The sequence below is a fragment of the Pseudomonas sp. B26(2017) genome, assembly GCF_002113045.1.
Taxonomy (GTDB): Bacteria; Pseudomonadota; Gammaproteobacteria; order Pseudomonadales; family Pseudomonadaceae; genus Aquipseudomonas.
Genome location: NZ_NEJJ01000017.1, coordinates 57,672 through 113,617 on the forward strand (window position 1 = coordinate 57,672; position 55,946 = coordinate 113,617).

At 58.7% G+C, this 55,946-nt stretch carries 57 protein-coding genes (2 of these 57 cut by a window edge); 25 read left to right on the top strand and 32 right to left on the bottom strand.

Annotation, left to right across the window (positions count from 1 at the left end):
- Both CAF79_RS22975 and CAF79_RS22980 read left to right on the top strand, forming a co-directional pair.
- Positions 1-763 carry the end of a TonB-dependent receptor gene (locus CAF79_RS22975; protein WP_085700453.1) on the top strand. 1,667 nt of this gene lie to the left of the window's left edge, so the window shows 763 of its 2,430 coding nt (coding positions 1,668-2,430); its start codon lies beyond the left edge, outside the window; its stop codon occupies positions 761-763.
- 78 nt (positions 764-841) lie between these two features.
- Positions 842-1,138, top strand: coding sequence for a hypothetical protein (locus CAF79_RS22980; protein WP_085700454.1), 297 nt, complete (start codon positions 842-844; stop codon positions 1,136-1,138).
- 60 nt (positions 1,139-1,198) lie between these two features.
- On the opposite strand, the gene CAF79_RS22985 is transcribed toward CAF79_RS22980, so the two are convergent.
- The 3 genes from CAF79_RS22985 to CAF79_RS22995 form a co-directional block, all read right to left on the bottom strand.
- The gene (locus CAF79_RS22985; protein ID WP_085700455.1) at positions 1,199-2,770 is read right to left on the bottom strand and encodes a GGDEF domain-containing protein; all 1,572 of its coding nucleotides are present in this window, start codon (positions 2,768-2,770) and stop codon (positions 1,199-1,201) included.
- Between the two features lie 187 nt (positions 2,771-2,957).
- On the bottom strand, positions 2,958-3,731 hold the full coding sequence (locus CAF79_RS22990) for an aldolase (RefSeq protein ID WP_085700456.1): 774 nt from the start codon (positions 3,729-3,731) through the stop codon (positions 2,958-2,960).
- 12 nt (positions 3,732-3,743) lie between these two features.
- Positions 3,744-4,451 (bottom strand): haloacid dehalogenase type II, encoded by a 708-nt coding sequence (locus CAF79_RS22995; protein WP_085700457.1) that lies wholly within the window; start codon positions 4,449-4,451, stop codon positions 3,744-3,746.
- A gap of 110 nt (positions 4,452-4,561) precedes the next feature.
- On the opposite strand from CAF79_RS22995, the gene CAF79_RS23000 reads away from it, so the two are divergent.
- The gene (locus CAF79_RS23000) at positions 4,562-5,419 is read left to right on the top strand and encodes a LysR substrate-binding domain-containing protein (RefSeq protein WP_085613159.1); all 858 of its coding nucleotides are present in this window, start codon (positions 4,562-4,564) and stop codon (positions 5,417-5,419) included.
- 52 nt (positions 5,420-5,471) lie between these two features.
- Here CAF79_RS23000 and CAF79_RS23005 read toward each other — a convergent pair whose 3' ends face one another.
- Positions 5,472-6,137 carry a ribonuclease T2 gene (locus CAF79_RS23005; RefSeq protein WP_085700458.1) on the bottom strand — a complete coding sequence of 222 codons (666 nt, stop codon included), beginning with the start codon at positions 6,135-6,137 and terminating at the stop codon, positions 5,472-5,474.
- Between the two features lie 165 nt (positions 6,138-6,302).
- On the opposite strand from CAF79_RS23005, the gene CAF79_RS23010 reads away from it, so the two are divergent.
- From CAF79_RS23010 to CAF79_RS23035, 6 genes are all read left to right on the top strand, one after another.
- Positions 6,303-6,785 (top strand): hypothetical protein, encoded by a 483-nt coding sequence (locus CAF79_RS23010; protein WP_085700459.1) that lies wholly within the window; start codon positions 6,303-6,305, stop codon positions 6,783-6,785.
- Positions 6,786-6,880: 95 nt separating this feature from the next.
- Positions 6,881-8,584 carry a copper resistance system multicopper oxidase gene (locus tag CAF79_RS23015; protein ID WP_085700460.1) on the top strand — a complete coding sequence of 568 codons (1,704 nt, stop codon included), beginning with the start codon at positions 6,881-6,883 and terminating at the stop codon, positions 8,582-8,584.
- Positions 8,585-8,595: 11 nt separating this feature from the next.
- Positions 8,596-9,486 carry a copper resistance protein B gene (locus CAF79_RS23020; RefSeq protein WP_085700461.1) on the top strand — a complete coding sequence of 297 codons (891 nt, stop codon included), beginning with the start codon at positions 8,596-8,598 and terminating at the stop codon, positions 9,484-9,486.
- 31 nt (positions 9,487-9,517) lie between these two features.
- Positions 9,518-9,892 carry a copper homeostasis periplasmic binding protein CopC gene (copC, locus tag CAF79_RS23025; RefSeq protein ID WP_064380958.1) on the top strand — a complete coding sequence of 125 codons (375 nt, stop codon included), beginning with the start codon at positions 9,518-9,520 and terminating at the stop codon, positions 9,890-9,892.
- Between the two features lie 3 nt (positions 9,893-9,895).
- On the top strand, positions 9,896-10,759 hold the full coding sequence (gene copD, locus CAF79_RS23030; protein ID WP_085700462.1) for a copper homeostasis membrane protein CopD: 864 nt from the start codon (positions 9,896-9,898) through the stop codon (positions 10,757-10,759).
- A 59-nt stretch (positions 10,760-10,818) separates the two neighbouring features.
- Positions 10,819-11,610 (top strand): transporter substrate-binding domain-containing protein, encoded by a 792-nt coding sequence (locus tag CAF79_RS23035; protein ID WP_170929774.1) that lies wholly within the window; start codon positions 10,819-10,821, stop codon positions 11,608-11,610.
- A 3-nt stretch (positions 11,611-11,613) separates the two neighbouring features.
- Here the strand turns inward: CAF79_RS23035 and CAF79_RS23040 are convergent, their stop codons facing one another.
- The 3 genes from CAF79_RS23040 to CAF79_RS23050 form a co-directional block, all read right to left on the bottom strand.
- Positions 11,614-11,823, bottom strand: a complete 210-nt coding sequence (locus tag CAF79_RS23040; protein WP_085608242.1) for a hypothetical protein — start codon at positions 11,821-11,823, stop codon at positions 11,614-11,616.
- Positions 11,824-11,975: 152 nt separating this feature from the next.
- The gene (locus CAF79_RS23045) at positions 11,976-12,335 is read right to left on the bottom strand and encodes a DUF6124 family protein (protein WP_085700464.1); all 360 of its coding nucleotides are present in this window, start codon (positions 12,333-12,335) and stop codon (positions 11,976-11,978) included.
- Between the two features lie 987 nt (positions 12,336-13,322).
- Complete coding sequence (locus CAF79_RS23050; protein WP_085700465.1) at positions 13,323-14,192, bottom strand: LysR family transcriptional regulator; 870 nt, start codon at positions 14,190-14,192, stop codon at positions 13,323-13,325.
- 141 nt (positions 14,193-14,333) lie between these two features.
- Between CAF79_RS23050 and CAF79_RS23055 the strand changes: the two genes are divergently transcribed.
- Entirely contained in the window at positions 14,334-15,308 is a 975-nt protein-coding gene (locus CAF79_RS23055) for a hypothetical protein (RefSeq protein ID WP_085700466.1), read from the top strand.
- 212 nt (positions 15,309-15,520) lie between these two features.
- Entirely contained in the window at positions 15,521-16,303 is a 783-nt protein-coding gene (locus tag CAF79_RS23060) for a TSUP family transporter (protein ID WP_085700467.1), read from the top strand.
- A gap of 142 nt (positions 16,304-16,445) precedes the next feature.
- Here the strand turns inward: CAF79_RS23060 and CAF79_RS23065 are convergent, their stop codons facing one another.
- Positions 16,446-17,105 carry a hypothetical protein gene (locus CAF79_RS23065; RefSeq protein WP_085700468.1) on the bottom strand — a complete coding sequence of 220 codons (660 nt, stop codon included), beginning with the start codon at positions 17,103-17,105 and terminating at the stop codon, positions 16,446-16,448.
- Between the two features lie 171 nt (positions 17,106-17,276).
- Between CAF79_RS23065 and dusA the strand changes: the two genes are divergently transcribed.
- Complete coding sequence (gene dusA, locus CAF79_RS23070) at positions 17,277-18,272, top strand: tRNA dihydrouridine(20/20a) synthase DusA (RefSeq protein WP_085700469.1); 996 nt, start codon at positions 17,277-17,279, stop codon at positions 18,270-18,272.
- 23 nt (positions 18,273-18,295) lie between these two features.
- Here dusA and CAF79_RS23075 read toward each other — a convergent pair whose 3' ends face one another.
- Positions 18,296-19,129, bottom strand: coding sequence for an undecaprenyl-diphosphate phosphatase (locus tag CAF79_RS23075; RefSeq protein ID WP_085700470.1), 834 nt, complete (start codon positions 19,127-19,129; stop codon positions 18,296-18,298).
- Positions 19,130-19,636: 507 nt separating this feature from the next.
- On the opposite strand from CAF79_RS23075, the gene CAF79_RS23080 reads away from it, so the two are divergent.
- From CAF79_RS23080 to CAF79_RS23090, 3 genes are all read left to right on the top strand, one after another.
- Positions 19,637-20,377 carry a winged helix-turn-helix domain-containing protein gene (locus CAF79_RS23080; protein WP_085700471.1) on the top strand — a complete coding sequence of 247 codons (741 nt, stop codon included), beginning with the start codon at positions 19,637-19,639 and terminating at the stop codon, positions 20,375-20,377.
- Positions 20,378-20,671: 294 nt separating this feature from the next.
- The gene (locus tag CAF79_RS23085; protein WP_085700472.1) at positions 20,672-21,331 is read left to right on the top strand and encodes a helix-turn-helix domain-containing protein; all 660 of its coding nucleotides are present in this window, start codon (positions 20,672-20,674) and stop codon (positions 21,329-21,331) included.
- Positions 21,332-21,713: 382 nt separating this feature from the next.
- Positions 21,714-23,108, top strand: a complete 1,395-nt coding sequence (locus CAF79_RS23090) for an undecaprenyl-phosphate glucose phosphotransferase (RefSeq protein ID WP_085700473.1) — start codon at positions 21,714-21,716, stop codon at positions 23,106-23,108.
- 158 nt (positions 23,109-23,266) lie between these two features.
- Here the strand turns inward: CAF79_RS23090 and CAF79_RS23095 are convergent, their stop codons facing one another.
- The 6 genes from CAF79_RS23095 to galE all read right to left on the bottom strand — a co-directional run bounded on the left by CAF79_RS23095 (position 23,267) and on the right by galE (position 29,465).
- Complete coding sequence (locus CAF79_RS23095; RefSeq protein ID WP_085700474.1) at positions 23,267-25,345, bottom strand: YjbH domain-containing protein; 2,079 nt, start codon at positions 25,343-25,345, stop codon at positions 23,267-23,269.
- Positions 25,342-26,073, bottom strand: a complete 732-nt coding sequence (locus CAF79_RS23100; RefSeq protein ID WP_085700475.1) for a capsule biosynthesis GfcC family protein — start codon at positions 26,071-26,073, stop codon at positions 25,342-25,344. The genes CAF79_RS23095 and CAF79_RS23100 overlap by 4 nt, the downstream gene beginning before the upstream one ends.
- Before the next feature lie 29 nt (positions 26,074-26,102).
- On the bottom strand, positions 26,103-26,768 hold the full coding sequence (locus CAF79_RS23105) for a YjbF family lipoprotein (RefSeq protein WP_085700476.1): 666 nt from the start codon (positions 26,766-26,768) through the stop codon (positions 26,103-26,105).
- Between the two features lie 11 nt (positions 26,769-26,779).
- The gene (locus CAF79_RS23110) at positions 26,780-27,895 is read right to left on the bottom strand and encodes a polysaccharide biosynthesis/export family protein (protein WP_176247771.1); all 1,116 of its coding nucleotides are present in this window, start codon (positions 27,893-27,895) and stop codon (positions 26,780-26,782) included.
- Positions 27,896-27,984: 89 nt separating this feature from the next.
- Positions 27,985-28,221 (bottom strand): hypothetical protein, encoded by a 237-nt coding sequence (locus CAF79_RS23115; RefSeq protein WP_003226528.1) that lies wholly within the window; start codon positions 28,219-28,221, stop codon positions 27,985-27,987.
- A gap of 227 nt (positions 28,222-28,448) precedes the next feature.
- Positions 28,449-29,465: a UDP-glucose 4-epimerase GalE gene (gene galE, locus CAF79_RS23120; protein ID WP_085700478.1), complete on the bottom strand. Its 1,017-nt coding sequence runs from the start codon at positions 29,463-29,465 to the stop codon at positions 28,449-28,451.
- 379 nt (positions 29,466-29,844) lie between these two features.
- Between galE and galU the strand changes: the two genes are divergently transcribed.
- Positions 29,845-30,678: a UTP--glucose-1-phosphate uridylyltransferase GalU gene (gene galU / locus CAF79_RS23125; RefSeq protein WP_085700479.1), complete on the top strand. Its 834-nt coding sequence runs from the start codon at positions 29,845-29,847 to the stop codon at positions 30,676-30,678.
- A gap of 47 nt (positions 30,679-30,725) precedes the next feature.
- A complete protein-coding gene (locus tag CAF79_RS23130) occupies positions 30,726-31,133 on the top strand; it encodes a mannose-1-phosphate guanylyltransferase (RefSeq protein WP_085700480.1) in 408 nt (135 codons plus the stop codon).
- A 3-nt stretch (positions 31,134-31,136) separates the two neighbouring features.
- On the opposite strand, the gene CAF79_RS23135 is transcribed toward CAF79_RS23130, so the two are convergent.
- The 8 genes from CAF79_RS23135 to CAF79_RS23170 are packed head-to-tail and all read right to left on the bottom strand — an operon-like array spanning position 31,137 to position 40,623.
- Positions 31,137-32,285 carry an SGNH/GDSL hydrolase family protein gene (locus CAF79_RS23135; RefSeq protein WP_085700481.1) on the bottom strand — a complete coding sequence of 383 codons (1,149 nt, stop codon included), beginning with the start codon at positions 32,283-32,285 and terminating at the stop codon, positions 31,137-31,139.
- A 12-nt stretch (positions 32,286-32,297) separates the two neighbouring features.
- Complete coding sequence (locus tag CAF79_RS23140; RefSeq protein WP_085700482.1) at positions 32,298-33,341, bottom strand: acyltransferase family protein; 1,044 nt, start codon at positions 33,339-33,341, stop codon at positions 32,298-32,300.
- Between the two features lie 12 nt (positions 33,342-33,353).
- Positions 33,354-34,457 carry a hypothetical protein gene (locus tag CAF79_RS23145; RefSeq protein WP_085700483.1) on the bottom strand — a complete coding sequence of 368 codons (1,104 nt, stop codon included), beginning with the start codon at positions 34,455-34,457 and terminating at the stop codon, positions 33,354-33,356.
- On the bottom strand, positions 34,448-35,680 hold the full coding sequence (locus CAF79_RS23150; RefSeq protein ID WP_085700484.1) for a phosphoribosylaminoimidazole carboxylase: 1,233 nt from the start codon (positions 35,678-35,680) through the stop codon (positions 34,448-34,450). The genes CAF79_RS23145 and CAF79_RS23150 overlap by 10 nt, the downstream gene beginning before the upstream one ends.
- A complete protein-coding gene (locus CAF79_RS23155; protein WP_085700485.1) occupies positions 35,677-36,789 on the bottom strand; it encodes a polysaccharide pyruvyl transferase family protein in 1,113 nt (370 codons plus the stop codon). Before CAF79_RS23155 ends, CAF79_RS23150 begins: the two co-directional genes overlap by 4 nt.
- Before the next feature lie 14 nt (positions 36,790-36,803).
- On the bottom strand, positions 36,804-37,880 hold the full coding sequence (locus tag CAF79_RS23160) for a glycosyltransferase (RefSeq protein WP_085700486.1): 1,077 nt from the start codon (positions 37,878-37,880) through the stop codon (positions 36,804-36,806).
- A gap of 41 nt (positions 37,881-37,921) precedes the next feature.
- On the bottom strand, positions 37,922-40,144 hold the full coding sequence (locus CAF79_RS23165) for a polysaccharide biosynthesis tyrosine autokinase (RefSeq protein ID WP_085700487.1): 2,223 nt from the start codon (positions 40,142-40,144) through the stop codon (positions 37,922-37,924).
- Positions 40,145-40,182: 38 nt separating this feature from the next.
- Positions 40,183-40,623 (bottom strand): low molecular weight protein-tyrosine-phosphatase, encoded by a 441-nt coding sequence (locus tag CAF79_RS23170; RefSeq protein ID WP_011335170.1) that lies wholly within the window; start codon positions 40,621-40,623, stop codon positions 40,183-40,185.
- Positions 40,624-40,914: 291 nt separating this feature from the next.
- Here CAF79_RS23170 and CAF79_RS23175 point away from each other — a divergent pair, with 291 nt between their 5' ends.
- Together CAF79_RS23175 and tal are read left to right on the top strand one after the other, a co-directional pair.
- A complete protein-coding gene (locus CAF79_RS23175) occupies positions 40,915-41,856 on the top strand; it encodes a glycosyl hydrolase family 5 (protein ID WP_085700488.1) in 942 nt (313 codons plus the stop codon).
- Between the two features lie 188 nt (positions 41,857-42,044).
- Positions 42,045-42,971, top strand: a complete 927-nt coding sequence (tal, locus tag CAF79_RS23180) for a transaldolase (RefSeq protein WP_085700489.1) — start codon at positions 42,045-42,047, stop codon at positions 42,969-42,971.
- Positions 42,972-43,044: 73 nt separating this feature from the next.
- On the opposite strand, the gene rssC is transcribed toward tal, so the two are convergent.
- The 3 genes from rssC to CAF79_RS23195 all read right to left on the bottom strand — a co-directional run bounded on the left by rssC (position 43,045) and on the right by CAF79_RS23195 (position 45,720).
- Complete coding sequence (gene rssC, locus CAF79_RS23185) at positions 43,045-43,527, bottom strand: anti-sigma factor antagonist RssC (protein WP_024013621.1); 483 nt, start codon at positions 43,525-43,527, stop codon at positions 43,045-43,047.
- Complete coding sequence (gene rssB, locus CAF79_RS23190) at positions 43,527-44,708, bottom strand: two-component system response regulator RssB (protein WP_085700490.1); 1,182 nt, start codon at positions 44,706-44,708, stop codon at positions 43,527-43,529. Before rssB ends, rssC begins: the two co-directional genes overlap by 1 nt.
- 322 nt (positions 44,709-45,030) lie before the next feature.
- Positions 45,031-45,720 (bottom strand): VacJ family lipoprotein, encoded by a 690-nt coding sequence (locus CAF79_RS23195; protein WP_085700491.1) that lies wholly within the window; start codon positions 45,718-45,720, stop codon positions 45,031-45,033.
- A 185-nt stretch (positions 45,721-45,905) separates the two neighbouring features.
- Here CAF79_RS23195 and CAF79_RS23200 point away from each other — a divergent pair, with 185 nt between their 5' ends.
- Both CAF79_RS23200 and CAF79_RS23205 read left to right on the top strand, forming a co-directional pair.
- A complete protein-coding gene (locus CAF79_RS23200) occupies positions 45,906-46,526 on the top strand; it encodes a phosphatase (protein ID WP_085700492.1) in 621 nt (206 codons plus the stop codon).
- 108 nt (positions 46,527-46,634) lie between these two features.
- Complete coding sequence (locus tag CAF79_RS23205; protein ID WP_085700493.1) at positions 46,635-46,898, top strand: DUF4404 family protein; 264 nt, start codon at positions 46,635-46,637, stop codon at positions 46,896-46,898.
- Positions 46,899-46,961: 63 nt separating this feature from the next.
- On the opposite strand, the gene queF is transcribed toward CAF79_RS23205, so the two are convergent.
- A complete protein-coding gene (queF, locus tag CAF79_RS23210) occupies positions 46,962-47,792 on the bottom strand; it encodes an NADPH-dependent 7-cyano-7-deazaguanine reductase QueF (RefSeq protein ID WP_085700494.1) in 831 nt (276 codons plus the stop codon).
- 61 nt (positions 47,793-47,853) lie between these two features.
- Positions 47,854-48,387, bottom strand: coding sequence for a plastocyanin/azurin family copper-binding protein (locus tag CAF79_RS23215; RefSeq protein WP_007951609.1), 534 nt, complete (start codon positions 48,385-48,387; stop codon positions 47,854-47,856).
- Positions 48,388-48,541: 154 nt separating this feature from the next.
- Between CAF79_RS23215 and CAF79_RS23220 the strand changes: the two genes are divergently transcribed.
- Positions 48,542-49,222 (top strand): heavy metal response regulator transcription factor, encoded by a 681-nt coding sequence (locus tag CAF79_RS23220; protein WP_011335179.1) that lies wholly within the window; start codon positions 48,542-48,544, stop codon positions 49,220-49,222.
- Positions 49,222-50,559, top strand: a complete 1,338-nt coding sequence (locus CAF79_RS23225) for a heavy metal sensor histidine kinase (RefSeq protein WP_085700495.1) — start codon at positions 49,222-49,224, stop codon at positions 50,557-50,559. Before CAF79_RS23220 ends, CAF79_RS23225 begins: the two co-directional genes overlap by 1 nt.
- 123 nt (positions 50,560-50,682) lie before the next feature.
- Here the strand turns inward: CAF79_RS23225 and CAF79_RS23230 are convergent, their stop codons facing one another.
- The 3 genes from CAF79_RS23230 to CAF79_RS23240 all read right to left on the bottom strand — a co-directional run bounded on the left by CAF79_RS23230 (position 50,683) and on the right by CAF79_RS23240 (position 53,932).
- The gene (locus tag CAF79_RS23230; protein ID WP_011335181.1) at positions 50,683-51,927 is read right to left on the bottom strand and encodes a lipoprotein-releasing ABC transporter permease subunit; all 1,245 of its coding nucleotides are present in this window, start codon (positions 51,925-51,927) and stop codon (positions 50,683-50,685) included.
- Between the two features lie 63 nt (positions 51,928-51,990).
- Positions 51,991-52,674: a lipoprotein-releasing ABC transporter ATP-binding protein LolD gene (lolD, locus tag CAF79_RS23235; RefSeq protein ID WP_170929775.1), complete on the bottom strand. Its 684-nt coding sequence runs from the start codon at positions 52,672-52,674 to the stop codon at positions 51,991-51,993.
- Between the two features lie 7 nt (positions 52,675-52,681).
- Positions 52,682-53,932: a lipoprotein-releasing ABC transporter permease subunit gene (locus tag CAF79_RS23240; RefSeq protein ID WP_085700497.1), complete on the bottom strand. Its 1,251-nt coding sequence runs from the start codon at positions 53,930-53,932 to the stop codon at positions 52,682-52,684.
- 94 nt (positions 53,933-54,026) lie between these two features.
- Here CAF79_RS23240 and CAF79_RS23245 point away from each other — a divergent pair, with 94 nt between their 5' ends.
- Positions 54,027-54,608, top strand: coding sequence for a PilZ domain-containing protein (locus CAF79_RS23245; protein WP_085700498.1), 582 nt, complete (start codon positions 54,027-54,029; stop codon positions 54,606-54,608).
- A gap of 13 nt (positions 54,609-54,621) precedes the next feature.
- Positions 54,622-55,344 carry a glycerophosphodiester phosphodiesterase family protein gene (locus tag CAF79_RS23250; RefSeq protein ID WP_085700499.1) on the top strand — a complete coding sequence of 241 codons (723 nt, stop codon included), beginning with the start codon at positions 54,622-54,624 and terminating at the stop codon, positions 55,342-55,344.
- A 42-nt stretch (positions 55,345-55,386) separates the two neighbouring features.
- Here the strand turns inward: CAF79_RS23250 and sthA are convergent, their stop codons facing one another.
- Positions 55,387-55,946, bottom strand: the end of a protein-coding gene (sthA, locus tag CAF79_RS23255; protein ID WP_007953019.1) for a Si-specific NAD(P)(+) transhydrogenase. 835 nt of this gene lie beyond the right edge of the window; only the last 560 of its 1,395 coding nucleotides appear in the window; its start codon lies beyond the right edge, outside the window — the gene reads right to left on this strand; its stop codon occupies positions 55,387-55,389.

Sequence of the window (55,946 nt, forward strand, 5' to 3'; positions counted from 1 at the left end):
CGACGGCTGGAGCACCGCCACCGGCGCCCGCACCTCCAGCTATGAAGAATCGATCACCACTCCGGTCTACGGCCTGGTGATCAAGCCCTGGGAACACGTGTCGTTCTACGCCAACCGCATCGAAGGCCTGGCCAAAGGCCCGACGCCGCCGACCACGGCAATCAACCGCGACGAAACCTTCGCCCCGGTGCGCAGCAAACAGATCGAAGCCGGCGTACGCGTGGACATGGGCAGCTACGGCGCCAACCTCGGCGTCTATCGCATCGAGCAACCGTCGAGCTACACCCAGGACGGGATCTTCCGGGTCGACGGCCAGCAGACCAACAAAGGCGTGGAACTCAACGTCTACGGCGAACCGCTCGACGGCCTGCGCCTGCTCAGTGGCGCGACCGTGATGAAGACTGAACTGGAAGGCAGCAGCAACGGCGTGAATGACGGCAACCGCGCCGTCGGGGTGCCGCGCTTCCAGTTCAACCTCGGTGCCGACTGGGACATTCCGGGGCTCGAAGGCGCGGCCCTCAGCGCGCGGATGTTGCGCACCGGCGGCCAGTACCTGAACGCGGCCAACACCCAGAGCATTCCGGCGTGGAACCGCTTCGACCTCGGCTCACGCTATGCCTTCAAACTGGATGAAAAGCAGATCACCCTGCGGGCCAATCTGGAGAACGTCGCCAATGAAGCCTATTGGGCTTCGGCCAACGGCGGTTACCTGACCCAGGGCACGCCGCGGACGCTGAAGGTTTCGGCGACCGTGGACTTCTGACCGCTCGTCATCCGGCCGGCACCAAGCCTTGTGCGCGTCAGACCAATATCAGGTAGATCCCCTGACTGGAGACACACCATGATGACGCGCACATTGACCTCAATCCTGCTGGCCGCCACGCTGGCCGCCTCCACCGCAAGCTTTGCTGCAAACGACGGCGCCGATGCCACCGGCACCAAATCCGGCGCCACCAGCGGCTCGACCCAGCCACCGAACAGCACCCCGGGCGGACCTTCGGGCGGCAGCACTTCCGATGGCATGGGCCAAGGCACCGGCACCAACGGCGGCGCCAGCGGTTCAGGCTCAGGGGCTGGCGGCGGGACCGGTTCGGCCGGCGGCGGTACGGGTGGAGCTGGCGGTGGCACCGGCAGCTGAACGAACAAGAGCAGGCCGTGGTAAGTGCCATGGCCTGTGGCTGAACCCGATTGTTTTTTGTCAGCGATCCGAGCGCAGTAACTCGCCGACGCCGACGTCCATCGACAACACGGCCGCGCGATTGCGGCCGGCGTTCTTGGCCTGATACAGCGCCGCATCCGCGCGCTGGATGAACAGTTCCGGGCTGTCGTTGCCCAGCGGAATGAAGGAATAGCAGCCCAAGCTCACCGTGAGATAACCGGTCGGCGAACCGCTGTGGGTGATGTGCTTGTCCATGACACTGCGGCGGATCTGCCCGGCGATCGCCAGTGCGCCGTTGATGTCGGTGTCCGGCAGCAACACCGCGAACTCCTCGCCGCCGTAGCGTACCGCCAGATCGGATTTGCGCTGGCAGCAGTTTTTCACCACCTGCGCGACCTGCGTCAGGCAATGGTCGCCGGCCACATGGCCGTAGGCGTCGTTGTAGCTTTTGAAAAAATCGATATCGAGCATGATCAGGCTGACCGGGCTCGACTGCCGCGCTCCCCGGGCAAACTCCACGTCCAGCGAACGCTCGAACAGGCGCCGGTTGGCCAGCCCGGTCAAACTGTCGTGGGTGGCGATCTGCTCCAGCGCCCGCTGGGCCTTGCGCAGGTTTTTCTCGATCCGCTCGCCATCGCGCACCTGATGAATGAACACCCAGCCGAACAGCCCCACGCCGAGCATCACCAGCGCCACGATCACGCTGGACTGGAACGCCCGGTCATGCCAGCCCTGAAGAATCGTGTCCCGCGACGAAGAGGCGGCCACCACCAGCGGATAACTTTCCAGCTGCCGGTAACCGTAAAGGCGCGTCACACCGTCGACCACCGAGTCGATCATCGCGGTGCCGGCGGAGGCATTGGGCAGCAGCGTCTGATAGATCTCGCCCTTGGCCAGCGAGGTGCCGATCAGGGCCTCGTCGAACGGCCGGCGGGCGAGCAAGGTGCCGTCGGTCAGGCCGAGGAACATGGTGCCGTTATCGTCCAGGCTGAAGCTTTTGAAGAACTTGTCGAAGTACGACATCTTGATCCCGGCCAGCAGCACGCCCTGGAAATTGCCGGCGCGGTCGTTGATCCGTTTCGAGATCGGGATGATCCACTCGCCGTTCTCGCGGCTGCGGATCGCCGGGCCGATATGCGCAACGGACGACACGTTCTGCTGGTGAAACTTGAAGTACTCGCGATCGGCCACGCCATTGCCACGCGGCAGATTCGGGAACGAGGTAATTACCCACTGCCCTTCGCGGTCGAACAGGAACATGCCGTGCAACTGCTCGAGTTGCTGCACCCGTCGCGCGAGGGTTTTCTGCAAGCGAGTCTTTTGCGCCGCGCCATAACCGTCTTCCTGAATCCAGTCGACCAGACTGGTCATCACCAGATCCGCCGCCAGAAAGGTGTCCTCGGCCTGCTGCGCCATGGCCCGGGTCAGGTTGGCCGAAGACATCTGCGCGTTCGCCAGATCCTGGCGCCGCGACTGTTCGATCTGCAAGTACAGCAAACCGAACAGGCACAGACACACGGCAACGATGAACAACACCGCCGCCTTGCGCAGGGGCAAACGCTTGAGGGTGCCGCCGGGGGCCTGATGCGGATCGTGAATGGGGATAGGCAAAAGCGTGTCCTGGGCAGGTACGACAGGGGCAAAAGCCCGAAACCCTTGTTCTTGTGAGCGTAGCCCACCGGGTTGTGTGGGGCAACCAAGTGCCCCCGCTACGATCCCGACCCTGTTGCTATCGGCGCGCAAGGCAATTGGATGACCTGCGACGCGAATTATTTTTGCCTGCCCGTTTCCCTCGCCTTCACTCCCGGCTCGACAACCGCCGCATCGCACTGTGCAGATGCGCCCGCGCACTTTCCGGATCGCCCTCGCGCATCTGCTCGTACGCCCGTTGCGCAACCGCGTGCGGCACCGGTTTGAGCTCCCGTTGCGTGGCCATCGCCAGCAGTTGCACCTGCGCGGCACGCTCCAGGTAATACAGATCGTCCCAGGCTTCGGCGATGGTCGGCGCCGCGACAATCACCCCGTGGTTCTTGAGAAACAGAATGTCGGCCTCACCCATGACCCCGGCAATCCGGTCGCCTTCACGCGCGTCCAGCGCCAGCCCGTTGTAATGCTCGTCCACCGCCGTGCGCCCGTAAAATTTCAGCGCGGTTTGACTCAGCCACAATAGCGGCGGCCCCTCCAGCAGGCACAACGCCGTCGCGTTCGGCATGTGGGTGTGGAACGCGACCTTCACCCGAGGCAGCCGCTGGTGCAGCCGCGCATGAATATAGAAAGCAGTGGCCTCCGGTTGGCCCGCGCCGTCCACCACGTTGCCATCGAAGTCGCAGACCAGCAGGTTGTGCGCCGTGACTTCGGAAAATGCATAGCCGTAAGGATTGACCAGAAACAGGTCAGCGTGCCCCGGCAACATCGCCGAAAAGTGATTGCAGATCCCCTCTTCCAACCCATGCAGCGCCGCCAGTTGAAAGCACGCCGCCAGTTCGTGGCGAGCGGTGATGATGGCTTCGCTGTCGAGGTTCAACGGGGCGCAACGCGTAGCTCGGGCGCTGCCGGTCAGGGTATGGGCCATGGCGAAATTCCTTTATGACCAGCCAAGGGATGAGAACAACGGAAGGACTTCGTCCAGCGTGTTGAGGATTGCGTCGGGCCGATAGTCCGGCAGCAACTGACGACCGGTGCCACGGTCGATCCAGACGCAGCGAAAATGCATGTCGCGAGCCGCCGTGTGATCGAGCATCGGGCTGGCGCAGATGTGCACCACCTGATCGCGGCTGACGCCCAGTTGCTCATGAGCGTAGTCGAACAGCCGGGGCGCCGGTTTGTAGGCGCCGGCCTGTTGCGCGGTGATCACCCGGTCGATGTGGCCACCCAACTGAGCGACGTTGCCGGCGATGATGTCGTCATCGGTATTGGAGACGATGCACAGCTTGAAACCCTTGGCCTTGAGCTGCGCGAGGGTGTCGACGACTTCGGGAAACGGCGGCATCTGCGGGATCGCGGCGGCCAGGCGTTGGCTGTCTTCGCTGGCACTTGCCAGGCCCAGTTCCTCCAGGGCCAATTGCAGGCCGAGGGTGCTCAGCTCACGAAACGAGCGGTGCGGCGGCGTCTGTTCCAGGCGATGTTCGTGGCGGTCGTAGACCTCGATCAGGCGCCCGGCGTCGACCCCGTGTTCACCCTTTTCGCTCAGGATCCGCTCGGCCACGGCGCGCAGGCCTTCGTCCCATTGAATCAAGGTGCCGTAGCAATCGAAGGTCAGCCATTGCGGGCGCGGTGTGTGGATCAACGTCATGGGGGCATTCCTCTGCAAGTGAGGGCTTCAGCTTATGAACTCGGGGTGATAGTGTGAAATTAAATAAATAGCCAACCGTCAGTTGCCAAACAAATATCGAGAGCGCCGCCATGCTGGATCTGGAACTGCTGAAAACCTTCGTCTGCGTGGTCGATGAAGGCAGCTTCACCCGCGCCGCCGAACGCGTCCATCGCACTCAATCCACGGTCAGCCAACAGGTGCGCAAACTCGAAGATCTGGTCGGCCACGCCCTGCTGTTGCGTGATCGCACCGGGCTGAACGTCAGCGTCACCGAGCACGGCGAACTGCTGATCCACTATGCCCGTCGCCTGCTGGCCTTGTCCGCCGAGGCCAGCGAAGCCCTGGCCAGCGATCTGGACCTGGAAATCCTGCGCATCGGCATGCCGGAAGACTTCGACGCCCGGCGCATGGCGCTGATCCTCGCCGGATTCACCCGCAGCCACCCGCAAGCGCGGCTGGAAACCGTCAGCGGCATGAGCCTCGACCTGCGCCAACGCCTCGACAGCGGCGAAATCGACATCGCCCTGATCAAACGCGAACCCGACAGCGGCCCCGCCTGGGCGACCTGGCCGGAACGACTGGTGTGGGTCAAGGGCGCGGAGTTCGACTCATCCAGCGGCGTGTTGCCTCTGGCGCTGTTTCCTCAAGGCTGCCTTTACCGACAACGGGCGATTCGCCTGCTCGACGTGGCGCAACGCCCCTGGCGTGTGGCCTTCGGCAGCCACAGCCTGACCGGCATTCAGGCGGCGGTGGCCTCAGGGCTTGGGGTTTCGGTGCTACCGGCGTCGGCAGTGTTGCCGGAGCATCGGGTATGCACGGACTTGCCGCCGCTGCCGCCGACGGAGCTGGCACTGGTCAGCCGCGAGGGGGTGTTGAGTGGATTGCAGCGGGGGCTGGTGGAGTTTTTGCGGGGGGAATTGGGGGTGGATGCGGGGGGATTTGCTTGAGGTTGATCGCAAAAAAACAGGCGCCTTTTCAGGCGCCTGTTTTTATGATCGGTCAACGCGATGGCGGCACTCGAATATCCCCCGCCCGGCACTGGGTTTTCACGCCCTTGCCGCACGCGCCGAATTGCAGGTCCTTGCCCATGCACACGCGCACTTCCGACAGTTCCGGGCCGTTGCAGATCACGGCGATACCGTCTGACGGGATGCCCGGATTGCTCTTGCGGAACAGGTCGGCAATTTCCTGCGCTTCGAAGTAATAAGAGCTACTGAACGGTTGCAACTCTTCCGGGATGTTCACCGCGGCCACGGCTTTGTCCGCTTCGTCCAGATAACCCATAGCGCCGAGGCCGCTGCAGGTGCCGTGCTTGCTCCATTCGTGATCGAGCAGTTTCTTGGTCGGGAACAGCGTCAGGCCTTTGGCCGTCTCGGCGGCCGACAGGTTGGTCAGCGGCGGGCAGGATTCCGGCCAGCCGCCCTTGGCGTATTGCGGCCACAGGCCGTGCAGGACAAAACCGTAGCCCTTGCCGGTGCATTGCGGGTCGTCCTTATGGGTCAGGCAAAAGGTCGGCGACCAGGACAACGTCAGCAGGTAGTAATCGAACACCCCCGCCACCGACTCCGTCGGTGCCTTGTTGGCGTGTGACTGGCGCGCCGAACTCAGGCCGATGCTACCGACCGTCAGCGCAATCAGCGCCATAATTGTAAAAAGCTTTTTCATGTTCCCGTTCCTTGGGACGCGTGCGTCCGTGGTTTCTGTGGTCTGACCGTCATTTGGCCAGACGCTGATTGAGTCATGCCCGTGTTGCAAGCGCATGACGCAGGGCAAAACCTGCATTACTTTGAAAGGACTACCATGCTGTTGCATTCACCACAGGGAACCGACATGAGTAAAGCAGACGAACTCGCCGCGAAACTCAAACAAACCCGGCACACCCATGCTGACGAAATCACCTGCGCTGAACTTGAGATCGATTGCTGGCCGGCTCAGGTCTACGCCTTGTATCACCGCATCGAGGGCTGGTTGCAACCGGTCACCGAAGTCGGACTCAAGATTCGGCGAAATCCTACCCATGTTTGCGAAAGTTCACCGGATGGCGAGACCCACGACTACGCCATCGACCAATTGGTCATCGAAGCCAACCATCACAGCCTGACATTCGATCCCATCGCCCGTTTCACCGAGGACGGCTCGGGGCGCGTGCAGATCAACTTGCCGGGCAAAGAAACATCGCTTCTGCGCACCGTCGACGAACACGGCGAAAGCCACTGGTGGTTGCAGACCATCGAGACCGGGCAACAACTGGATGCGATTGCGTTGACGGAAAACAACCTGCTGTTGGTAGTCCAGGAAGGCCTCGGTCTGTAGGTCGGACCTGACAAAACTGTAATCCGCCCCTCAGCCAGCTGAAAGCTGCCACTGGTTAGCCTCCTCGTCATTGGTCAAACGGGGACTTCCAGCGCATGCCTTCCACCACGTCAAGACGTACCTTCGTCAAAGGCCTTGCCGCCAGCGGTCTGCTCGGCGGCCTCGGCCTGTGGCGCACGCCGGTCTGGGCCTTGAACAGCCCCGGCCAAGTGAATGAATTGAGCGGCACCGACTTCGAACTATTCATCGGCGAAACCCCGGTCAACTTCACTGGCCAGCCCCGCACCGCCATGACCATCAACGGCAGTCTGCCCGGCCCGCTATTGCGCTGGCGCGAAGGCGACACCGTGACGTTGCGAGTGCGCAACCGACTCAAGGTCGACACCTCGATCCACTGGCACGGCATTCTGCTGCCGGCCAACATGGACGGCGTGCCGGGCCTGAGTTTCAAGGGCATCGAGCCGGGCGGCGTGTACGTCTACCAATTCAAGGTCCGCCAGCACGGCACCTACTGGTATCACAGCCACTCCGGGTTGCAGGAACAGGCCGGCGTCTACGGCCCGCTGGTGATCGATGCCCGGGAGCCGGAGCCGTTCCAGTACGACCGCGACTACGTGGTGATGCTCAGCGACTGGACCGACGAAGACCCGGCCAGCCTGATGAAGACCCTGAAAAAGCAGTCCGATTACTACAACTTCCACAAGCGCACAGTCGGCGATTTCATCCATGACGTCAGCGAAAAAGGCTGGGGCGCCACCGTCGCCGATCGCACGATGTGGGCCCAGATGAAGATGAATCCCACCGACATCGCCGATGTCAGCGGCGCCACGTACACCTTCCTGATGAATGGCCACCCACCCGATGACAACTGGACGGGACTGTTCCGGCCCGGTGAAAAGCTGCGTCTGCGGCTGATCAACGGCTCGGCCATGAGCTACTTCGACGTGCGCATCCCCGGCTTGAAAATGACCGTGGTCGCCGCCGACGGCCTGCACGTCAAGCCGATCAGCGTCGATGAGCTGCGCATCGCCGTGGCGGAAACCTATGACGTGATCGTCGAGCCCGCCGCCGAGGCCTACACCCTGTTCGCCCAGGCCATGGACCGTACCGGCTACGCCCGAGGAACCCTCGCCGCCCGCGCCGGTTTATCGGCCCCGGTGCCGGCGCTGGATCCGCGACCGCTGGTGACCATGGACGACATGGGCATGGGCGGCATGGACCATGGCTCGATGGACATGAGCGGCATGGATCACTCGAGTATGAACATGGGCCCGATGCAGTCGCACCCCGACAGCGAAAAGGACAATCCGCTGGTGGACATGCAAGCCATGACCACCGCCCCGAAACTCGACGACCCCGGCCTCGGCCTGCGCAACAACGGCCGCCGCGTGCTGACCTACGCCGACCTGCGCAGCACGTTCGAAGACCCGGACGGCCGCGACCCGGGCCGCACCATCGAGTTGCACCTCACCGGCCACATGGAGAAATTCGCCTGGTCGTTCAACGGCATCAAATTCTCCGACGCCGAGCCGCTGCGTCTGAAATACGGCGAGCGCATCCGCCTGATTTTGGTCAACGACACCATGATGACCCACCCCATTCACCTGCACGGTATGTGGAGCGATCTGGAGGACGAAAACGGCGACTTCCAGGTGCGCAAACACACCATCGACATGCCGCCCGGCACCCGCCGCAGTTACCGCGTCACCGCCGATGCGCTCGGCCGTTGGGCCTATCACTGCCATCTCCTGTACCACATGGAAATGGGCATGTTCCGCGAAGTGCGGGTGGAAGAATGAGGACGCCGACCATGACTCGATTCGCCGCGTTTTCCTTGTCACTCCTGTCGATGTCCCAGACCTTCGCCGCCAGCGACATGCAGGGCATGGATCACAGCCAGATGGCTGACATGCAAGGCATGGATCACAGTCAAATGGGTGATATGCAAAGCATGGACGACGGCATGATGCAGCCCGCAGCGCCGACCGAAAGCCGCACGCCGATCCCGGCGCTGACCGACGCCGACCGCGCCGCCGTGTTCACCAGCCACGCCGGACACCAGGTTCACGACAGCGCCATCAACACTTACTTCCTCGCCGACAAACTCGAATGGCAGGACGCCGACGACGCCAGCACCCTGGCCTGGGATTTGTCCGGCTGGATCGGCGGCGACATCGATCGGCTGTGGCTGCGCTCCGAGGGCGAACGCAGCAACGGCAAGACCGAAGACGCGGAGATCCAGGCCCTGTGGGGCCACGCGATTTCGCCGTGGTGGGACGTGGTCAGCGGCGTGCGCCAGGACTTCAAACCCGGCGCCCCACAAACCTGGGCCGCGTTCGGTCTGCAGGGCATGGCGCTGTACAACTTCGAAGCCGAAGCCACGGCGTTTCTCGGCGAAAACGGCCAGAGCGCGATGCGGCTCGAAGGCGACTACGACATCCTGTTGACCAACCGCCTGATCCTGCAGCCCACCGCCGAACTCAACGTCTACGGCAAAAACGACCCGCAACGCGGGATTGGCTCAGGCTTGTCGAACACTGAAGTCGGGGTGCGGTTGCGCTACGAAATCCGCCGCGAATTCGCGCCCTACATCGGCGTGACCTGGAATCGCACCTACGGCCACACCGCCGATTACGCCCGGGAAGAAGGCGAGGATCGCAGCGAAGCGCGACTCGTCCTCGGCGTGCGGCTGTGGTTCTGAATCCCATCAAAAAACAATACCGAGGTCTTGCATGCGCACATTGAAAATCTCCCTCGTCCTCGCCAGCGGTTTGCTCCTGAGCACCCTGGCCCAGGCCCATCCGAAACTGCTGTCGTCGACCCCGGCCGAAGGTGCCGACGGCGCGGCACCCGGCAAGATCGAACTGCGTTTTTCGGAGGATCTGCTGACTCAGTTCTCCGGCGCCAAACTGGTGATGACCGAAATGCCCGGCATGGCCCACTCGCCCATGCCGATGAAGGCCAAAGTCAGCGCCGGCAGCGACCCGAAAACCATGCTCGTCACCCCGCTCTCGCCCTTGCCGGCCGGCACCTACAAGGTCGAATGGCGCGCGGTGTCGTCGGACACGCACCCGATCACCGGCAACGTCACATTCAAAGTGAAGTGAGCGATGGCTGAACTGATCAACATCCTCCTGCGTCTGGCGTTGTATGTGGATTTGCTGATGTTGTTCGGGCTGGCGTTGTTCGGGCTGTACAGCGTTGACGCGGTACTGCGGTTTCGGCCGATGCTGCGCGGGATGGCGTTGATCGGGGCACTGCTCTCAGTAGCGGGACTGGTGCTGATGACCCGCGCCATGAGTGGCGAAACGGAATTCGCGGCGCTGTGGCCGCACCTGCAAATGATGGCGCTGGAAACCGACGTCGGGCTGGCGTGGACGCTGCGGATGATTGCGCTGATCGCCGTGATGATCTGGCCGGGGTTGAGGCTGACGTCGCTGGCCGGCGCCGTCGCCCTCGCCTCCCTGGCCTGGAGCGGACACGGCGCGATGGATAACGCGTGGCACCTGCTCAGCGACATCCTGCACCTGCTCGCGGCGGGTGCGTGGCTGGGCGCGATGCTCGCGTTGATCTTGATATCGCGGCTCGACGCACTGTGCAGCGAGGCGCGCATTCGTTCGCTGGCGGATTCCGTCAAACGCTTCGAAGGCGTCGGCGCGGCGATTGTGCTCATCCTGTCGGTCACCGGCGTGGCGAATTACCTGTTCATCGTCGGCCCTACACTGGGCGAAATCCTGCTCGGCACCTACGGGATTCTGCTGGCGATCAAGGTTGTGTTGTTCGGGGGCATGCTGGTGCTGGCCGCGTTGAACCGCTTCCACCTCGGGCCGTTGCTCGAGCAATCGTTGCGCGCCGGGCAGCATCAAGTGGCAGCAAACGCCTTGCGCCGCAGCGTGGCATTGGAGCTGGTTATTGCGCTGATGATCGTGGGACTGGTGGCGTGGCTGGGCACGTTGAGCCCGGAACCGGGATGACACCCGGCAAACGCATTCACTACACTGGCCCGCACCTCCATTGCACAAGCCCGATCTCCATGACAATTCGAAAAAGCACGATGATCTTCTGCGGCCTGCTGGCCATGGCCGGCGCCGCTCAGGCACAAGAGTCGGCCTCGCACCTCGACACCGTTCAGCAACAAGGCCAGTTGCGCGTCTGCACCACCGGCGACTACAAGCCCTACACCTTCAAACGCCCGGACGGCGGATTCGAAGGCATCGACATCGCCATGGCGCAATCCCTGGCCGACAGCCTCGGCGCCAAGGTCGAATGGGTGCAGACCACCTGGAAAACCCTGATGCCGGACATGCAGGCCGGCAAATGCGACATCGGCGTCGGCGGCATCTCGGTGACCCTCGAACGCCAGAAAAAAGCTTTCTTCAGCAACACCCTCGACGTCGACGGCAAGATCCCGCTGGTGCGCTGCGCCGACCAGTCCAAATACCAGACCATCGACCAGATCAACCAGCCGAACGTGCGCCTGGTCGAACCGGCCGGCGGCACCAACGAAGCCTTCGTCCACGCCTTCCTGCCCAAGGCGCAACTGACGTTGCACGACAACGTGACCATCTTCGAGCAACTGCTCGACAACAAGGCCGACGTGATGATCACCGACGCCTCCGAAGCCCTCTACCAACAGAAACTCAAACCCGGCCTGTGCGCCGTCAACCCGAGCCAGTTCATGCAATACGGCGAAAAAGCCTACCTGCTGCCGCGCGACGACATCAGCTGGAAACTCTACGTCGACCAGTGGCTGCACCTGAGCAAAGTCACCGGCAAATACCAGAAAGTCCTGAGCGAATGGATCGCCGTACCCGCGGCCCAGTGACCCTCAGTCGTCATGCATCAGGCCGGAGCTGTACTGGTTGAAACTGTTACCGATATTGCTCCCGCCGAACTTCAACGTATTCACGTTACGCGCCTCCGGCGACTGACAGTCGCTGGAGAAACAACTGGTGGTGGTCAAGCCACCGGAACCGGAGCAGGCGCTTAGAACCGAGATGGTGGCGACGATCAACAGCGCTTTGAGTGGATTGTTCATGGTGTGTGGCGCTCGGGTGGGATCGGGATCTTGTGGATGGATCGTAGGCCTGCGCGGGTGGCGGGAAGATGAAACTTGCGGGGGTTTCAGCGTGGGTTCAGGTTGAACCCACGCCTAACGATCAACTCTCCACCGCAGAGGGTTGCCCGAACCTACTTCGGCTCGACGTTATCCAGCGCCTGATTCACCGCCAAAGACCCCAACATCACCAACTGCGCAATGCCGATGGCGGTTTTGCGGTGGGCGGGTTCCAGGGTGCCGGCGAAGTTGTTGAGCATTTCGGAGGCTGAACCGAGGGATTCGCTGGCGTTGGCGAGCAGGGATTCGGTGTCGTAGGCCGGGTTGGCGAAGTACATCGGATCGTGTTTGGTGTGACTGCCCATGATCCGCTGCTGCGGGGTGAGGTAGTGATCGAGGGCGCGCTCGGCGGCTTCGTTCAGGGTTCGTGAATCGGGGAATTTGTAGGGGGAGACTGGGTCGGTTGCTGGTGGGTTGGGTGTTGGTTTGAACATGGATGAAACTCCTAACACTTTTAGTGAAGGCTTCACCCTTTCGCTACCAAACGAAGGGTGGCGGCCATGAACAGGTTGGTAGACCGGGTGCTAGGAGCCGGCGCGCCCGAAGACGCCCTGTACATGACCACCATAGACCCCGATCGAAAGCACGACCGGAGACGATGACGCTGTACATCTAACACACGGGCTACCAAACCCGATCACTGGTTTTCAGTGACCCGAGAACGATAAAAGTCACGGGCTAGACGCACAAGCCGGCGGATTCTGTCTTAGGTGTAGGGGGTGGCGCAAGAATTCGTAGGGTTTTGATGACTACGACAAAACTCATTTAAACGAGCAAGTTCTTTTGTTTAAAAGAAGCTCTGGGGATTTGTGGCCAGCAAATCGCTGCCTCGGGCAGTGGCATTCAGGTCGGGCCGATGATGGATTGGGCGCAAGTCTGAGACACAACCTCAGATTGACTGGCTTTCCCGTCGAAATTTCTTCGTCCTGTAGCAATTTTTAAGCAAGCTGTAAATGCTGTCTAACAAGTTCACTGCCAGTACTGTACTTGTAATTTTTTCTCGAAAGGAGTCGAGTCCATGTCAGACGAATATCCGTTATCGGACGTGCTAGAAAGGATCATCAAAATTAGCTAGCGCTCGAGGTAGCCCTGTTGGAGTTGACGCTTCATGCTGAGCAGCATGGTTCGAGCAGAGTAGGAGACAGCGTATGGGACGCCTAGTGAGCAATTAGCGATAATGCTGGACACATCAAGCAAGGCTTAGCCTAACTGAAAGGAAAGGGGGCAGAATAGATCCTAGTCGCTGTAGTCTATCTAAGACATGGCATTATCTGTTTGCCTGGACCAGAAGGAAAAGTAGAGTCGATCGAAATATCTGCAAGAAAAATCACACCGCAACATACAGAGATGAAAGGTAATAGATCTAATTAAACTAATGATTCAGGGCACCCACACTATAAGCATCGCGCCAAAAAGCCTCGCTAAATATCTTTAAACTCTTCCTTCAGTAATTCTGCAAACTTATCTTTTGCACGATGAAACTCAACATTCTTGTTCCATATAAAATAATTTTGCACGGGAAGCAAATCGCCAAACACTTGCCCACAGATTCCTCCGATTAGTCTAAACTGCTCAAAGACCCCTCTAGGTACTAATGACACTCCCGCCCCGGAACTCACGCACCCAAGAATAGTGCCATAACTTGCTATGCTGATTATAGAACTCGATATTTTATGAAGATCTAGCCAATTTACCAGCGTCTTTCTGTATGGACATCCTTCAGGCCACATGAAAATATCTAAGCCCCTAAGATCCTGCGGTTCACGTATCGCTCCCGCAATTGGAGAGGCTATCAGTACTAATTCCTCCTTGTAAATCTCAGCACTTTCAATGTCTGCATGCTCAACTCCAACGGCAACAATTGCCCCGTCGAGTTTATAATCAACCACATCCTTTAATAGTTGCGACCATTCTCCAGTACTAAAATGCATTTGCACAGAAGGATAAAGACAATGATATTTTGACAGCAGCTTAGGCAACCTACCTGTAGCGGAGGACTCTATGGCGCCGATCCTTAAGTCTCCCGATGGTGCAGCCGCAGGGTCAAGAGCTCTTTGTGACTCCTGGCATAAAGACAAAATCTTGTTAACGTAGCTTAAAAACAACCTCCCAGAAGGACTGACAACTAGCCCCCTCCCCTTCCTTATAAATAACGAGACGCCCAACTCATTTTCTAATATTTTGATCCTGTTCGTTATATTTGATGGAACACAGTGCAATAGTTTAGAAGCGCGTACAATACTACCTTGATCGACAACTGCCTTGAACATAGCTAATTGGGATAGCTCCACTTCATTACTCACTAAAAGTGAACGATGAATTCAGTATAAATCACTTGTCGCAGGGTATCAAGCTCGTTTAAGTTCTGGACGGATTCATGCAGAAAACAACATCGGAAATAATTCGATCGACCTCAAGGAGAGAGAAACCTCATGAACTCAGCATCCTCGCAAATTCGTTTTGAAACATTTGAAAAAATTCCTATGCAGGAGTTTGGTGAGGTTTTTATTGAGGCGCTACCGAAGCATATTCGGAGTTTAAAAATTCCCGGGCGAACTATATTTGAAAACCACCGCCGGGAGCCGATATCAGCGCAAGTCTTGAAAATATCCGAAATCCAAGATGCTTTGCTTGAAGTGCTCCGCCATCCAATCACGCAAGAAGCTCAGTTTCATACTGAGAGTGCTTTCAGAGTCTTCCTGAAAAAACAAAAAGTAGACTCTGCCGTTCTTAAGTTTTTCAATGGGTGGAATGAAACCCATAAAACAACCAGCTTGGTTTCAGCTAAAATTATTATGCGCCTATCAGCTGACGCTATATCAGTACCGCCAGAGAAGCGAATAAGCTATCACAACGTCATGGCACACATGCATGAAGTCGCTAAAGATGATTTTGGGCTTGGTCACCAAGGGCATGATGGTATGTATAGTCATATGACCATCGCCTTTGGTGCGACGGATTGGGTTGGAGACCAATACAAGGTGCAAGAATGCAATGAATTCTCCGAGTTTTTATATAATACCGGTGTAGCGAAACATAAATCGGCCTTGAATTCAGTCGAGCATACAACCTCAATCATGGACGCTATGATGGTTTCTATCGCATCAGAGCTATGGAATGGCCGAGAGTACAACTTTATCGCTCAGTTCATAGAGGATAAGTTGGTTGAAATCAATCCTTCGCTGAGGACAAACGTTCAATCATTGCGTAACGCCAAGGGATACGTAATAGGTCATTCCGGCGAAGTTGAAAACAAGCATGGGTTGCATGCGTTAGCTGCGGCACAAGCATATGGTCGAACTGTAGATACAAACTTCAAGCTAGGACGACTTAAGGGGATTATGCTTAATTACAATGAACGAGTAGGAAAGGCTTTTGCTGCGATGCACCGAGCCCTAAGTGCATAAAAACAAGGCTCAATGTAGCTTTAGAGCATCTGATAAGAAAACTATACGGGCTTTGCCCGAAAAGCATTTTGCTTTACCACCTGGAAAATCTGCCGATTAGCTCACGTAGCCGCGCCGTAAACTAATCGGCACATTCAGGAGAGAGTATAATTAAAGATAAGAGGACATCATGAGTTTTCGCTGGATATTCAAGTTACGAAAGGATCCTCTATATGAATTTTGACCAGGCTTTAATCGTTCTGGGTTTTTTCGCCTTTTGCGGTGGTTTGATAGACGCTGCAGTAGGCGGTGGAGGGCTTGTACAAATCCCGGCACTTTTACATGCCCTACCTCAGCAATCTCTTGCTACAATTTTTGGCACTAACAAACTAGCTGTTTTGGCAGGAAATCTATCCTCAATATTTAGATATTTAAAAAGAATAAAAATCGTGTGGAGGCTTATGCTCCCCACCATGCTTTCAGCTTTTTTATTTGCATTTATTGGTGCCGCCTCAGTTTCCATTGTGCCAAAACAGCTGATGGAATTTATTGTTTTTTTTATCCTTATAGCGATGGCTATTTATACCTTTACGGAAAAAAACCTAGGCTTATTCAGCCAAAATATACATTGCGGAACGAAAGAGATTATATTAGGAATTTTTTTTGGCGGTCTCATTGGTTTTTATGACGGTGTTTTTGGGCCAGGCAGCGGGAGTCTTCTACTTTTCGTTTTTGTTAAGTTTTTCGGCTTCGATTTTTTAAACGCATCAGCATCTGCAAAGCTTGTCAACCTAGGAACGTTTAGTGCGGCTCTTATATTTTTTGTTCCGTCTGGCAATGTCTTATGGATAGTAGGTAGCGTGGTGGCCGCTTGTAATATTGCGGGCTCACTCACTGGGGTTTTTTTAGCATTACGTTACGGAAGCGGCTTCATCAGGATATTTTTCTTAATTCTACTTGTATTTTTAATCGGGAGAATGGGGCTGACTATATTCAACAAATATCTTATCAGTTAACTATGCTGACAATGGGGGTTCAAAAAAAATGGGGACAAATTTATTACCACTTAATCAAACAAATCTGTCCCCTTTTTTCTTCTATGCAAACGCTCTACCTTTAGAACAAGTTAATCCCGCCCGCCCATCTATGCTTGATCAATCAAAACGACTCAACCGGCTTCTTAGCCTCAGCCAAGATCTTATTCGCCTCTAACCGAGGAAACGTAAACCGAATAATCATTCCCGAATCCGCACCTTGCCCCGCCATCACCAACTCAGCGGATCGGATATTCTCCGGCGCAGCAGCCAACGCACTAACAGCATTGGTCTGCCCTTTAGCGTTCAACCCTTCAAGAAACGTATAAGTCAGATTGCCAGACGCCAGACCAACCTGTTCAAAATTGGAAATCTTCGTCGTCAGCTCTTCAGTGCTTCTCGACTTTCTCGCGGTATCGAACATATCCAGGATGGATTTCTCATCACTCATGGAAACCAGCGTGAATGATTTGGAAAGCCCCGCGATGGCTTTAACGTACAGGTTCTGATCAAACGGGCTGATGAGTGAAACCATCATCAGCTTGTCACCCGAGAAGATCAGCGCGACGGTGAATTTCTCTTCCAGGAAATCCACATCGTCGATGCACCTCGCGGTTCCGCCGACGTCTTCGGAGCAGTCGTAGTAACCGGCCGCTTCGGTGAATTTGGCGAGTGGGGTTTGGTAGACGTAGTTTTTGAACAGCTTTTCTTCGGCGAAAGCCCCTTGGGCGGAGGCAAGCAGGGCGCCGGCGACGAGAACAGATGATGCGAGTTTTTTCAGCATGGGATCCCTTCCTCACTCTTATTGATAGCCCGATGCTATCAGTCCATTTCATGGCTGTCTTGCTTAATTCCACACTTGATGAGGTTGTATTTCCGCCGGATATCACTGAGCCAGACCGGTCATTCCTGATAAACTCCCCCACCTCCCAGCCACACCGATTCCGTACCCCCAATGCCCCCAATCACCGCCACACCTGCCCCACTCTCCCGCCGTTTCTCTGTCGCGCCGATGATGGATTGGACTGACCGCCACTGCCGGTACTTCCTACGCATCCTGTCGAAAAACGCCCTGCTCTACACCGAGATGGTCACCACCGGCGCGTTGCTCAATGGCGATCACGAACGTTTCCTCCGTCACAACGAAGCCGAGCATCCTCTGGCGTTGCAGTTGGGCGGTAGCGTCCCGCTGGACTTGGCCGCGTGCGCGCGCATGGCGCAGGAGCACGGTTATGACGAGGTGAATCTGAACGTTGGCTGCCCGAGTGATCGGGTGCAGAACAATATGATCGGGGCGTGCCTGATGGGGCATCCGCAGTTGGTGGCGGATTGTGTGAAGGCGATGCGTGATGCGGTGTCGATTCCGCTGACGGTGAAGCATCGGATCGGGATCAATGGGCGGGACAGTTATGAGCAGCTGTGCGATTTCGTCGGGACGGTGCGGGATGCCGGGTGCACGAGTTTTACGGTGCATGCGCGGATTGCGATTCTGGAGGGGTTGTCGCCGAAGGAGAACCGGGACATTCCACCGTTGCGTTATGACGTGGTGGCGCGGTTGAAGGCGGATTTTCCGGAGCTGGAGATCATTCTGAACGGCGGGATCAAGACGATGGAGGCCTGCCACGAGCATTTGCAGACCTTTGACGGGGTGATGCTAGGGCGCGAGGCGTATCACAATCCTTATCTGCTGGCCGAGGTGGATCAGCAGTTGTTTGGCAGTTCGGCGCCGGTGATTTCTCGGGCCGAGGCGCTGGCGCAGTTGCGGCCTTATATAGCCGAGCATTTGCTGGCCGGCGGCGCGATGCATCACATCACCCGGCATGTGCTGGGCCTGGGCACCGGGTTCCCGGGGGCACGCAAGTTTCGTCAGTTGTTGTCGGTGGATATCCACAAGGCCAAGGACCCGCTGGCGTTGCTGGATCAGGCGGCGGAGTTGCTGGCCGGGCGTTGAGGCCCGGCCTGAGCGGCTGAGGGTCAGGCGGCTGCGGCCGCCGTCCAGTTGACCCAGCCAAATTGCCAGGTCGCGAGGATCAGTAAGCCGAAGGCGATGCGGTACCAGGCGAAAGTGGCGTAGCTGTGGTTGGCAATGAACTTCAGCAGGCCGCGCACGGCGATCATTGCGAAGATGAACGCTACGACGAACCCCAGGGCGAAGACCGGCAGGTCGCTGCTCTGGAACAGTTCGCGGTACTTGTAGCCGGAATACACCGCAGCGCCGACCATGGTCGGCATCGCCAGGAAGAATGAGAACTCCGTGGCGGCCTTGCGTGACAGGCCGAACAGCAGACCGCCGATGATAGTGGAACCGGAGCGCGACGTGCCCGGAATCATCGCCAGACATTGCACGCAACCGATCTTCAGCGCATCAGCCCATTTCATGTCGTCTACATGGTCGACACTCACTGCATGATCGCGCTGCTCGGCCCACAACATCACGATACCGCCCACGACCAGGGCAACGGCAACGGTGATCGGGTTGAACAGGTATTCATGAATCGTGTCGGCGAATAACACGCCGAGAATGACCGCCGGGAAAAAGGCGATCAGCAGATTGCGGGTAAAACGTTGCGCATTATTCTGGGTCGGCAGGCCTTTGACGATTTCGAAGATCTTCGGGCGAAATTCCCAGACCACGGCCAGAATGGCGCCCAGTTGAATAATGATGTTGAACGCCATGGCGCGTTCGCCGCCGAACTCCAGCAAGTCGGCAACAATAATCTGGTGGCCCGTACTGGAAATGGGCAGGAACTCGGTCAGGCCTTCTACCGCCCCAAGAATCAGCACCTTGAACAAGGTCAGTAAATCCATTAATCCTCCGTCGGCACGCTCTTTTACGGCGCGCCGTTAAATGCATTCAGGCATTGAGTATCTGAAGTAAAACAATTGGCAGATGCGCACCCATTGCCCGACTCGGGGACGGAGAATATGTCTTATCAAAAGCCACACTCAAGGCATGTTAATAAACGTCCGTATGTGAACTTGTCGACGTTATAGCCAAAAGACAGGCCACCACATAAAATGTGACCCACCTCACACTGCTCTGATACGTATGCAGTTGAGTGGTGGCCAAGGGACATAAAAACAGGTCGCGATAATTACAAAATAGTGGCACCATTCCATATTGCCACCATCTAAAGCCCCCAATTTCGTTAGTTAACAGCCCCGAAAAAATCAACTAAAAGCTTGAATCGCTTAATTATTGTTAGAAAACTCGGGAGCCACGTCTAAAATCCGCGCAAATGTTACCAATTGTCAGTCACAGACGAGAACCGGTGCTTTAACATCCCGATGTCAGCACCTTATTCGAGTCAATGCATGATGCTCACAGGTAACTTAGCGACTAGAAGCCCGCGCCGCACAAGCGACGAACCAGGTGTTCTCACTCTGGGTCGTACCCGTGGCGTGGCTGAACACTTTAGCGCGCTAATCGCCAAGCACGTGCAGTCTGATCTGGCCATTGAGGCCGACTCTTACGCTAGTTCATATCAGCAAAATGAATATCACGGCTTGTATCGGGCCATATTCATTGTCATCGACAGCCCTCAGGCGCTTGAAGACAACCTGGCATTGGTGGAAAGCCTGCGCAGCGATAACTTGAAGCCGATCATTTGTGCGGTGATCACCGGGCGCGGCGCGTTCAACAAGATCAAGTATTTCCTGGCCGGCGCCGACTTCTGTATCAAACTCAATACCTTGTCCGATGAAAGCGGTGACCTGCTGGGCGAATTCTTCAACAGTGAAGAATGGCAACGCGATACCAGCCTGGTGCTGGACCCTACCCGCATTTGCCTCTCGGACACCAACAAGAAACTCGATATTTCCTTTGCCGAAATGAAGATCCTGCAAGCCTTTGCGCAGACCGGCAATCACATTCTCAGCCATGATGAAATCGCCAGCATCATGGGGCTCAACACCCATTTCTACGATCCTCGGGCGCTGGAAAAATCCATCAGCCGCTTGCGTGGGAAAATCAAGGACGTGTACGGTACGAACGCCATACAGAGCATTCGCGGGTATGGCTATCGTCTGATGCGGGGGTTGATCTCGACCGCCTGATTCAGGGAATCACTCTTTTTGCAGCTTACGAGGGAACGTCTGATGCAACGCACTAAAAATCCGATGTCTCACTGTTTTAACTGCGTCACATATCTAATAAAAAGCTGTCATTTGCATGAGCGCTGCAACACTTAAACATAACAATAAACCATTACTCTAAAAGCAGACCGAGTGGAACTTATCGAGGGCCATTATTGGGCCCAGACCCTGCCTATCGATTATTTCCGAGGAAAACATTGCTCGCCTGCCCATTATTTTTTTCGCCAAATTTGGTGTGTACTTTAGGAGAGAGACATGGAAACCAGCACAACCCTCCCAAGAAAATACTTTGTTGTCGTGACTAATAGCTCGGCGTCGCAACGTGAACTTGAGAACATCCTCTCCAGCGAGCGTTTCAATTCGTTTGGCACGTCTCAGGCACAAATGTTTATTGAAGGTGTTGCTTCGCCCTCTTCCACTCCGATGCTGATGGAGTTCACTTACCCACGCGGCACAAGGAAGCATGTCGCACGCAGCATCGAACATGATACCCAGCGCATATTGGCCACCCTCGAATCGGAATGGCTGGCCGCACAATCGGCGCATTCATTCCACAGTTCCACGGCCATGTCCGAAAACCCCACCGATACTTCCCGCACGATCGAATCCGACGCGCCCTGCACCGAAGCCTGGCATCTGGACAATGATCAGGGTGCATTGACCAAAGAGGGTGTCGAAATCAGTCTCACCGGGCTCGAAACCGCACTGGTGCGCAAAATGCTTCACCACGAAGAGCGTGTTGTCAGTCGCGACGATCTGATCCTCAGCATCGGCCGCGAGCCGGAGCAATACCGGGGACTGGAAATGTGCCTGAGCCGTCTTCAAGACAAATTCAAGAACGCCAGCAACGGTGAACGTTTGTTTCGCGCCGTGCGCAATCGCGGTTACTGCCTGATCCAGGAAGTTGTTGCCTAAACAATATTCCTCACGCCAAGACAAACAGATACAAGTGCGATTACAAAAATAAAAAAGCACTCTGTTTGGTTTCACCCCTCCCTGGTTATACCCGCCGCCTGACCCCACCTACGATAGCAAACACAAGATTGATTATTCACCCCCTGCCTTTCGACCTTTTCTAACGTTTGAATATTGAAATTTCAAATAAGTTGGCACTGTGCCATCTTGTTAGAACTCGTCAGACAGCATCCCCGGCAATAACTTAGTCTATTGACTGATGACAGTTCCGCATACCGGCGTTGTTACCTCAGGACACTGGCTCAAACAACAATAACAAGTCTGCTTAACAACTCGGCTTTCTACTGTCGAAACCTGAATGGACGTCTTTTGGGGATATCGTATGGATCTTTCTCTTCGTATCAATCGAAACACCGGCCTCAAGGGACTGACCTTTTGGGGCCAATGGGCGCTGGCACAGAGTTTCATTGTTTCACTGTTGTTCTTTCTGGCTGAACAGCACACCGGAACCGTCGAGTTCTATTACCGGATGTGCACGATCCTCGCGGTTCTAGCGTCGGTTCCGGCCTATACATTCAGCGGCGCGTATCGAAAACGAGACAACTATCTGACCGGGCTGGGACGGCTGTTCATGGGTTGGTTCATGACCATGGCCGGGCTGGCGTTCATCGCCTTCATCTGCAAGGCCGATGCACTGTTCTCCCGCCAAGTCATCCTTGAATGGGCGGTGTACGGTTTCCTTGGCCAGGCGCTGCTTTACGCACCGCTGCATGCGTTCTCGAAGTTCTACCAGCGTTCGCGCAAAAGCGAACACAAGACCCTGATCGTCGGCACCGGCGAACTGGCTCTGGGCCTGGCGAAGAAGTTGAGCCAGCACGAAAACCTGCCGCTGGTCGGCCTGGTCAGCAACGGCGATACCCCTGGCCTGGAAGCGGATGCCCCACGCGTCGTCGGCGCTCAGGACGAACTGCTCGAACTGATCCAGGCTCACGACATCCGCCGCTTGTACATCACATTGCCGCTGTCGGAAGCCGCCAAAATCGAAGCGATGTATGTCGACCTGCTGGATGCCAACGTTGACGTGGTCTGGGTGCCAGACCTGAACAGCCTGACGCTGCTCAACCATTCGGTGAAAGTCGTGGACGGTCTGCCGGCGATCTACCTCAACGAAAGCCCGCTGACCAGCCGCCCGACCGCCGCGCTGAGCAAGAGCCTGGTGGAAAAAGCCGTCGCCCTGTTGGCCATCATTCTGTTGAGCCCGGTGCTGCTGGCCGTGGCGCTGGCGGTGAAGCTCACTTCGCCCGGCCCGGTGTTCTTCAAGCAGGATCGCCACGGCTGGAACGGCAAGGTGATCAAGGTCTGGAAATTCCGCTCGATGCGCGTGCACGATGACCGTGAAGTCAAACAGGCTAGCCGCAACGATTCGCGCATCACTCCGGTCGGTCGCTTCATCCGTCGCACGTCACTGGACGAGCTGCCGCAACTGTTCAACGTGCTGCAAGGCCACATGGCACTGGTCGGCCCACGTCCGCATGCCGTGGCGCACAACAACTACTACTCGGGCAAAATCCTCGCCTACATGGCCCGTCACCGAATCAAACCGGGCATCACTGGTCTGGCGCAGATCAGCGGTTGCCGGGGTGAGACAGATACCCTCGACAAGATGGAAAAGCGCGTCGAGATCGATCTGAAGTACATCAACAACTGGTCGCTGTGGCTGGATGTGAAGATCCTGGTGAAGACGCCGTTCACCCTGTTGTCGAAGGATATTTACTGAGACGCAGGGCTTGAGAAGGCAACACCGCAAGGGGACGAGAGTCCCCTTTTTTGTGGGCGGGATTTGGGGGTTGGTCGTGGCTGTATCAAGATCCCCCTTCACCACAAACAAAATCGGGAGCCCACAGGCTCCCGTTTTGACTTTCCACTCTCCCGCCCTTACTCGGTAATCTTCCCGAAGTTGCGGTAGAACATGTCACCTTCCCGACTGTCCGTCATCGAATGCAGCTGGAAACTGCGGTTAAGCCGCGCACCACCGTCACGGGTCAGCGGTGCCCACACCAGGTTGGCGCGGCGCATGGTCGACATGCTCATCATTTCGTCGAACGGGATCGACAGGTACAGCCCCTTGTCGAAACTACCCTCGCCATACTCGGCGCTGCCAGCCGTGGTGATGGTCGCCCAGGCGCCAAAGCGCACGCCGTTGAAGAACTCGCGGGAGATATCCACCGTGCCGCCAAAGTCGCCGGCCAGATAACGCCCGACGCTGACGGCCGCCAGCGTGTCGAACGGCAGATCGGTGTAGCCGGTGATATGGCCGGTCCAGACCGAGTAATCACGCAGGCCGAAACCCTGGTCGAACTCACGCTGACGCACGTAGTTCAGGTCCGCACCGATCGACCAGCGCTTGCCGGTCGGACGAAACAGCACCTCGCCCCCGACCCCGGCGAACATCGACTCCAGATAACCGCCGTAGACCATGCCGTACAAATCCTTGTCCAGTTGCTCGGCGTGGCTGACCTGGAACAGCGGCATGGTGGTGTCCGACGTGGTCAGGTACTGACGCAAGTCGGTGCGCACACGGGGCAGGCCGCTGGGTGCGTCGTATTTGAACTTGTCGAAGTTGTTGATCAGGTTCTGACTGAGCAAACCGTTCCACCAGGTGTTGCGGTTGAAGCGGTACTCGGCGTCCAGATCCGCTGTGAACTGATAGAGCAAGCCATCGGGGCCGCCGACGTTCTGTTTGAAGCCCAGGCCGACGCCGTAATTGAAGTGCTGCGGCGCTTCGCTGTAGAGGGTTTTCTCGTTGCGCGGCATCGCCGGGTTGATCTCGGTGGTGCGGTGCAGCGATTCCAGCGGCTCTTCGTTGTTGATCACTTCGCGGAAGGTCTGCCGGGGCACGCTGGTTTCTTCCAGCGGCAGGTCGTAGCGCTTGTTGACCACGGTGAACCAGTCGATGTCGTCGTTGACGCTGTTGTCGAGAATCCGGCTCGCGCGGCCGACGGCCTTGGGCGAATGGAAATAACGCTGCTGCTCGCCGTAGACGATCAGTTCGGAATCGCGCTGGGTGATCCGCTCAACCTTGTAGCCGGCGTTCTGCTGCAAGCGGCGCGACACGTCGGCCCAGTTGACCTCCTCCATCGTCGTACTCGGGGCCTTCGCCGGCAGCGGTTCGGCCGGCGGATCGAAGGTTTTGGCCGGGGCCTTGCGACTGACGAAATTGGTGTGGAACGTGATGCCGAACATCGCCGTGTTACCCCGCTCCCAGGCCGCGCTCACATCGACGGAATCGGTTACCTTGAACACCGCGCCTAGGTTGATCGGCGAGTCCTGCTTGATGATGTTGTCCTTGGGCTCGTGCTTGTAGTCGTTGCCATCGTATTCGAGTTTCAGGCTGAGGCGATCCCAGGGCGTCTGGTAACTCACGCCGCCGAAAAACCCAGGTTTGCCGCGAAAGTACGACCCGGCGTTGACGTCACCGGTGCCTTCCAGGTCTGGTCTGGTTTTGAAGCGATCACTGGCCCAACCCAGCGGGTTGTCGAAATCACCGCGATTACCGATGTAACCCCAGGCGATGCCGGCGCTGAAATCGAAATTGTCATAGCGTTTGTTGGCGACGAAGAATTCACTGGCAAACAAACCGGTACCACCGATGTCTCGAAAGCCCAGTGCCACTTCCGGCGCCCAGTGGCTTTCCTGCCACAGCCGGACCTTGGCGTCGACCGCCTTGTCCTTATAGCTCTGGCTGCCGCTCAGCGCTTCGGAACCGTACGGACGGTTGGTGATGGCGGTGTAGCGAAACGAACCTTCCAGCCAGTCGAGCGGCTGCAACGAAACGCTGTATCGGCTGTACGGTTCGGTGCGGTTGGCGTTGACACTCAACTCACCGGCGGGCGACATGCGCGCGGTCGGGGTCTGCAACAGACCGACGCCGCCGAAGTCATTCTGGGTAATGCGTGGCTCGGCATGCACCAGGCCACACGGCAATAACAGCACAGCTGCAAAACGCAAATTCAACGAACCACCTCAGCCAACTGCGTGGCAATCAATTCGGCCAACTGCTGATTCAGTTCAGGGACAGGCGGATCCAGATCATCGTTTTTCACCGGCACCAGAATCTTGCTGCCGGCCACGGGCATCTGCCCGCTCTCGCGGTTCCAGTGGGCGATGCCGACCCGCCGCGATTCACCGTTGGGCTGGATCAGCCACAGGTAATCAGCATCGGCGTCGGCCTCCAGCAACGTGCAGCCCTGCAGATATTCGCGGGCCTCCTGCAACGGCTGATAAGGCAAGCGGCACGGCTCGGCGACGGCGCCCAGCACTTCGACTTCATCGACCCGTTTCGGATAGATCAGTTGATCGCCATCGTCGAGACGGATGTTGCGGGCGAAGCCGACTTCCACCGCCACCGGATCGAGATCGGCGATCTGCCGTCCGGTCACTGGCATCTGTCGGACCTGCTCGGTCAGGCGCTGGGCCAGCGCCGCACGACTCGGCTTGTCAAACAGCATCGCCATTCGATGCAACACATCCAGATCGAACAGCACGCCGACCTTGAGTCGCGTCTGTTCTTCGAGCAGCGACTGACGCAACAGAACGCCCGCCAGCCAGTAGCCTTCGGCGTTCGGTACGGCCTCGCCGATCACATCGCGCAAACGCCCGCCCGCTGGCAATTCGATCGGACCCGGGTTGGCGACATCACCGCTGACGATGACCGCTGCCTCGCTGATCCCGGTGAGCAACATCAGGCACGCCGAAAGCGCTCTGAGCCGCTTCACGGGACATGCCTGCGGTCAGGGGTCAGTTGCACGATCCTGACCCGCAACTGCGAGGTCAGTTGCTGTTCACTCTGCACAATGAAGCCGTCCACCGGATCGACCCAGTAACGATTGGTCGCGTGCAGGCCGATGGCCGGCGCATCAATCTGCTCGTCGACACGCAGCACGGTGTATTGCTTGTCGAGAATCTCGAGGGTTTCCAGGGACTTTCGGGAGAAGCGGCTGTTGAGGATGATCCCGACTTCCTGGCCCTTGTAGAGGTCGATCCAGCGGCGGCTGGTGTAGCCGTCGGTGACTTGGTGCAGACCCCGTTTGAACGGCGAGTCATCGGACAGGCGCGTGCCGTCCAGATCGCCCTCCACGCCCAGGCCGATGCTGCGCATCGCCAGGCCGTCGCGCATCAGCAGCACCTGCTTGCCGGAGGCGACCCAGAACTGCAGATCCTCGCGCTCACGCACCAGCGCCAGCACCCCGGAACCGGACGGCGTGGTCAGTTTGAGCTGGGGATACTTGACTCCGGCCACCTGCTGCGCCGACACATCGAGTTCATCCGGTCCGATGACCGACGCCTTGAGGTTGTTCAACGAAGCGCTCATCAACGGATTGCAGCCACTCAATAAAACGGCCGCCATCAGGCACACGCCCACTTTCAACGTTTTCACAGTCGGCGGCCTTATTTGCTGTTGTTACTGTATTCGCTCCAGTTCTTCGCAGCGGAAGCCCCCGTCCCGACAATCGATGCCGACGGCACCAACTGGCTGATCAGGCGATTCCAGCGAGTCACGTTGGCAGGCCCGACATAGACCACGTCCTGGGGCCGCACTTCGAAGTGCGAGGCGAGCGCCATGGCGGTCGGCGATTCGGCTTCCAGCTGGTAGATTTTCGCCGGCTCCACGTCGAGGTTTTCCACCCCGCGAATCACATACACGGCGTTGCCGTTGGAGGTGGTCTGGCTCAAGCCGCCGACCGACCCGAGCACGTCGGACAGGTTCATGGTGGCGGTCTTGAAGCTCAGCGCACGGGGCTGGTTGACCTCGCCCATCACGTAGATGCGCTTGTTGTCGTTGTACGGCAGATACAGCTGATCGCCTCCCTTGAGGTAGACGTTCTGCAATTCGGAATCCTGCTGATTGAGGGCGTCGAGATTGAGCGGATAGACCCGCCCGTTGCGCGTCAGCATCAGCCCGGACAAATCGGCATTGTTGGTATCGACACCGGCTGAACCAAGGGCTTCGACCACGCTCAGCGGGTTGGTCGAAATCGCCTGGGGGCCGGCCTTGGTCACGGCGCCCGAGACCACGACTTTCTGGCTGGCGAAACGCAGCACCGCGACATCCACTTGCGGCTCGGCAATGAACGCCGAGAGACGTTGCTCGATGTCCGAACGCAGTTGCTGGATGGTTTTGCCCGCGGCCTGGACTTCCTTGATGTACGGGTAATACAACGTGCCGTCGGAGCGCACCAGACGGCCGTTGGCATCGATCTGCTGTTGCGCACCCGAAGGGGCGGTCAGCTCGGGATGATCCCAGACCGTGATGTACAGCACATCATTGCTGCCGATGCGATATTCGGCCGGGGTCGCCAACAACTCCGCCGGCACCGACTCCCGCTTGTGCGTGGCGCGGTTCATGGCGATGAGCTTGGGGGTGATCTGAATGAGCTCGACCCGGCTGCTTTCGCTGGCGCCCTGGCGCGTGATGCTACTGGTGCTCAGGTACTGGCCGGGGGAGAACATGCAACCTTGCAAAGCGATACTTGCCAACAATAAAAGAGAAAAACGACGGTTCATAATGGCACTACGCTATTCAAGGGCGAATCCAAAACAAAGTCACCCGACTTTCGTCGGGCGACCCTGTACTGCACCAACAGATACTTCAGTTAGTTGTGCGTGCCGGTTGTACCCGTGGTACCGGTGGTACCCGTTGTACCGCCGTTGGCACTTCCACCACTGTTGGACGCCGCTACAGCACTGGCGACCATGGCAGTACTGGCAGCAGGCGCTGTAGAAGCCGCGACACTGCCAGATACATTGGTCACTGCTGTAAGCGGCGCTTCAGCTGCGGATGCCCAGTTGCTCAACATCGTCAACAGGGCAATCGCCATCACTTTTTTCATATCAACTCCTTTCTAACATCGCACCTGAACATCGGGTGTTCGTTAGAGGTGGTAGAGTTCAAGTCGCAAAAAGCGCGAACAAGATCCGTTGTTCTTTCACAGTCTTACCCAACTGATAAAAGTCGAACGGCAGGTTTATATCTACGGACTTGTAATAGGCATTGCCAGTCTAATTTCCCGACGATATCTAACAACCTGACTGAAACTAACATTGCACTAAAACGCCATCATCCCTGATAACCCCGGGGATGATTCGATTGCCAGCGCCACGTGTCGGTGACCATGTCCTGCAAGTTGCGGGTGGCTTTCCAGCCGAGTTCCTTCGCCGCCTTGGAGGCGTCGGCCCAGCTCTCGGCAATATCCCCGGAACGCCGTGGCATCACCCGGAACGGCACTGGCTGCCCGCACGCCTTCTCAAACGCCCGCAGCACCTGCAACACGCTGTAGCCGTCGCCGGTGCCGAGGTTCCAGGTATGAATGCCGGTGCGGTCGGCGATGGTTTGCAGGGCTTTCAAGTGCCCGTCCGCCAGATCCACCACATGGATGTAATCGCGCACGCCGGTGCCGTCGACCGTCGGGTAATCGTCGCCGAAGATCGACAATTCCTTCAGGCTGCCGACCGCCACCTGGCTGATGTAAGGCACCAGATTGTTGGGGATGCCGTTGGGATCTTCGCCCATCTGCCCGCTGTGATGTGCGCCGATCGGGTTGAAGTAGCGCAGCAGCGCGATGCTCCAGCGCGGTTCGGACTGGCACAGGTCGCGCAGCACGTTCTCGACGATCAGCTTGGACTGGCCGTAGGGATTGGTCGGATTGCCGGTCGGGAAATCCTCGCGGATCGGCATCTGCGCCGGCTCGCCGTAGACCGTGGCGGACGAGCTGAACACCAGCCGGAACACCCCCGCCGCCGCCATCGCCTGGCACAGCGTGATACTGCCGCTGACGTTGGTTTCGTAGTATTCGAGCGGCTTGCGCACGCTCTCGCCCACGGCCTTGAGCCCGGCGAAATGCAGCACGGCATCAATGGCGTGCTGCTGGAAAATCCGGTCCAGCAGAGCCCGGTCACAGACATCCCCGCGAATCATCAGCGCACTTTTGCCGCAAATGGCTTCCACCGCGTGCAATGCCGCGTCGCTGCTGTTGCAAAGATTATCCAGAACTACAACTTCGTAACCTGCTTCAAGTAGTGCAAGTGTGGTGTGCGAGCCGATATAGCCGGCGCCACCCGTTACCAGAATCTTCATAGCGCGGTCCATAGTGGGAAAAGTGCCAACTCGCGTGTCAAGCCCTGTTTGTTTAATGTGTGCCTTGATTCACACAAACAGGGCGACAACAACCAGAAACAAAAACAGTTCAATCACTGGCTATAAATATTTTTACAAGCCAAACTGTATTGCCTGGTACTTATTAGCACTCCCGCGCATTCATCACTATCAACGGATGCCGACTAAAAATAACCAATAACTGTCAAACCGACATCTCATAACATTATCGTGTTTTACACTCATTGCTATTTGCCACTTCTCTCCCGAGTCAGGTATTAAAGTACAGCTTCAATAACTTGCAACTTTTCGTTATTGCAATAAACGATGGCAGTGCGCCATGAATGACCAGGAAACTTTTATGATCCGTAAATGTTTGTTCCCCGCTGCCGGTTATGGCACACGTTTCTTGCCGGCCACCAAAGCCATGCCCAAGGAAATGCTGCCGATCGTCAACAAGCCGTTGATCGAATACGCCGTGGAAGAAGCACGGGACGCCGGCCTGCAACACATGGCCATCGTCACCGGCCGGGGCAAGCGCGCACTGGAAGACCACTTCGACATCAGCTATGAACTCGAACACCAGATTCGCGGCACCGAGAAAGAGAAATTCCTGGCTGGCACTCGCGAGCTGATCGACACCTGCACGTTCTCCTACACCCGTCAGGTGGAAATGAAAGGTCTGGGTCACGCGATTCTCAGCGGTCGGCCGTTGATCGGTGACGAGCCCTTCGCCGTGGTGCTGGCGGACGACCTGTGCCTGAACCTCGAAGGCGACGGCGTTCTCACCCAGATGATCGAGCTGTACAGGAAATTCCGCTGCTCGATCGTCGCCATCCAGGAAGTCCCGCGCGACCAGACTCACAAGTACGGCGTGATCGCCGGCGAGGCGATTTCCGACGGTATTTACCGGGTCAACCACATGGTGGAAAAACCGGCACCGCAAGACGCACCGTCGAACCTGGCGATCATCGGCCGCTACATCCTGACGCCGGACATCTTCGACCTGATCGCCGACACCCAGCCGGGCAAGGGCGGCGAAATCCAGATCACCGACGCCCTGATGAAACAGGCGCAGAACGGTTGCGTGCTGGCCTACAAGTTCAAGGGTCTGCGCTTCGATTGCGGCGACGCCGAGGGTTACCTGCAGGCGACCAACTTCTGCTACGAGAACGTTTACCTGAAGGGCCGCTGAGCGGCCCCCATTGATCCATCGCGGCACGCACATCCAACGAGGCAACCATGAACATTGCACAACATTCCGCAGAGATTGAACGTGAGGTGGACAACCTCGGGGTGATGAGCTGGTTATCCCGCCATCAGCCATTGCCCAGCGCCAATGGCCCGTGGCTGGGCACTCTGCTGCTGGTCGATCGCATCGGCGTGTTTCCCTCCTCCGGGGACATTCGCCGACCGATGCGCGATCCCTGGCCCCTGCTCGCCCACCTGAAACGGATCTACAGCGAACAGGCGCTGGAGGTCGATGACCGCGACGGCCTGAAAGTGATTTTCAGCGACTGGCGTTTTCGCGTGCGGATCTGCTGCAACGACCCGGCGATCATCGTCAACGTGGAAACCCGTTGCGTGACGCAGTTGATGCCGCAGAAAACCGAAGAGCTGCTGAGCCATCTGGATCTGTTCGACAACTGACGGCTATTTCGAAGTCTCGCCACAGTTGTCCTGTGGCGAGACTTTTTGCTGTCCGCCCACGACCCAACCATAGAAGTAATCGGCAATCACCCGCCCGCCGGTGGCCGGCAGCGGATGAATCTTGTCGGGCCCGATCATGGCCGCCGCGTAGCGTTTGACGTCGGTGCCGAACGCGCATTGCAGATTGGCATATCCCAGGTGCTGCGCACGGGCCCAGGGCTTGATGACCTGCGCATACGCCGACATCGGATAGGCGCTGGAGCGGGTGGTGTCCTGACGCAGGATCAGGTTGATGCTCGCCGCCGGTTGAATCTCGCGGAGCATGCCGACCAGACCCTGAACGTTGTGCAGATACTGCTCGGGCTTCACGCCAAAACCCTGATCGTTGCCACCTAGCATGATCAGGTAAATGTCTGCGGGAATCTTCGAGACCACGGCTTTCCACTGCGCCTGCCAGCGAGCATCGTCGTGGTAGAAATCAGCGGACGCCGCGCCGGACGCGGCCAGTTTCGACACCCGAACCCCATGCTGATCGTTGCTCAGCCACAGGCCGAACAGGGTCGGCGCGCCCTTCAGCACTTCCAGTCTGAAAGCCCAATCGGTGGCGGCCGACGTGCCGGGCAGCGGGATTTCCTGAACGCCCTCGCCTGCGAGTCTCAACGGTTGCCAGTCGGCGGAAGGTGACCAGCGATAACGTAATTCACTGGACTCACCGTTGCCGAGGTAAAGCAGTTTGGCCTGAGTGACGGCGGTGTTGATGGCGGGCGTCGGGCTGGCCTCGACTTGCAGCCAGGCGCCGGGCCGACCAGTCAGGGTGCGGCTGTCGGGGCTGGCCTGGCCAAGGCCGGAGACCTGCCAGTCGCCGCCGAAATACTTCTCGCTGCTGCGGGTGTACTTGAAATGCGTGCCGCCCAGCGCTGCGCCGTGGTTGAAGCCGACATAACCCGGCCCGGCAAACCCGACCTCCCCGGCCACGCGTTGCACCAGTCTGTTCAGGTAGAAATCCTGCCCGGCGCTGTAGCTGTCGCCGATCACCGAGATCGACAACACCTTGCCGGCCTTGCCTTCACGCCACTGGCCAAACCGCTGGCGAGCGTCGCCGACTTGCACCACCGACGCCGCTACCGGCGGAACATCATCAACAGCCAGCATGGATTGCTTCCTTCATCGGGTCTGCGCCACCGGGGCAATGGTCGCCGCCGGTTTCTTTTTCGTCGCGGCACGTTCGCCGAGGAACAGCACGGAGGTGAAGTTGAACCGGCTGAAAATCATCGACAACAGCACCGGCCCGAGCAAGCCACACATCACGCCGCAGAACACCAGCACGCTTTCGTCTTTCACACCGAGGCGGCCAAGGATCGAGCGCGAAGTAGCGGCGAACAACACATGAAACAGGAAAATCGCGTAGGAATAACCGCCGAGCCAGGTCAGCGCCTTCGAGCGCATGTCACTCGACAGCAACGCAATGCACGACACGCAGCCCACCGTCAGACCGATCACGCTGCGGCGGTCGACGATCAGCTCGCGGTCCACGGACGCCACGTACAGCAGCGTCAACGAGATCAGCACAAACACCAGCGGACCGATCACCTTGAACGTCTGCTTCAGCTCGCTGACTTTCTCCTGGCCGATCATGCCCGCCACGAAGAACGGCAGCAGATAAATCGCCCCGTTGATGCCAAACGCGTCCAGCGCAAACGGCGGCAACAGGAACACCGCCGCCGCAAACGCGAACAACAGGTACAGACGCGTCGGCGTGCGCAGCAAACCGCGCCATTCCAGCAGGCCAACAAACATGAAAATGATGAACACCGCCTGCAGGAACCAGAAGTGGTTGATCGGCACGTAAAACGACAACAGCGCATCCATCACGCTGACGTCCTTGTTCACGCCCGGCCCCACCGCCTGCAGCACCGAGAACGGCACCCCGACGCAAAACAGCGGCACGATCAGGCGCCGCACCTTGCCGCTGAAGAACGCCGAAAAGTCATTGTTGCGAATCTTGTAGATGGAGTAGATGTAGCCGGAGATGAAGGTGAACAGCGGCATGCGCACGTACACCATCGAATCGGCGATCACCCGGAACGGCGAGCCGATGTCGATTTTCAAACCACCGCCCAACGGCCCGATCACGTGATAGAGCACCAGCAACAGGCACGCCAGGCCACGCAGGGTTTCGATCTCCAGGGACTTTTTCTTGCTCGACATAAAGCACCCGCCTCAATTCAGGATTCTGGATTCAACCTTCACCGGTTTGTTCGCCCGCAGCATCAATCCCAGGCCCACGAACAACACCGGCACCACCATCGAAAAGTGCCGGGCGAACGAGCCGAAGTCCGGTTCGAACAAGCCTTGAACCAGCAGGAACGCCAGCGGAATCGCGATCAGTTCCTTGGGTTTGGTCTGGATCGGCGCGCCCTTGTAATCGGTCGAGGTGATGACTTTGAACAGCAGCAGCGCAGTCATGATCATCAACGCCACGAAGATCACCTGACCCGGCCCGGACAGCAGGATCAGCTCAACGGGGAACGATAACCGGAAGAAAATAATCATCGAGTCCAGGGCCTGCGAGACGAAGTCGCTGCCACTGAGCCATGAGACGATCAGCGATTTGGAACCCTCCTCGCCCGCCGTGCGCAATTCGTTGTTGCTGGCGCGAATCGACGACACCGGAAAGCCCAGCGCCAGCTGGATCGCCATCGCAACCGCCAGGTAGAACAGGAACAGCATCAGGAAGAATGTCGTGCGCGACACATACTTCTTCATCACGCAGACGCCGACCCAGGACAGCGAAAACAGAATCCAGTACGGCCGGATCAGCACGCCGTAGATCGCCGCCGAGAAGAAAAATCCGCCGCGATATTTGCGCGTCAGCGAGCTGAACAGAATGCTCAGCACCGCCACCGACACGATGATTTCCTTGGTCAGGTTTTCCAGGAAAAACGAACGGACGACACCCCACAGGCACAGGGTGCCGAAGATGGCCAACGGCATGCGCCGGAACACCACCACGGGAATGGCCGTGAGGAAAAAGTTGCAGAACATTCCGTAGGCCCAGGCGTTGGTCAGGTTGATTCCGGTGGGCCGCAGCAGGAATGCCGAACACTCGTAGGACGAGCGATCCGGCGAGAACGGGTTCCAGAAATTGCAGTTGTCGGCCCGGGCGTAGGACGACCACAGGGTCATCGCGTCCGGGCCCGGATCGCGGGGAATCAGCAGCGGCATGGCCACCGACAGAAACAGCCCGGTGAACAGGATCAGGAACGACAGCGACGAATCGAGACGGCGGCCGCGAAACTCGATGCACGGCAGTTTCAGGCCCATGACACGACAGCCTTTTTCGCGCGCGTGGCGCGGGTCAGCAGGGCAATCACGCCGAGTTGCATTATGATCGCGAAAACGTTGCCCCAGGCCGCGCCGTAAATCGAATAGTGCTTGATCAGCAGGTAACTGACCGGCACTGAAACCAACAGACAAATGGCCGCGCTGGCGAGGGACACCCGACTGTTTTTCGACGCAATCAACCCGCCCCAGACGATGTCGCCAATGGCACGCAGGGCGAAGGAAAAAATCAGCACGCCGAGGATGCCGTTGTCCGGACGCGGAACGCTGGTGGCGACGTAATCAAGCACCACGTTGAAAAACAGATAAATGCCCACCGCGACCGCCGCCGACACCGCCAGCGACCGCGCGACCCATTTGTTCACGAACAACTGCCTGACCGTGAACGGTTGCTGATCGGCCTGATAACGCTTGGCGAGCAGCGGAATGCCGACCACCGCTACCACCGCGTAAGACAACGCCTGCAAGGTGTTGGCCGCCGACCACGCGTACACATATTTACCGAGGCTGGCGTAGGGTTCGAGGTCGATGATCAGAAAGCGCTCGGCATACTGACTCAGGGCGATCAGGCCGGTGCCCAGGTAAAACGGCAACCCGGCTCTCCAAACCGCCGCCGTCGCCAGCGTTCCCTCCTCCCGCCCGCGATGAACATTCACCACGATCAGGTAACCGGCGACGATCACCAGCACGTTGGCGATGACCCACAGCCACAACACGCTGGCAATTGCGGACACCCAGCCGAGCGCCATTGCGCCCACGGCCAGCAGCGCCCAGAGCCCGGTCTTGATGAAAAACAGCAGCGCACCCGCCGTGGCTTTCTGCGCGGAAAACACGAACGAGTTGATCTCGAACGACAGATGTTCGGTGAGCAGCACCAGCGTCACGCAGGCGATCAGCGCGGTCGTCGCCTCAACCGACTGGAACAGTGAATAAATCACCACCGTCAGCACCGACAACGCCAGGCCCACGGCCAGGTACAGCAACAGCACCTTGTCTACGACCCGGCGCGAACTGCCGCCCACGCTGATCAGCCGGTTGATCTCGGAACTGAAACCGACGCTGTAGAACTTCGATGCGATCAACGACGCCGCGACCACCACGCCGTAAAAGCCCAGCGCCTCGTAACCGAGGTAATGGGTGATGGCGAGCACCAGCAAGAACTTCGCGCCCAGTGCCCCGCCGCGCAGCAACAGCCGGAATATCATCGAATGACGCCCTTGATGATGTCGTCCATGGCCACGGTTTTCGCCTCGATCTCGCGGCAGGTGTCGGTCAGGCGTTTGCCGAAATTCGACAGCGCATCGGGTGCGTAAACCGTGTCGATGATGGTGTCGACATTGATGTCCCCGCCATTGATGACCCAGTCCTCGACGCCCATGTCCTGATAGGCGCCGAAGCCTTTGCGTTCATAGCTGATGTGATACGCCGGCACACCCGAAAGCAACGATTCGATCGCGCCGTGCAGGCGTACGGAAATCACCAGGTCCGGCTGGTATTTGGCCAGCGTCGCCTTCAGCGGCAACAGGTCTTCGGTGATGCCCAGTTCGCGATAAAACGCGCCGTCATCGTTACCCCGCACGGCGCTCTGTACGGCGCAGACCACTTTGCTTTTGTTCTTCAAACGCTGCAGCAGCACCTTCAGGTTGGCCACGTAGGCGAGCTTCTTTTCCTTGCTCCACGCCGGCGGTTTGCGCAGCACTACGCACACCGTCGCCGGTGTCGAGGCGCAGCGGGTGAACTTGGGTTGCTGAAGAATCTTGCCGGCCAGCGCCTGCACCGCGAGATCCGGAGCGCGGTAGACATTTTCACAGGCATCGAACAGCGCCGAGGAGCGGTTATCGCGCACGAACACTGCATCGGCGCTGGCGTAGTGGCCGACGATCTTGTCGCTGTCGCCGTGGAACGGCCCGATGCTTTGCGGCAGGTACACCGACGGCACTTTGCTGAGGATCGCGGTTTCCAGTTGCTTGGCGTGGCCGAGTTTCAGCTTGATGTGTTCGAAGGCACTTTTCGAGCGCATGTAGCCGCCACCGACGCCGACGATCAGATCGGTTTTCTTCAACAGATCCGCCAACCCGGCGTACGACTGATTGAGGAATACCGCCTGCTTGACCCGGCCCAGGCCCTTGGCTGCCATGACCGGCGCTTCAAAACGCGGGTGCGGCAGGTATTTGAAGGAATCCGGATCGGAAGCCACGACGCTGATCGCGGTGTCTTCGCCAAAGTTGCGCTGCACCAGCGCAATGGCCAGATCGACCAGCAGACCATCGCCGGAATTGGAGGCACTGTAGCCATGCAAAATCGTTACGTTCATGAGCGGAGTTCTACTTAATAAGAGGGAGCGGAATACACGTCGTAGGTCTGACGGATCATCAACGCGGCGCTGAAACGCTCGCGGACGATGCGCCGACCTTCGATGCCGAGGGCCGACAATGCAGGCTTCTGGATTTGCTTCAGCCGATCGGCCAGCGCCTGGTGATCCCCGGCGGGGAACACGTAACCGGACACGCCATGGGTGACCAGTTCGGGCAACGACGTGCAGTCGCTGGCGATCACCGGCAGGCCCAGCGCCATGCCTTCCAGCGGCACCATGGCAAAGCCTTCCCAGCGGCTCGGGACGATCAGCGCATCGGCTTTCTGATACAGCGCGTGCACCTCGGTTGGCGTCACCCAAGGCAGATATTCCACGCCATCCAGCGGCGGACACTCGACGACGTCCTCATTCACCGCACTGCCCACCACCGTCAGTTTCAGGTCGCTGCGCTGTGCTTCGGTGTAGGCCTTGAGCAACACGTCGAAGCCTTTCTGATAGTCGAGGCGGCCGACAAACAGCAGATGAATCGGTGCCGGATCGTCGACCTTGCGTTCGTCATTCTTGTGATCGATGCCGTTGTAGATCAGCGTCATGCGCTTGCGCTCGATGCCGAATTTCGCGGCCTTGTCCAGCTCGAACTGGCTGACGCAGATGATCCTGTCCGTGACCTTCTGCAGCACGCGCTCGATCCACGCATAGACTTTCTGCTTGATCGGCGAGCTTTCCATCAGGAACGAAAACGCATGCGGGCAGTAGACGATTTTCGGCTTGCGCCAGGGTCGCAGAAGCACGCACACGCAACGCCCGATCACCCCGGAAAAAGTGCTGTGCAAATGCACGACATCGGGTTTTTCCTTGAGCAGGACCCGCGCCAGTTGCCAGGCAAAACGCAGCAGCGACGGCACATTCCGCCCGCTGCGGGCGAAGGTGCGGATCTGCTGTTCATCGATGCCGTGCAGTTCTTTTTTCTGGTCGAGCGGAACCAGATACACCAGCTCATAGCGCCCGTCTTCCGGCGCCGCCGAAATCGTGCGGATGACCGTCGCCACCCCGCCTTTGATCGTTTCCGCCACGTGCAGTATTTTTTTCACAACCCACCCACTTTCATGCCTGTAAGGACCGTCCCCGAGATTCAGGACTGGTCGGACGCGTATTCGTAGTTGTAATAGCTGCCGTTGCCGTAATAGCTGGCCGCGCGCTTCTCGACGCCGTTGAACACCGCGCCCTTCAACTCGATACCGTTCTGGGCGAAACGCCGGATCGTCATTTCGATTTCCTTGGCCGGGTTTACCCCGAACCGCGCGACGATCAGGCTGATGCCGGCTTCGCGACCGACAATCGCCGCATCGGTCACGGCCAGCAGCGGTGGCGTGTCGATGATCACCACGTCATAACGCTCGCTGAGTTGCGCCAGCAGTTCGCGGAAATTGGCGTGCATCAACAGTTCGGAAGGGTTGGGCGGGACCTGGCCACGGCTGATGAAATGCAGGTTGTCGACCTCGACCTTGTTGATCGCCTGATCGAGGGTGCAGCGCTTGACCAGCAGATCCGACAAACCGTTGGTGATCGGCGTGTTCAGCGTTTTGTGCAGATGCCCTTTGCGCATGTCGGCGTCGATCAGCACCACGCGCTGCCCGCTCTGCGCCATGACCGCCGCGAGGTTGGAAGAGACGAAGGTCTTGCCGACCTGCGGGCTCGGCCCGGAAATCATGATGCGGTTGTTGGTCGAATCCAGCGCTGCGAAGTGCAGGCAGGTACGCAGGCTGCGGATCGATTCGATGGACAGGTCCGTCGGGTTACGCAGGGCCAACAGATACGCCGGCGTGTCCGCCGCGACTTTGGCCCGGACTTTTTTGCTGTCTTCTTCCTGTTGCAGGGCGCTGTAGGGAATCGAAGCGTAGACCGGCAAGCCGAGCTGCTCGATGCCTTCCGGGCCTTCCAGGCCCTTGCTCAGGGATTTGCGCAACAGCACCAGCGCCACGCCGACGAAGGCGCCGAGGAAAGTGGCGATCAACACGATCAGGGCTTTTTTCGGTTTGACCGGGCTGGTCAGGTCGACGTCCGCCGTATCCACCAGACGCACGTTGCCCACGGCACCGGCGCGGATGATGTCCAGCTCCTGGGACTTGTTCAGCAACTGGGTGTAGATCTGCGAGGCGACTTCGACGTCGCGAGTCAGGTTGAGCAGTTCCTGCTGCGTGGCCGGCAGGTCCTGAACCTTGCCTTCCAGCGAACGCTGTTGCTGGGTCAATTCACCGATCTGGGTCATCAGCGCACGGTAGGCCGGGTGCTGTTTGGTGAACTTGCGGTCCATCTCTGCCTGCTGCAGTTTCAGCTCGGAAATCCGCGTTTCGAGCGCCACGGACTGGCCCAGCACCGATTGGGTTTCCAGCGAGATGTTCACGGTCTTGCCGTGGGTCTGGTAGGCGTTGAGCGCATCGCTGGCCTTGGCCAGATCGCGTTTGACCTGCGGTAACTGGCTTTGCAGGAAGGCCAGGCTCTGCGCCGCTTCGGCGGAAGTGCGGCGTACGTTCTGATCCACGTACAGCGAGGCGATCTTGTTGAGGATCTTCACCGCTTCGGCGGCATCGCTGCTGGCCAGGGCCAGACGGATGATCCCCGATTCCTTGCCTTGCTCGGAGATGTCCAGCGCGTCCTGATAGCCCTGAATGGTCACGATTCGCGGGTAGCGCACCACTTCGAAACGGGTCCCGGGGTTGGCCAACAGTTGCGCAACCTGCCCTTCTACGCCGTCCTGCGCGAAAGCCTCGCCCGCCACGCCGTCGACCAGCAGGTTGTCGTTGTCGTCCAGCAACTGGAAACGATGTTGCTCGCCGGCGATCAAGGTGAGTTTCTTGCCCAGCAATTCCTTGGGCAGATTGAGCTTTGCAAACTCCAGGCGTTCACCGCCCCAGGCATAGCTGCTCAGGCCGAAACGCGGCGGCGCGACGCTGAGTTCGGTCTCACCGCGATAGCGTCGGGAAAGGAAGCCGCCAATCAGCGGAAAGGTATTGGGGGTGACGTCGATGTCCAGGCGCAAGTCGTCGACCGTCTTGCCGATCACCGCGCGGGACTTGATGATGCCGATTTCGGTCACCGACGGCGATTGCCCGCCGAGCATGCTGTTGAGGTCGGAAAAACCGAGCATGTCGTTCTTTTTCGGTTCGACCTGCACCAGCGCGTTGGCCAGATACACCGGCGTGGCCAAAATCGCATAGGCCACACCGGTCATCATGAATGCGCCGGTGAACGCACCGATCAACCACTTCTGGTCGATCAGGCTGCCGAAGATGCCGAGAAGATCAATACTGTCTTGATCGTTGTCGCGAGTGCCGATTACTGACGGTAACTGCATAAGTCTTTCTTACCATTCACTGAACTGAAGAATATTCATCAACGCGCCAGGCGTTGCGCCCATGAGCTAACAGCATCTTCAATCAATGCATGGGCATGAATAAAAGCGGCTTGCCCCTGGCGATACGGGTCCTGTATTTCTCGTTCGCTCTGCCACTTGCCCAGCAGAAACACTTTGCCCCTGGCGTGAGAGGCAATCTTCAGCACTTGATTAACATGTTGTTTTTCCATGACCAGAATCAGGTCTGATTCATTGACGATGTCCGCTGTCAGTTGCCGCGCCTTGAACCCTTCGGCACTGTGGCCGCGTTCTTCCAGCACCTGGCGCGCGGTCGACTCCATGCCTTCGCCGACCCGCGCAGACAGACCTGCTGAGGTCACGCTGATCGCCGAGGGTGTCAGTGCATTGCGCAACAGAAGTTCCGCTGTCGGACTTCGGCAGATATTGCCTACGCAAACGACAAGAATCTTTTTGAACAAGGTTTACTTTCCCGTGTAATGTCAATCGGCCAACATGCCTTGCACATTCGAATGAACCCGCAAGACCTTCCTTCACTCGGAAATAGATTCACCCGTTAATACCGGTGCATTAAGTACCACGGCCTTTAAAAGTCCCCCAACCAGAATTACCGGACTAAAAATAACTGTGATTTTCAGGCGAAAGTTTTCCGACAAAAAATAACATTCGTGCACTTAGTGCCCCTGTTGCTCTCGAAACTTATATAACGAGATAACCCTCAGCTAGATGTCATTCTCATCAGGAGAGCAGACATGAAATCAGCACATCTCAAACATCTAGGGGCAGCCTTGTTGATGCTTGGAGCAGCCGCTCAGGTTCAGGCCAGTGAGTTGTTCCCGGCGCTGCCAGCGAAAACCATCGGCGTTCAGGTCAAGATTCAGAATTTCACGGCGACCGACGCCGAGCAGATCAAAGCCGCAGGATTCACTTTTGTCCGTTTCGGCGTCTGGAGCGACAGCCTCGGCGCCAAGGCCTATCAGAAGCAGATCAGCGATGCGTTTGCGGCGGCGAAATCCGCAGGCCTGCCGGTTTTGATGACCGTCCGCGCCACTAAACTGTTGACTGGAGACCTCACGACTGCCGGCGAAGCCTTTGCCAACGCCGTCAGCGGGCTGGAAAAAGCCTGGAGTTCGCAACTGGTCGCCATCGAAATCTGGAACGAGCCGGATCTGGGCACCTACTGGCCGACCGGCAACTTCAACACCACGTTCGTGCCGTTCATGAGCGCCATGTGCAAAACCCTGCAGGGGCAACCTCAATCCACGCCTCTGGTCGGCTTTGGCTTCGCCCGGCCGCCCACCGCGGGATCGGCATCCACCGTGGCGCTCAACAGCCTCATCGAGGCTTACCCCAATTGCCTTGATGCCATTTCCTATCACCCTTACGGCATGACAGCCACGCAGATCAGCAATGCCCAGAATTTCATTCAGCAGAACTTCCACTTACCGGGTGTGATCAGTGAATGGGGGATTTCGGCGCTTGCCTCCAACGGTGGGCTGGACGGCCAGGCGACTAAAATCTCTGCGTTCATCGCCGATGTGAAAAGGCTCAAGATCCCGCTGACTTCCATCTACGAATGGAAGAACAGCGACTCGGGAAAAGATGATCGCGAGAAGAATTTCGGTCTGTTGACCTCAGACGGCCAACCGAAACCTGCTCAAACGGCAGTCAGGACACAATTGGAGCTCGAGTAGGCGCTGCAACAGGTCAGTTGCTTTGAACCTGTCGTCTGTTTTGGCATCGTATTGATCGATAACGCGCCCCGCCTTTCAAACAGCCGTTTTCAGGTTGTTGCCGCCGGGGCGCTCGATACGCCGACATGCCCTTGAGTGGCTGTCGACGCTCGGGTAATGTCACCAGACCCATAGGACAGAGCACGCTCATGACTTCCAAGCTGGAACAACTCAAACAGTTCACCACCGTCGTGGCCGACACCGGCGACTTCGAAGCGATTGCCCGAGTCAAACCGGTCGACGCCACCACCAACCCATCCCTGCTGCTCAAGGCAGCGGCGATTCCGGCCTACGCCGAACTGCTGAACGCCAGCGTGCGCGACTGCAAGGGCGATGTCGGCCTGGCCAGCGACCGTTTCGGCGTCGCGGTCGGCCAGGAAATCCTCAAGGTCATTCCGGGCCGCATTTCCACCGAAGTGGATGCGCGCCTGTCGTTCGACAAGGACGCGATCCTCAAGCGTGCCCATCGCCTGATCGAGCTGTACGACAAGGCCGGCGTTGGCCGTGACCGCGTACTGATCAAGATTGCATCGACCTGGGAAGGCATTCGCGCCGCCGAGATCCTCGAGAAGGAAGGCATCCAGACCAACCTGACCCTGCTGTTCTCCTTCGCCCAGGCCGCTGCCTGCGCCGATGCCGGTGTGTTCCTGATCTCGCCGTTCGTGGGCCGCATCTACGACTGGTACAAGAAGGCCAACGGCAACGACTACACCGGTGCCGACGATCCGGGCGTGCAGTCCGTGACGCGCATCTACAACTACTACAAGGCCAATGACTACAAGACCGTGGTCATGGGCGCGAGCTTCCGTAACCTCAATCAGATCGAGCAACTGGCGGGCTGCGACCGCCTGACCATCAGCCCGGACCTGATCGAGAAACTGGCGGCCGACACCGGCAAGCTGGAACGCAAACTCGCTCCGGGCCATGCCGGCGAAGCGCGCCTGAGCCTCAACGAAGCGCAATTCCGCTGGTTGTCCAACGAAGACGCAATGGCCACCGAGAAACTGGCCGAGGGCATCCGTCAGTTTGCCCGCGACCAGGAAAAACTCGAGGCGCTGCTGCAAGCCAAGCTGTAATCGGCCGAGCGCGAACGCAAAAAGGGCGAACCCTCACAGGTTCGCCCTTTTTTGTGTCTCGCGGTCTGGCCGATCAGTGCCGTTCGAGGGCATTCACCAGGTCATGGAAGGCTTCGCGGTTGGAGTCGTTCAGCCCCATGAGGATCTTGTGCGCTTCGAGCACCTTGACCCGCACTACCTCCTCAGACTGATCCTGGTCCGGCAAGTCATCGAGGCATTCCGGGCATGGCACGGGATGGTTGACGATATTGAACACCTGCTCGAAACCCATCGACTGCAACAGACGCGTGATGTCCTCGTGGGTGGTGACCACGGTCGGCAGCAGGCCGACCTTCTGCCGCGACAGGATCGACAGTTTGGCCAGCAGGCCCAGCGTGGTGCTGTCGATGCTTCGGGTTTCGGTCAAATCGATCACGATCGCGTTGAAATTCAGCGCGGTGAAGATTTTTTCAATAGTCGCATCCAACGCCGAACACAGGGTCAGGCGAACTTCACCGACGAACTTCAGGACGAAGGTGCCATCCTGCTCGGCGAACTGGATTCTACCGGTACTCATTAAAGATTCCTGCTCAACACCAACAGGGCGATATCATCCGGCATCTCCCCTAGCGTGGCCAATCCAAAAACCTGCCGCAGACCATCCAGGCTGCCGCCCGCCAACTTCACCTTTTGCGGTAAAGCGGCTTCTTTCTCTTTGAGTGTGGGCTCTGGCAAAAGATCCAGAATGCCATCAGACATCAGCGTCAGGCTGAACGTCGGTGGCAGCTCGAGCACGTGGTCTTCGTAGGTGGCTTCGTTGAAAAGCCCCACCGGCAGACCGCGCCCCTCGAGGTAGCGAACACTGTCAGGCGTGTACAACACAGGCAACGGCAGATGGCCGCCGATGCTATAGGTCAACAAACCGGTCTCCTCGTCGATGACTCCACCGACCATCGTGACGTGTTTACCCAGCTTACAACTGATCAGCCCCCGGTTGATATGACCGAGGACTTCCGAAGGCTTGAATTCCGGCAGCGTCCCGTTGCGCTTGGATTCGAACAGCAAGCGCGTGGTCATGAACTTCAGCAGCACGGTAACGAACGCCGAAGAAGCGCCATGACCCGAGACATCCGCCAGGTAGAACGCTACCCGGCGCTCGTCGACCCGGAAGTAATCGACAAAATCACCCGACAGGTACAGCGACGGGATGATCTGGTGCGCAAACCTGAATTCGTCGATGGCCCACGGACTTTCCGGCAGCATGTTCATCTGCACCTGGCGACCGGCATTCTGGTCTTCCTGGAGCAGGTTCAGGCTGGCTTCGAGTTCGCGGTTGGCCTTTTCCAGTTTCTCGCGGTAGCGCTGGTTTTCCAGCAGCAGACGCGAACGATCCAGCGCCCGGCGCACGGAGTGCTCGAGCACCGCCAGATCTTCGAGAGGCTTGATCAGGTAATCCGCCGCGCCCAGGCGCAGGGCCTCGACTGCGTCGTTCATCACCCCGGCACCCGAAACCACGATCACCGGTGTCTGCGGCGACCGCTCAGTGACCTGACGGATGAGTTCGAGACCGCCCATCTGCGGCATGCGCAGATCGCAGATGACCAAGTCGGGCGTGTCTTGCTCGAATACCTGAAGACCCTGCTGGCCGTTACTGGCCTGCAAGACGCTGAAACCACTGTCTTCCAAATAGGCCGCGAGGCTCGCGCGCACTACTTCGTCATCATCGATTATCAGCAGCGTGGCACTGGTTTTTGGCATGTGGGCAAACGGCGCCAGAATTAGGTTGGCGTAGCAGGCGGGGCAACGGCCCGGCGCAGACTACTGGATTCGCTTTCTAGCCTCTCTGCTGCACCGCTTCGGAGCGTTTGCCCCGCACACGATTGCACCAGAGGTGCCCTTCTAAGGCGCAGACGGTACTCCCATCCTTCGACCGTTTCAAGCATGCGCCGATGGTCGCTTGGAGACTTTGTTTGTCAAATCACTCGCAGTTATAAGAACAGCATCAACCGTAACCCAATCATTGGACGCGCCCACAAAAAAGGCGACCTCGCGGTCGCCCTTTTCTGCCGATCAATCGAGATCAGAAATCGTCTTCGACCTGCCCGTCCTTGACCTTGAACTCGCGGTTCTGCAGGTAGGCGTTGCGGATGAAGGTGTACTTGTCGCCGCTGATCAGCTTCTCGCTCGACAGCAGGCTGGCGCGGGTGTCGACGATGTTCAGGCCGAAAATGGAGTTACGCACCGGCACATCGTTGATGTAACGGTACGGGCCGGTGAAGCTGTCGACGTATTTGGACGGTGCATCGCGCAGGGTGCTCGGGCCCAACAGCGGCAGCATTACATAAGGACCGCTGCCGACGCCCCAGTAGCCGAGGGTCTGGCCGAAATCTTCGTCGCTGCGGGTGAGGCCCATTTTGGTGCCGACATCGAAGAAACCGAGCAGGCCGAAGGTGGTGTTGAAGATCAGGCGAGCGGTATCGACGCCAGCGGCAGCCGGCTTGGCCTGAAGAATATTGTTCGCCAGGTTGGTGACATCACCGACGTTGCGGAACATGTTGTGGATGCCGTCTTCCAGGAATTGCGGAGTAACAAATTCGTAGCCCTGCGCCAAAGGCTTCAGCGCATAGGTGTCGACGAAATCGTTGAACTGGAAGATCGGACGGTTGACGCTTTCCCAAGGGTCTTCTTCCGTTGCAGCCTGAGCGGCGAACGGCACCAGCATCACGCTGGCACATACACAAAGCTGAGCAAGAGGATGACTCAAGCGCATAGAAAACTCCTTGGATAGTACGGACGCAGCACCTGGGCCGCGGCGATAAGTGCGTCAGTATAAGACGGAAACGCTACTTTAGGCAGTTCCCCGGTAAATCCCTCCGTAGGACACTTCGTCATTGGCCTGTCATGCAACTGTCACCGATAGTGCCTAGCCTGATCGCTATTTCAGGGACGTTTTCCATGCCTCAAGCCGAAGCCTTGCCCCTCACGGCCCCGACGCTGACCGCGGTGCTGTTCGGACTCAGCGGCTGTCTGGTGGACTTCGGTGCCCGCGCCCGTCATCACGCCAGTATCGGCCCGGAACACGCCGATACCACACCCGGCGCCCTCGACAGCCTGCGCAGCCTTCAGCACCAGCAAATTCCCTGTGCCTGGCTCGATGAGCTGTCCACGGCCTGCACTCAAGTGCTGTCATCGGCGCTGCCGGACTGGATCAAACCGTCGCAACATTCGGCAACAATCAAACCATGGCCGGCGCCCAATGCCTGCTGGCAGGCGTTGATGGGCTTGAATGTCGATCGTCTCGACGGTTGCGTGCTGGTCAGCGGTGAACCGCGCCTGCTGCAATCGGGCCTCAATGCCGGGCTGTGGACCATTGGCCTGGCGTCCTGCGGTTCACTGTGCGGCCTGGCGCCGAGCGAATGGCAGGCCCTGAGCCAGAAGGAACGCGAACAATTGCGCGGCAAGGCGACGGTGCAGTTGTTCGGCCTCGGCGTGCACTCGGTGATCGATCATCTGGGCGAACTCGACACCTGTCTGGCGGACATCAGCCTGCGTCGCCTCAAAGGCGAAAAGCCCTGACCGGGATCATGCAGGTTGGCCAAGAGTGGATTAGTCTTAAGGAGAGCCATAGACCTTTGGCGCACGGCTGCGGTCTATGCCAGTGCCTCTCGATAAAAGGAAACAACCATGCCCGCTCAAGAACTGCAAAAACAGCTCAATGCCCTGCGCGAGCAACTGGATCAAAATCCTCCGCTGACCGAAGCCGAGCGCGCTGATCTACATGCGCTGATGGCACAGATCGAATCCGAAATAAAACTGGAGACCGCGACTCAAGATTCCAGCATCGCCGATGGTGTCAATCTGGCAGTTGATCGCTTCGAACTCGAACACCCCGCCATCGCCGGCACATTGCGCAACATCATGAACTCCCTGGTCAGCATGGGCATCTGAAACCCGCGAATGCAAAAAAGCCCTGCCATCACTGGCAGGGCTTTTTCATGTCCGCGAGGCGGGTTACTGCCGAACCAGACGATGGTTCGGCAGTTGCACGCTTTCGGTGCTGCGGTACGGGTTGATGTCCAGCCCGCCCCGGCGCACGTAACGCGCGAACACGGTGAGTTTTTCCGGTTTCAAAAGGCGCTGCAGGTCGAGGAAGATCCGCTCCACGCACTGCTCGTGGAAGTCCGAGTGCTGACGGAAGCTGACGATGTATTCCAGCAGGCTGGCGTGATCCAGCGCCGCGCCTCGGTATTCCACCACCACGCTGCCCCAGTCCGGCTGGCTGGTCACCGGGCAGTTGGATTTGAGCAGATGACTGTGCACGCTCTCCTCGACCACACGCGACTCGTCGCAGCGCAGCAGTTCAGGGCGCGGATGTTCGTAGTTGCTGACGCTGATATCAAGATCGTCGATGCACACGCCCGGCAGCGCGACAACACCTTCGGCTTCGACATCTTTCAGGCTGCGAACCCGCACGCCCACCGGTTTGCCGGCAGCGGCGGACAGATCCTTGACCAGCGTTGCTTCCAGGCTTTCGATATCGGCAAACGGCGTCTGGTTCAGCGAGTTCAGGTACAGCTTGAACGACTTGGATTCGATGATGTTTGGCGAATCCGCCGGAATGCTGAATTCACCGATTGCCACCACCGGTTTGCCCGACGGCAGCAGCCACGACAGCTCGAAGCAGTTCCAGAAATCCACGCCTTTATACGGCAGGGTTTCGGCGGTCAGGCCCAGCTCGGCCCATTTCGCGGTGCGCGGAATCGGGAACAGCAGGGACGGTGTGTACGTGGCGATGTATTCGCTGGACTTGCCCAGCGGCGAATGTTCGGCTGCGGGATGCATGGCGGAAACCTGACTGAAGAATCAGCGGATTCTATCAGCCTTTGCTCCCGCCTTTGAGTGCTTACTGACTGACAGTCAGTTTGCCGACCATGCCGGCCTGGTAATGCCCGGGAATGTTGCACGCAAATTCCAGGTTCACCGCTTTGCTGAAGGTCCAGGTCAACTCGGCGGTCTTGCCCGGCTCCACCAGCACGCTGTTGGGGTCGTCGTGCTTCATTCCATGCCCCATCGAGCCGTGATCCATGCCCGCCATATCGTGGGACATTTCCTTCATGCCGGTCGGCGTGAGCATGCCGCTTTGCTGCATCTGCAACATTTCCTGCTGGTGTTTCGCATGCATCGCCGCGTCGCCAAGGTTGAATTCATGCAGCAACTGGCCTTTATTCACCAGCACAAAACGAACGGTCTCACCGGCCTTGATCTCGATCGCCTTCGGATCGAAGCTCATGTCGCCCATCACCACTTCAATGCTGCGGGTGGCCTTGGCCGCCGGGGCCGGCTGGCCGAAGTCATAAGTGTGCGCCGGTGATGCCCACAGCGGCGAACTCAGCGCCAGCAGACACGCGGCAAGGGCCAGACGGTTGCGCAAAAACATAGTCGTACTCCAACAAATCAAGGTTCAGCCTGTGGGAAACTCTAGCCCGCCTGCGCTGGCAGCGACCTGACAGGCAGATTACAACTTTGTCAGGTTGGCGCTCACAGCGTGAGCCCACGGTATAACGTCCTCGTTCCCGCTACCCGAGTCGCCCATGAAACTGCTGATCGTCGAAGACCAACCGAAAACCGGCCAGTACCTGCGCCAGGGCCTGACCGAAGCCGGTTTCAACACCGAACTGGTGGCCGATGGCACCACCGGCCAGCAATTGGCGTTGAGCGGCGACTATGCGTTGCTGATCCTCGACGTGATGCTGCCGGGTCGCAATGGCTGGCAGATCCTGCAAGCGGTACGCAGCGCCGGTCTGGAAACGCCAATCCTGTTTCTGACCGCCAAGGACACCGTGGAAGACCGGGTTCACGGCCTGGAACTGGGCGCCGACGATTATCTGGTCAAACCGTTCGCCTTCTCTGAACTGCTGGCGCGGGTGCGCAGCCTGTTGCGTCGCGGCAGTTCCACACCTCAGGAAACCAGCCTGCGCCTGGCCGATCTGAGCCTGGACCTGATCCGCCGCCGGGTCGAACGCAGCGGTCAACGCATCGACCTCACCGCCAAGGAGTTCGCCCTGCTGGAAATGCTCCTGCGCCGCCAGGGCGAAGTGCTGCCCAAATCGCTGATCGCCTCACAGGTCTGGGACATGAATTTCGACAGCGACACCAATGTGATCGAAGTGGCGATTCGCCGACTGCGCCTGAAAATCGATGACGACTTCCCGAACAAGCTGATTCACACCGTGCGCGGTATGGGTTACGTCCTGGAAGAGCGTGCCGACTGATGCGCCGACTGTCCTTGAGCGGCCGGCTGGCGCTGTTGTTCGCTGGCTGCACCGCAGTGGTTTCGCTGGTCGCCGGGGTCGTTTTCAATCGGGCCAGCGAAGGTCACTTCATCGAACTCGACCAGCAACTGCTCGAAGGAAAACTGCTCAGCGTGCGTCAGACGCTGTTGAGTGGTAGCGACGCCGCGCACATCACTGATGAGTTGAGCCAACAAGGCGATGTCACGCTGCGCATCAGTGGCCCTGAGGGGCAGCGCTGGTTCGGCCGCTCGTTGCATGCCCCGGCGAATCTGCCGCAACAGCCCGGCCTGGCCACCATCAACGACAACGGCACCGACTATCGCCTGCTCAACGCTGCGCTTGAACCGGGAAAACCTGATTCCCCGCAATTGACCTTGTTGCTGGACATCACCCACCACCAGCACTTCCTGCAACGCATGCAGCATCTGATCTGGCTGACCGTCGGCCTTTCGGCGCTGGCCACCGCGCTGCTCGGCGCCTGGGCTGCCCGCAGCGGTCTTCGCCCGTTACGCCGCATGAGTGCGGTGGCCCGTGGGATTTCGGCGCAATCGTTGAATGCCCGACTGCCGGAAGCGCGGATGCCCGCAGAACTTGCGGAATTGGCCCACAGCTTCAACGCCATGCTCGGACGTCTCGATGACTCCTTTCAGCGGCTGTCAGCGTTCTCCGCCGACATCGCCCATGAGCTGCGCACACCGCTGTCGAACCTGCTGACCCACACCCAGGTCACTCTCACCCGCCCTCGCCCCCTCGAAGACTATCGCGAAGCACTGCACAGCAACCTTGAAGAGCTGCAATGGATGGCGCAGTTGGTGAACGACATGCTTTATCTGGCCAAGGCTGACCACGGTTTGCTGGTGCCCAAACGTGAACCGCTGGATCTGGCGGAAGAAGCCGATGCATTGCTGGAGTTTTTTGCGCCGCTGGCCGAAGACGCTCAGGTCAGCCTGAGCCGTGACGGTGCGGGGCGGTTTGCGGGTGATCGCGCGATGTTGCGCCGGGCGCTGTCGAACCTGCTGGATAACGCGTTGCGCTTCACCCCTGCCGCCGGCGAAGTGCGTGTGAGGGTGGCCGAGCAGGCGAAATCCTTGAGGGTAACGGTGGAGAACAGTGGCGAAGGGATTTCTGCAGAGTTGTTGCCGCGCTTGTTCGATCGCTTCTACCGGGCGGATCCGGCGCGCCAGGAAGGCACTAGCGAGCATGCGGGATTGGGGTTGGCGATTACTCAGTCGATCATCCGGGCCCATGGCGGGCAGATTCATTGCGAATCGGATCAGGGCTGGACGCGGTTTGTGATTGAGTTGCCCAAGGATTGAGTCCAGCAGTGCTGGCCCCTTCGCGAGCAAGCTCGCTCCCACAAGTACCGAGTCGCACCACAATTTTGTGAGCACTCCATAACACTGTGGGAGCGAGCTTGCTCGCGAAGGCGGTCTTGAAGCTTACGAATATCTCAAGGCGTGCGCCGGTTCGATCTTCGCCGCCCGCCACGCTGGATAAACGGTGGCCAGGAAGCTGAGGATGAAGCCTGCCGAGCAGATCAGCAGGACATCGCCGCCCTGCAACTCCGATGGCAGGTTGCTGACGAAGTAGACGTCCGAACTGAAGATGTGCTGCCCGGTCACTCGCTCGACCCAGCCCACCATCTCACTGACATTCAGCGCGGCAATCACGCCCAGAACGCCACCGATAATGGTGCCGACGATGCCGATCACCGTGCCCTGCACCATGAAGATCGCCATGATCTGGCGCGGTGTGGCGCCGATAGTGCGCAGGATCGCGATGTCGGCACCCTTGTCGTTAACCACCATGATCAGGGTCGCGATGATGTTGAAGGCTGCCACCGCGACAATCATCAGCAGCAACAGGCCAATCATGGTTTTTTCCATCTTCATCGCGCTGAACAGGCTGCCCTGGGTGTGGGTCCAGTCATCGGCCTTGAAGTCGGCGCCGAGGCCGCTGGCAATGTCCGACGAAACTTTCGGCGCGGCATACAGATCCTTCACCGCCAGACGCACGCTCTGCACCTGATTCGGCTCCCAGTGCTGCATGGTCGCGGCGTCGGAGACGTGGATCAGGCCCATGGAACCGTCGAGTTCGGCACCGACCTTGAACACGCCGACCACGTTCAGCCGCTGCATGCGCGGGGTGATGCCGCCCGGTGCGGTGCTGACTTCCGGGACAATCAGGGTGATCTTGTCGCCGACATTGAGGCGAAAACGCCGGGCGGTGATTTCGCCGAGCACTACGCCGAACTCACCCGGTTTCAAGGCATCGAGACGGCCCTGAACGATGTGCTGGGCAACGATCGACACCTTGCCTTCCTGGGCCGGGTCGACGCCACTGATCTGGATCGGCTGCATCATGCCCTTGTAGGACAGCATGCCCTCCATCTCGGTGAACGGCACCGCAGCCGTCACTTCCGGGTTTTTCATCGCAGCGGCGGCGACTGGCTGCCAGTCATCGATCGGCTTGACGCCGACAATGGTCGCGTGAGGCACCATGCCGAGGATGCGCGAACTCATTTCGCGCTGGAAGCCGTTCATCACCGACAACACCACGATCATCGCCAGTACGCCGAGGGCGAGGCCGATCATCGAGGTCATCGAAATGAACGAAACAAAGCGATTGCGGCGCTTGGCGCGGGTATAGCGCGTGCCGATAAAGATCGATAACGGTCTGAACATTCGCTGGGGCACCGTATAAAAATAAAAGACCCGACGCCTTTTCAGGCATCGGGTTTCAACGCGTCAGATTGGCGTCAGGCAGCCTTCATTGAGGTGCAGGACGCGGTCCATCTGGCGAGCCAGGTTCATGTCGTGAGTCACCACCAGAAACGCCGTGCGCATCGAAGTGCTGAGTTCCAGCATCAGATCCTGAATGCCTTCGGCGGTATGGGAATCGAGGTTGCCGGTCGGCTCGTCGAGCATCACCAGCCCAGGGTTGTTCACCAGCGCCCGGGCAATGGCCACACGCTGACGTTCGCCACCGGACAGTTCCGCCGGTTTGTGTTCCAGGCGATGGCCCAGACCGACCCGCTCCAGCAACGCCGTGGCACGCTGACGGGCTTCCGGTATCGCGGTCTTGCCGATCAGCAGCGGCATGCAGACGTTTTCCAGCGCGGTAAATTCCGGCAGCAGGTGGTGGAACTGGTACACGAACCCGAGGGCGCGGTTACGCAGCAGACCACGTTTCTTCTCGCTCAGCGCCGACAGTTCTTCACCGTCGAGCCAGACACTGCCCTTGGTCGGCGTGTCGAGACCGCCCAGCAGGTTGAGCAAGGTACTTTTGCCCGAACCGGATTTGCCGACGATCGCCACCCGCTCACCCGGATGCAGTTCCAGTTGCAGGTTGGCCAGCACTTCCACCGACTCCGGGCCTTCCTCGTAGGATTTGCCCAGGTTGCGGCAGCTCAAGATTGCTTTTTCACTCATGCCCGACTCACTCATAACGTAGCGCCTCCGCCGGCTGGGTGCGCGCGGCACGCCAGGCTGGATACAGGGTGGCGAGGAAACTCAGGACCAACGCAGCGGCGCAGACCATGACCACGTCCTGGCTCTGCACCTGCGACGGCAGGTAATCGATGAAATACACATCGGCGTTGAGGAATTTGTGTCCGATCACGCCTTCGAGGGCCGAAATCGCGGCGCTGACGTTGAGCGCGGCGAAGATCCCGACCACAGCGCCGATGGCCGTGCCGACCACACCGATCACCGTGCCCTGCACCATGAATGTGCGCATGATCGTGCCCGGCGTGGCGCCCAGTGTGCGCAGAATGGCGATGTCGCCCTTCTTGTCGTTCACCACCATCACCAGCGTGGAAATGATGTTGAATGCCGCCACGGCGACGATCAGCAGCAACAGCAGACCGATCATGGCTTTTTCCATGCGGATCGCCTGATACAGGTTGCCGTGGGTACGGGTCCAGTCGCGGGCGTAGTAACGGTCTTCGCCGAGGCGCTGGGCAATGTTCCACGCCTCACGCGGCGCCTGGAACAGATCGTCGAACTTGAGGCGCAGGCCTTGCACCTGATCGGGCTTCCAGCGGTGCATTTTCGCCAGATCCTGCAGGTTGGTGACGCCCAGGTAACCGTCCAGCTCACCGGCGCCGACATGGAAGATGCCGACTACGGTGAAGCGCTTCATGCGCGGGAACATGCCGGCCGGGGTCACGCTGACCTCCGGCGCGACGAAGGTGACCTTGTCACCGAGGCCCACGCCGAGCTTGGTCGCGGCCTTGTCGCCGATCACGATGCCGAAGCTGCCCGGCGTCAGGTCGTCAAGTTTGCCCTGTTTCATGAAGTTGTCGATGATCGAGACGTTGCGCTCCAGCGCCGGGTCGATGGCATTGAGCAACACCTTGGACACCTGGCCGTTGTTGGTCAGCAATCCCTGCATCTGGGTGAACGGCGCGACGGCCGCCACCTGCGGGCTCTGCTTGACCTTGGCGGCCAGGCTCGGCCAGTCGTTGATGGCTTCACCGGACTCGATGGTCGCGTGGGGCACCATGCCCAGCACGCGGGTGCGCATCTCATGATCGAAGCCGTTCATCACCGAAAGCACCACGATCATCACGACCACGCCAAGGGCGAGCCCGATCATCGAAGTCAGGGAAATGAATGACACAAAATGATTGCGACGCTTTGCACGGGTATAACGCGTGCCGATAAATACGAAGAGAGGTCTGAACATGTCGGGGCTTGTTCGGAGGGAAAAGGAACGTCCTTGTGGCGGGGGTCGATAACCAGCTTTACACTCAGACCACCGCCGCTACCATGGGTTCGCCATGTCGACATTAGATGAAGAAGATCGCCGCGAATACTACCGTATCGAGGACATGATCGCACTGGAAATTCGGCCCCTGTCCGCTCCCGAAGCTGCAGGCCAGGAAGTGTTGCAGGATGCTTCCCCATTGTTCAACCTGCTCAGCGAACTGCACCTGAGCGAATTCGAGTCGCAGCACCTGCTGCGCCAGATCAGTGAACGCGACCGTGCCATCTCGGCGTTCCTGAAATCCCAGAACAAACGCATCGACCTGCTCAGCCAGGTGGTCGCCCTGACCGTGCTCGGCCATATCGGCGAGCCGCAACCGGTGATCATCTCCGAGGGCGGGGTCGACTTTCAGCACCCGACCCCGATCGCCACCGGCGCTCACCTGTCGGTGAAACTGGTGCTGATGCCCCAGGCGCTTGGCCTGTTGCTGCGCGCCCGCGTCACCCATTGCGACCGCAAGGGCGACGGCTACGACGTCGGCACCGAGTTCGAGCACCTGACCGACGCCCAGCGCCAGTTGCTTGCCCGCTATATCTTGCAGAAGCAGGCCCAGGAACGACGTCTGGCCCGCGAACAAAATGATTCAGGCATTTAATTAAGGAAGAACCGTGACCCTCATCTACGGCCACCGCGGCGCCAAGGGCGAAGCACCGGAAAACACCCTGACCAGTTTTCAGGAATGTCTAAAGCACGGCGTACGCCGTTGCGAACTGGATCTACACCTGTCCAAGGACGGCGAGCTGATGGTCATCCACGACCCGACCCTCAAGCGCACCACCGACCGGCGCGGCAAGGTGGCCGAGCACACCGCCGCCGATCTGGTGACCTACGACGCCCGCAAGGGCGGCCCCGGCTGGATCAAGCCGTGCCCGATTCCGACCCTGGAAGAATTGTTCGAGAAATGTGATTTCGATCACTGGCAGCTCGAAGTCAAAAGCGCTTCACGCACCCGCGCAGCCACCACCGTTCTGGCCATTCGTGAAATGGCGGTCAGGCACGGACTGCTCGACAAGGTGACGATCACCTCGAGCTCTCGGGAAGTGTTGAAGGCGGCGCTGGATCTGGTACCGGACGTGTCACGGGGCCTGGTGGCGGAATACGCCTGGCTCGACCCGCTGAAGGTCGCCGCAAACTACGGCTGCGAGATTCTGGCCTTGAACTGGACGCTGTGTACGCCGGAACGCCTGCAAAAGGCGCAACGTCAAGGGCTGCATGTGTCGGTGTGGACCGTCAACGAGCCTGCGCTGATGCGCAGACTCGCCGACTTCGGCGTTGACAGCCTGATTACAGACTTTCCCGGTTTGGCCACTGCCACCCTCGGGAATTGCTGAAATCGGTCTCCCCGGCCGGCTCAGGCCACCGGCCGGAGCCCGTCAAAAAAGCCGGTTGAGGCCGTCGTACGCCGCTACCCGATAGGCTTCGGCCATGGTCGGGTAGTTGAACGTCGTGTTGACGAAGTACTTCAGGGTATTCAGCTCGCCCGGCTGGTTCATGATCGCCTGACCGATGTGCACGATCTCCGACGCCTGATAACCGAAGCAGTGAACGCCCAGCACTTCCAGGGTTTCACGGTGGAACAGGATCTTCAGCATGCCCTGCGGCTCGCCGGCGATCTGTGCACGCGCCATGCTCTTGAAGAACGCCTTGCCCACTTCGTACGGCACTTTGGCCTGGGTCAGTTCCTGCTCGTTCTTGCCGATCGAGCTGATCTCCGGAATGGTGTAGATGCCGGTCGGCACGTCATTCACGAAACGCCAGCTGCCATTGTCAACGATGCTGCCAGCGGCCGAACGGCCCTGGTCGTGGGCGGCACTGGCCAGGCTCGGCCAGCCGATCACGTCACCGGCGCCATAGATGTTCTGCACACAGGTGCGGTAGTTCTCGTCGACTTCGATCTGGCCACGGCTGTTGACCTTGACCCCGATGTTTTCCA

What these genes read in the sequence shown, in the direction of transcription:
- CAF79_RS22980 (WP_085700454.1), top strand. Translation starts at nt 842, where the DNA reads ATGATGACGCGCACATTGACCTCAATCCTGCTGGCCGCCACGCTGGCC.
- CAF79_RS22990 (WP_085700456.1), bottom strand. Translation starts at nt 3,731, where the DNA reads ATGGCCCATACCCTGACCGGCAGCGCCCGAGCTACGCGTTGCGCCCCG.
- CAF79_RS22995 (WP_085700457.1), bottom strand. Translation starts at nt 4,451, where the DNA reads ATGACGTTGATCCACACACCGCGCCCGCAATGGCTGACCTTCGATTGC.
- CAF79_RS23000 (WP_085613159.1), top strand. Translation starts at nt 4,562, where the DNA reads ATGCTGGATCTGGAACTGCTGAAAACCTTCGTCTGCGTGGTCGATGAA.
- CAF79_RS23005 (WP_085700458.1), bottom strand. Translation starts at nt 6,137, where the DNA reads ATGAAAAAGCTTTTTACAATTATGGCGCTGATTGCGCTGACGGTCGGT.
- CAF79_RS23010 (WP_085700459.1), top strand. Translation starts at nt 6,303, where the DNA reads ATGAGTAAAGCAGACGAACTCGCCGCGAAACTCAAACAAACCCGGCAC.
- CAF79_RS23015 (WP_085700460.1), top strand. Translation starts at nt 6,881, where the DNA reads ATGCCTTCCACCACGTCAAGACGTACCTTCGTCAAAGGCCTTGCCGCC.
- CAF79_RS23020 (WP_085700461.1), top strand. Translation starts at nt 8,596, where the DNA reads ATGACTCGATTCGCCGCGTTTTCCTTGTCACTCCTGTCGATGTCCCAG.
- copC (WP_064380958.1), top strand. Translation starts at nt 9,518, where the DNA reads ATGCGCACATTGAAAATCTCCCTCGTCCTCGCCAGCGGTTTGCTCCTG.
- copD (WP_085700462.1), top strand. Translation starts at nt 9,896, where the DNA reads ATGGCTGAACTGATCAACATCCTCCTGCGTCTGGCGTTGTATGTGGAT.
- CAF79_RS23035 (WP_170929774.1), top strand. Translation starts at nt 10,819, where the DNA reads ATGACAATTCGAAAAAGCACGATGATCTTCTGCGGCCTGCTGGCCATG.
- CAF79_RS23040 (WP_085608242.1), bottom strand. Translation starts at nt 11,823, where the DNA reads ATGAACAATCCACTCAAAGCGCTGTTGATCGTCGCCACCATCTCGGTT.
- CAF79_RS23045 (WP_085700464.1), bottom strand. Translation starts at nt 12,335, where the DNA reads ATGTTCAAACCAACACCCAACCCACCAGCAACCGACCCAGTCTCCCCC.
- CAF79_RS23055 (WP_085700466.1), top strand. Translation starts at nt 14,334, where the DNA reads ATGAACTCAGCATCCTCGCAAATTCGTTTTGAAACATTTGAAAAAATT.
- CAF79_RS23060 (WP_085700467.1), top strand. Translation starts at nt 15,521, where the DNA reads ATGAATTTTGACCAGGCTTTAATCGTTCTGGGTTTTTTCGCCTTTTGC.
- CAF79_RS23065 (WP_085700468.1), bottom strand. Translation starts at nt 17,105, where the DNA reads ATGCTGAAAAAACTCGCATCATCTGTTCTCGTCGCCGGCGCCCTGCTT.
- dusA (WP_085700469.1), top strand. Translation starts at nt 17,277, where the DNA reads ATGCCCCCAATCACCGCCACACCTGCCCCACTCTCCCGCCGTTTCTCT.
- CAF79_RS23075 (WP_085700470.1), bottom strand. Translation starts at nt 19,129, where the DNA reads ATGGATTTACTGACCTTGTTCAAGGTGCTGATTCTTGGGGCGGTAGAA.
- CAF79_RS23080 (WP_085700471.1), top strand. Translation starts at nt 19,637, where the DNA reads ATGATGCTCACAGGTAACTTAGCGACTAGAAGCCCGCGCCGCACAAGC.
- CAF79_RS23085 (WP_085700472.1), top strand. Translation starts at nt 20,672, where the DNA reads ATGGAAACCAGCACAACCCTCCCAAGAAAATACTTTGTTGTCGTGACT.
- CAF79_RS23090 (WP_085700473.1), top strand. Translation starts at nt 21,714, where the DNA reads ATGGATCTTTCTCTTCGTATCAATCGAAACACCGGCCTCAAGGGACTG.
- CAF79_RS23100 (WP_085700475.1), bottom strand. Translation starts at nt 26,073, where the DNA reads ATGTTGCTCACCGGGATCAGCGAGGCAGCGGTCATCGTCAGCGGTGAT.
- CAF79_RS23110 (WP_176247771.1), bottom strand. Translation starts at nt 27,895, where the DNA reads ATGAACCGTCGTTTTTCTCTTTTATTGTTGGCAAGTATCGCTTTGCAA.
- CAF79_RS23115 (WP_003226528.1), bottom strand. Translation starts at nt 28,221, where the DNA reads ATGAAAAAAGTGATGGCGATTGCCCTGTTGACGATGTTGAGCAACTGG.
- galE (WP_085700478.1), bottom strand. Translation starts at nt 29,465, where the DNA reads ATGAAGATTCTGGTAACGGGTGGCGCCGGCTATATCGGCTCGCACACC.
- galU (WP_085700479.1), top strand. Translation starts at nt 29,845, where the DNA reads ATGATCCGTAAATGTTTGTTCCCCGCTGCCGGTTATGGCACACGTTTC.
- CAF79_RS23130 (WP_085700480.1), top strand. Translation starts at nt 30,726, where the DNA reads ATGAACATTGCACAACATTCCGCAGAGATTGAACGTGAGGTGGACAAC.
- CAF79_RS23135 (WP_085700481.1), bottom strand. Translation starts at nt 32,285, where the DNA reads ATGCTGGCTGTTGATGATGTTCCGCCGGTAGCGGCGTCGGTGGTGCAA.
- CAF79_RS23140 (WP_085700482.1), bottom strand. Translation starts at nt 33,341, where the DNA reads ATGTCGAGCAAGAAAAAGTCCCTGGAGATCGAAACCCTGCGTGGCCTG.
- CAF79_RS23145 (WP_085700483.1), bottom strand. Translation starts at nt 34,457, where the DNA reads ATGGGCCTGAAACTGCCGTGCATCGAGTTTCGCGGCCGCCGTCTCGAT.
- CAF79_RS23150 (WP_085700484.1), bottom strand. Translation starts at nt 35,680, where the DNA reads ATGATATTCCGGCTGTTGCTGCGCGGCGGGGCACTGGGCGCGAAGTTC.
- CAF79_RS23155 (WP_085700485.1), bottom strand. Translation starts at nt 36,789, where the DNA reads ATGAACGTAACGATTTTGCATGGCTACAGTGCCTCCAATTCCGGCGAT.
- CAF79_RS23165 (WP_085700487.1), bottom strand. Translation starts at nt 40,144, where the DNA reads ATGCAGTTACCGTCAGTAATCGGCACTCGCGACAACGATCAAGACAGT.
- CAF79_RS23175 (WP_085700488.1), top strand. Translation starts at nt 40,915, where the DNA reads ATGAAATCAGCACATCTCAAACATCTAGGGGCAGCCTTGTTGATGCTT.
- tal (WP_085700489.1), top strand. Translation starts at nt 42,045, where the DNA reads ATGACTTCCAAGCTGGAACAACTCAAACAGTTCACCACCGTCGTGGCC.
- rssC (WP_024013621.1), bottom strand. Translation starts at nt 43,527, where the DNA reads ATGAGTACCGGTAGAATCCAGTTCGCCGAGCAGGATGGCACCTTCGTC.
- rssB (WP_085700490.1), bottom strand. Translation starts at nt 44,708, where the DNA reads ATGCCAAAAACCAGTGCCACGCTGCTGATAATCGATGATGACGAAGTA.
- CAF79_RS23195 (WP_085700491.1), bottom strand. Translation starts at nt 45,720, where the DNA reads ATGCGCTTGAGTCATCCTCTTGCTCAGCTTTGTGTATGTGCCAGCGTG.
- CAF79_RS23200 (WP_085700492.1), top strand. Translation starts at nt 45,906, where the DNA reads ATGCCTCAAGCCGAAGCCTTGCCCCTCACGGCCCCGACGCTGACCGCG.
- CAF79_RS23205 (WP_085700493.1), top strand. Translation starts at nt 46,635, where the DNA reads ATGCCCGCTCAAGAACTGCAAAAACAGCTCAATGCCCTGCGCGAGCAA.
- queF (WP_085700494.1), bottom strand. Translation starts at nt 47,792, where the DNA reads ATGCATCCCGCAGCCGAACATTCGCCGCTGGGCAAGTCCAGCGAATAC.
- CAF79_RS23215 (WP_007951609.1), bottom strand. Translation starts at nt 48,387, where the DNA reads ATGTTTTTGCGCAACCGTCTGGCCCTTGCCGCGTGTCTGCTGGCGCTG.
- CAF79_RS23220 (WP_011335179.1), top strand. Translation starts at nt 48,542, where the DNA reads ATGAAACTGCTGATCGTCGAAGACCAACCGAAAACCGGCCAGTACCTG.
- CAF79_RS23225 (WP_085700495.1), top strand. Translation starts at nt 49,222, where the DNA reads ATGCGCCGACTGTCCTTGAGCGGCCGGCTGGCGCTGTTGTTCGCTGGC.
- CAF79_RS23230 (WP_011335181.1), bottom strand. Translation starts at nt 51,927, where the DNA reads ATGTTCAGACCGTTATCGATCTTTATCGGCACGCGCTATACCCGCGCC.
- lolD (WP_170929775.1), bottom strand. Translation starts at nt 52,674, where the DNA reads ATGAGTGAAAAAGCAATCTTGAGCTGCCGCAACCTGGGCAAATCCTAC.
- CAF79_RS23240 (WP_085700497.1), bottom strand. Translation starts at nt 53,932, where the DNA reads ATGTTCAGACCTCTCTTCGTATTTATCGGCACGCGTTATACCCGTGCA.
- CAF79_RS23245 (WP_085700498.1), top strand. Translation starts at nt 54,027, where the DNA reads ATGTCGACATTAGATGAAGAAGATCGCCGCGAATACTACCGTATCGAG.